Raw genomic sequence first — 57,671 nt, forward strand, 5'->3', positions numbered from 1 at the left:
TTAGACGTTATTAACCAAGGCTACGCCGGACATTACCCAACTACGCAGGCTTTAGGGGAAGTTGGTAACTTTGCTTTAGCAGCGCACCGTCTTTCTTATGGGAATGCTTTCCAATATGTTCACGACCTACAGGTCGGTGACCGAATTGTGGCGGAAACTTCTGACGCGTTTTTCGTTTATGAAGTTTCCAGTTGGGAAATTGTTGAGCCAACACAGGTTGAGGTATTAGAGCCGGTTCCTAATCAGGTGGGGATTCAGCCTACGGAACGTTTAATGACATTAACTACCTGCGATCCGATCTGGGGTAATTCACACCGGTATATTGTTTACACCAAGTATGTTCATTGGGTGCCTCGCGAAAGTGGAATCCCCCAGGAACTTGCTAATACTTTGAAGGGATAAAGGCTTATGTACGCATGGATATTTCGGCATTTGCCGGGTCCAACTTGGTTAAAAGTTGCTCAGTCGCTTTTATTGGTTGGGGTGATCGTTTACGCGCTGCTAACCTGGGGTTTTCCCTGGGCGCAAGATTACTTTGGGTTGAGTGAATCAACTGTTTCGTAACCGGTTGCGGCTTTAAAATTTCCCGAGGGCGTTAGTATAGCTTTATACAACGCCCTCGGGATTTTTAATGTACTACTGGAAGCTTACTGGTTAGGGGTTACGGATACTTTCGCACTTTGCTTGCGCGTCTGCTTTTGCACTGGCCAGATCCCAGCCGAGGGAACGCCGGTATTCGTAGACGTTATCGCCTTCGCAGTTATCTCCGTATAGTAAAACGTCATTATCTTCAGATTGATTTTGAGTTGCTTTTTCCTTGTCCTTTTCAGGCTCTTTCTTAGGATCTTTTGTGTCTTCTTCGTTTTCTACGGGTTTTGCGAAAGCTGCCAGGTCTTTATCGATTTGCGCTACCAGTGTTTTTGCGTTGGTAATGACTTTTTTGTCATTTTCAATCTGCTTTAAGCGTTCTTCTAAAACTTCTACGGCAGTTACTTCCGCGGTGTACGCCGTAATTTTTGCGTCTAGGTCTGATAGTGTAGTTTCTGCCTGTTTCAGGTTTTGAGTTCCACCTGAGGTGGTAACGTAACCTGCTTGGTGTTTAGCTCTTTCAATTACGGCGCTTACCATTAGTTTTGCGCCTTTAAACTGGTCTACCTGTTTTTCTAACTGCTCGGAAAGATTCTTAAGTTGGAAGTTTTTTAGAGAGGTTTCTAAATCGGTAGCGGCGTTGTCAATCTGGGTGATGATTCGCCGATTATTCTCGATTGCATCCTTATATTCGCGTTCGTTGGAATTTGGGGTGCAAGCGTCTGTAATAAGGCTGTATTGTGCAATCGCGTCTTCAATTAAGTTGATATTCTTTTTCCCACTGCTGAAAGAACTGAAGCCCTCTGCGTGTGGGGCTTTTTCTAAACTCGCAATGATTTCTTCGGCGTGAGTTTTAGAAGATTGGAACTGCTTATCAAGTTCCGCGTAGGTTTCGTTTAAGCTCATGCAGTCTTGCCGGTGGGCGGCGGTTGCCGTTCGGTAGGCTAAAGTGCCGACTCCGAAAACGAGTAGTAACGCTAGTGTTGTTGCAATAAATGCTTGCATTTCTAACGTTAAGGATCTAAACCACTTCACTATTAATTACTTTCGTGTTTTGGGATAAACAACCTAGTTTCTATCCTTTAGTTTACTTGCTTTAAGGCGGAATAGGAAACGTTTGTTACTATTTCGGTTTCACGGGTAGCTGTGTATAAGGTGGATATTTTGAAAATTAACTTGTTAATTCTGTGAATTATCCACAGGGTTTCCCACAATCTGGGGAAACTACATTAGTGTAGTTTTCCCCAGATTGTGGACAGGTTTGTGGAAAACTACGCTTCAGTAAAGGCTTAGCAAATAAAAACGCCAACCCGAACTTGAAAGTTCAGATTGGCGCCCTCGGAAAATCTTATTTACCGTATCCAAACTGCGAAAGAAAGCAGCAAAATAGCCGAAAATAAGAAACCGATAAAAATTAGCTCAGCAGCCCGCTTAGCTTCTCCCACAGTCCGCCCCGGCCGAGGCAAAGCAAACTTATAAATCAACCAAGTCAAAAGCCCACCGGTCAGCATGCCACCTAAATGACCCTGCCAAGAAATCCCAGAGAAACTAAAGCTAATAATTAAGTTAACTACCAGCAAGAAACCCATCGACCGCGCATCAACTCCAGTTTGCCGCTGCAAAATGAAAATTGCCGCGAACAAACCAAAAATGCCGCCGCTGGCTCCCACTGTCCAAGCAATCTGACTAGTGAACAAAGTCCACAGGAGAGCAGCCAGTGAGCCACCAAATACTGATGCGAAGAAAATCCCCAGATATTTAGCTACCCCCAGCGTCCGCTCCAGCGGATTACCCACCAGGTAAAGTGAATACATGTTAAACAGCAGGTGAACAAACCCACCGTGGATCAGCATTACCGTTAAAAACCGCCACGGTTGCGATAACGCTGCCACCGGGTGAAAAGCAAGTAACCCAGCGACAGAGGGAAAAACAAACGCAGCTAAAGAAACTATCGTAATCACCGCAACTAAAACATTAGTTGCGGTGAGGGTGACTCCTCCGCCGAACCAAGTTTTCGTAGAAAAAGGTGACTGCCCCGCTGACTTAACTGGAGTTGAAGAGTATCCTCCGTTAGAGACTACCCCCAGGTGAGCGACTGACTCTGAAGCACAGTCTGCGCACACTGTCGCAACTTCAGTTGGAACGGTGCAGGTTAAACAGGTATTTCGCTGGCAACGTTTACATTTAGAGATCGCCTGCTCACGTGGGTGACGGTAGCAGGCGATCCATTCAAAATTCTCAAACCGTTGCCCATAGTTAGGCTGGTCGTTCAACGGATTAATCCTCGATTTCGATGTGGAAAATAATTACTTCATCAACTGGACGGTCTTGGAAAGAAACTCGCACGTTAGCAATCTGATCTACTACCTGCTTAGATTCCTCATCGGCTACCTTACCGAAAATAGTGTGGTTTCCGTTCAAATGTGGAGTAGGTGCCACGGTAATGAAGAACTGGCTTCCGTTAGTGCCCTTTCCCATACGCTTACCGGCGTTAGCCATAGCCAATAAATAAGGTTCAGAGAACTTTAGGTCAGGATGAATTTCGTCGTCAAAAACATAGCCGGGGCCGCCGAAGCCCATTCCCAGCGGGTCACCGCCTTGAATCATGAAACCAGAGATGACGCGGTGGAAAATAACTCCATCATAAAGTGGCTCATTCATAGTTTCGCCAGTTTCTGGATGAGTCCAAGGGCGGGTTCCGCGAGCTAAGTCAGCAAAGTTCTGGACAGTTACAGGGGCATGTTCAGGGTAAAGCTCCAGGCGAATGTTGCCGAGCGAAGTTTGAATTGTAGCTTTCATACTCCTAATTCTGACATAAGTTCCCCAAACTGCCCGGGTGAAGCCGAACGATTTTGCGCAATTTAAGTCGATTTTTCATTTCTTCGTAGATTTTCCTCTGCAAAACCGTCGATTTCATTGCAAAATAGAAAGTGAGAGAATTTTTTGCTGCTTTACGTTTTCAACGTTAAGGAGCGGAATTTATTTGGAAGGAAAGAATCATGGCTGTTGATAAAAAGAAAATCCAGCAAGAGCTCGAAAACCTAAGCGAAGTTGCTTTACGTCACGGTGAGGAACTGGTTTCTAAAGCTTCTCAACTAGCTGAACAAGGCTATGAGTGGGCTGCTCCAAAGGCACAGAGCCTGTACGAAGAAACAGTCACCTACGTGGCTCCAAAAATTGAAGAAGCTGCAGTAAAAGTACGTCCTTACCTTGATAACGTTCACGATAAGGTAGTTGAAGAATACCTTCCTCGGATTGAAGAAGCTGCTCGTGAAGCTCAGCGTGCAATGGCTGAAGATGGCACTTTGGTTGAAAAAGTTTCTAAAGCCTCTGATGCTTCTATTGAAGCGTTGAAAGCACCTAAAAAGCGTCGTTTCCGCGCCGGTCGTGTGGCTTTGTGGACGTTAGGAACCGCTGCGGTAGCAGGTGCCGGTTACCTGGCATGGCGTCGTTCTCAGCCAATCGACGATCCTTGGGCAGACGAATACTGGGCTGACCTTGATACTGATGTTGAAGTAGACGAGTTCATTGTTGAAGAAGCTACTTTACCTGAAGTTGATGCTGAACTGGCTGAGTTAGAAGAACTCGAAGCCTTAGAAGCTGAGCTGGAAAAGGACGAGAAGTAGTCTTTTTCTAAACTTCTAGTGTGGTTGGTGTAGTTTAACTACACCAACCACATTTTTATGCTTTCATGCGGAATGTAGTTTTCTCTTTATAAATAATCCGGTAAAAAGGTTCTATGAAAACGAAAAATTACTTAACCGTTGCCAGTGCAGCTACGCTCCTGTTTTCTTTAGCTGGCTGTTCCTTGGTAACAGCCGATCTGGAAGCCTTTGCTCCAAATACTTCTTCCAATTCAGACTCTAATCTTCCAGAACCCGCCTCAGGGCCTTTAGCGGATCCGCAACGAGTTTTAGCAGAACGTAAAATCACTTCTAAAGACTCCACTATTTCAGTTGAAATTGACTTCGGAAATAGCACTTCTGACCAAAAGTACAGTGCTCCGCTTAGAGGCCTGTTAGTAGCACCAAAACCTGAAGTCGTTTCCGCTCAAAAATTTACGGGCGATGCTTCCCCTCTGGTAGTGATTAGCCACCTGCGTGTTCCCAACTGTGCTGATGGAAATTTCTCTTATCCCTGCGCTCAAGGTAGCGAGGAACTTCGTTACGACCAGGGTATGCACTATTACGCGCAGTTCCTGGCAGAAAATGGTTACACAGTGATTATTCCCGATCTGGGAGGCATCTTTGTAGGTAGTGACGTTCAACAGCCCTATGATCAACGCGCCATGTGGAAGCAGAGCGTAGGGAAATTTGTAGACGCACTTAAATCCGATTCCGCTGGTGAAACCAACATTTTCGGAGTTGAAAAACTAGCGAAAATTAACTTTTCAAACGTGGGGTTGCTGGTACATTCTCGTTCTGCGGCAATGGTCGAAGCCGCTCAAGAGCTTTTCGGAAAAACTGAAGTGAAGAGCGTTTTAGCTTACGGGCCAGCCTATGACACTGTAGAAATCGCTGCTATTTCCCCCGCCCCAGCAGATATTCCCTACCTGGCGGTAGCTGGCGAATATGACGCTGATGTGGGCCCTTCAGCAAATCTTTGGTTAGGACACTATCTACCGACAGTTAGAGAACATCCGGCTAACGTAGTTTCTGTTCCCGGTTTAGGACATATGCTGATTAACGAAACCGCTGCGTCTGCGGGAATAGATGATCGGATTGGTTGCGACGAACGTGAATGTCCTGACGCAACAGAACATCAAAGGGTTCTAAAAGAAATTGGTTTAGATTGGTTTAACGCTACCTTAACTGACGCGAAAACTTCCCTGCCGATCACTTCCAAGGTTACCCTCCCTGAAAAAGTAGCTAACCTACCGGCACGTTGGCTGGCACATACCCCGAAATCGTTAGCTTCAGTTAATGCCGACCAGTTTAAAGCTCAGGCAGAAAACTCTTTCAGTCTCTGTATTAATCCAGACCCGATGAGTCCCATTCAAATTCCTAACGCCTGTCCAGAACCAAAAACGGGAATCGTTCAAATCCTCACAGAAGTTGGCTATCTGACTTCTGCTTATGCGGAAGTTGAGGTAAAGGGGGCGTCTGGTTTAGCAGTTCACGTAACTCCGGTGGGCTCCATGGCAGATGAGGGTGCTCCCATAGAAATAGTGCTTACTTTAGCTGATGGTACTACCCACACCTTGGCAGTAGCTCCCACCCACCCCGCTTTACAAAATCGTTCTGGGGCTGGTTCTAATGGGATCTACCAGTTAGCAACTATTCGTCTGGAACTTCCTGCCGAAGTTTCAGCTGGGGTGATTAAAAAGATTGAAATAGCTGCGAAGTCTCATCCCATAGAGATCAAGAGCGTAGATTTCTTCTAACCCTACCTTTTAATACATTAATTAATGCGGGAACTTTTGTTCCCGCATTAATTAATTTACCGGTAGCTGCCGCCCTCGGAAAGAAAAATCTGCTGCAGCCAAGCCACAGTATTATTCAACTTTCAGAGTCAATACAAAATAGGGTGCCCTTCATGGATTAAACCGGTTGCAGTATCCGCAATGATCTTTAACTGAATACAAAAATAATTTGGTCTTAAAGAATTTTCAACAAACGATTAAGCATCGTTTTCAATTTATATTGAAAGCTTGCTTATATATTCTAAACTCCATTATAATGTGTCTATATTTCCCATCTGTAACACGATTTTTCCAACGAGGCACGATGAGATTTCGTAAGCTTGGTTTATTTATTTGTATATCTCTTTTGTTGACTTCCACAGCATGTGGCACAAAAAGTGAATCTAAAAAATCTCTTTCTGTGGAAACTCGTGCTGAGCAGTATCAAAAACGTGAAGAAGAATCAGCGAATGATCGTATAACGTTTCAATATAATGAGATCAATCATCTCTCTAAGACACGACCTGACTGGCCAGTAGCTAATGCAGTTAGCTGGAGTGAAGCTGATGCTTATATCGGTACTTCACAAACAGTCTGTGGTCCGTTGCGGAGTATGCGAGGTACTGAATATGGAACTTTTGTAAATCTTGGTCGCGATTATCCTAATCCTGAGCGTTTTACTCTAGTTTATTGGGATACTTGGTTTGATCAATTGCCTAGCAATGCCATTGTTTGTGCGACTGGCGAGATCAGCCTATATGAAGGTGTGACGCAAATGTTTCCGTACGATAACTCAACAATCCCATACTGGACTCAAGGATACTAGTATCAAGCCAAACAGCGAAGGTAAAACTATAAGTATTCCAAATTACCAGTCAATATATCCTTGATCTTGTCTGGTGCTGCTCGGATTGATTCACTCTCTGCGAGCAACCACAATTGCTTTTAATCTTCTGATGATGAACTTAAACTTGATTTAGCTAAACTTGATTGCCTGTCACCGGCACCTATTGGGCTTCACACACCATCACCTGACGGCAACACGATTGAAGAGTTAGCAAGCTTGTCAGTCCGTGTAGACCCAAGGTTGTTGCCTCTACCGGTCATCATCAAGAGTTACTCTACACTCACTCAGAACGATAAAATCCCTTGAAAGCCGCTCATTTTGATACAAGTGCCAAAGAGGAAGATTAGTCGCGGGCAAAAGTTTTCTGCCTTATTCTACGGAAATCCCCACTCTGCAATCAAACACGCACGCATCTTTCATTTGACCTCTCGGCTTAGATATAGCTTGGTCAGTGTGATGATGTTACTACCACTGGGCTTCGTCAGGATTAATCCCATGAGAGCGAGCGTTCATATCAATGACCGCTTTCAACCGTTGCCTGTACCAAGCGTGATTCAACATTTTGTGTACGAGTTTTCAGCTCTTCCCAATCGAGATGTCATTGCTGCTTGATTGCGCTGAGCAATCGCCTAGTCATCCGTTTGCCCGGTAGATCATGATCTGTTGTAGGCGGGCAACAAAAATCCCACTCACGCGAAATTGTCTCAACATGAGTGGGTAAACTGTGGAGCTAAGGGGACTCGAACCCCTAACCCCCTGCTTGCAAAGCAGGTGCGCTACCAATTGCGCCATAGCCCCGTATTTATTTATTTCGTAATCACAGTTTCAGCACATTCTGTGTTTCCACCGGATTCGGTGGAGCTAAGGGGACTCGAACCCCTAACCCCCTGCTTGCAAAGCAGGTGCGCTACCAATTGCGCCATAGCCCCGAAGGCTGTTCTATTTAGAACAGTGGGCCTAGCTGGACTCGAACCAGCGACCTCTTCCTTATCAGGGAAGCGCTCTAACCGACTGAGCTATAGGCCCTCCGTGCGTTTCGCACTATAAAAGTCTAACTGACTTAACCTATAAATGCCAAATACGCCAAAGGTGAAGTAAAGCACTAAAAGCTATTGCAGTTAGGAACTCGATTATTCATCCATCAAAGTGACTTGTAAGCCACCGACTAAAGAGGCAACCAGGTTGTAAATCAGAGCCACTAAAGTTGCCAGGGCCGTTAAGAGGATAATATTTGCGACCCCAACTAAAGTACTCATTGACATTACCTGAGGCAAATGCAGGTATTTTAGGAGGCTCACAAAGTTATCTGCCCCAATCCGCGTGAGGAATTCTTCGATGGAGCCAAAAACGTGCATGGCATCTAACATCAGCCAAATAACTAGGGTCATTACGTTCAGAATGATGGCTCCGGCTACCGAAAGAAGAAACCCGATTTTTGCGACGCTCCACAGATCAACGCGGGCTACGGTGAGGGTAAGCTGGCGGGGCAGATCATCACTTAGCTCTGGCTCGCTTTGTCGTTTTTGTATGCTGTTCACTGCTTAGTCTCCTCCACTTGTGGGGTTTCTTTAACTGTGTCGGCTGCGTCGCCGGTTTCTTCGTCGGCGTCGTCTAAGCTGGTTTCCAAGTTCCGAGCCACCGCAATAATTCGGTCACCTTCCGATGGACGCGCAAAGGTCACGCCCTGAGTGGTTCGCCCGGTCCGAGAAATTTCAGCTACAGGAATCCGCACAATATTACCTGATTCCATAATAACTAAGACTTCGTCCTCTTCGCGTACCTTCAAAGCACCAACCAGGCCGCCGCGTTCTTCCACAAGGTTTGCCACCTTAACGCCTAAACCGCCGCGCCCGCGCACCGGATAGGTGTCAATTGCTGAACGCTTCGCAAATCCGCCCTCGGTAACTACCAGCAGATCGGAATCGTGTTCGACAACTTCCATGGTGAGCAAGGAATCCTCGTCTTTGAAACGCATTCCGCGTACCCCTGATGTGGAGCGTCCCATCGGACGCACTGCCTCATCAGTGCAGTTAAAGCGCAATGACTGGCCGCCGCGGGAAATTAGTATCAAATCATCTTCCGCGTTTACTAGGGCGGCTGAAACCAGTTCATCTACCTGTCCGGCCTCGTCAGAACGCAAGTTAATCGCAATCAGACCGCCAGAACGAGGTGAGTTGTAATCTCCCAACGCAGTTTTCTTAACCAAACCGGATTTAGTTGCCAAAACCAGGTAAGAGGCCTGCTCGTAATCGCGGATAGCCAGCACCTGAGAAATCGCTTCATCCGGTTGGAAAGCCAGTAGGTTGGCTACGTGTTGGCCACGTGAATCGCGTCCGCCCTCGGGAATCTCGTAACCCTTTGCCCGGTAAACGCGCCCCAAGTTAGTGAAGAATAGGAGCCAGTGGTGGGTGGTGGTGACAAAGAAATGCTCCACCACGTCATCTTGGCGCAGTTTTGCTCCGCGCACGCCCTTACCGCCGCGGTGCTGGGCTTTGTAGTTATCAATCCGCGTGCGTTTTGCGTATCCGTCACGAGTGATGGTGACAACTACTTCTTCTTCTGGAATCAGATCTTCGTCAGTCATTTCCCCGTTGAAAGGCACAATCTCGGTGCGGCGTTCGTCTCCGAAACGTTCCACGATTTCTGCCAGTTCTTCGCTGACAATGGTGCGTTGGCGTGCGGGGGTGGCGATAATATCTTCCAGATCTTTAACGCGAGCAACCAGCTGGGCGTGTTCGTCCAGTATCTTTTGCCGTTCGAGGGCGGCCAGGCGACGCAACTGCATTGCCAAAATGGCGTCAGCTTGTACTTCGTCGATCTTCAGTAAGTCCATTAATCCGCTGCGCGCGTCTTCAACGGTTGCAGACCTGCGGATCAGCGCAATTACTTCATCTAATGCGTCGAGGGCTTTCAGGTAGCCTTCGAGGATGTGGAGACGTTCTTTAGCTTTTGCTAAACGGAACTTAGTGCGACGAATAATCACGTCGATTTGGTGTTTGACCCAGTAGTGTACGAAGCCATCTAATGACAGGGTGCGGGGCACTCCATCGACCAGGGCCAGCATGTTTGCTGGGAATGAGGACTGTAAGTCGGTGCGCTTGTAGAGGTTGTTGAGAACTACCTTTGCTACTGCGTCACGTTTTAGAACTATTACTAAACGCTGTCCGGAACGGTCTGAGGTTTCGTCGCGAATGTCTGCGATTCCAGCTAAGGCTCCGTCTTTGACCAGCTGAGCGATCTTTAATGCCAGGTTGTCTGGGTTTACCTGGTAGGGGAATTCGGTAACTACCAGACATTGACGATTTTGGATTTCTTCAATGTTTACAATCGCACGTTGAATGATGGAGCCGCGCCCGGTGCGGTATACCTGCTCAATGGCGGTGCGCCCTAAAATGGTGGCTCCGGTAGGGAAATCTGGGCCTTTAATGATCCCAATTAATGCGTTTAGAAGTTCTTCACGGCTGGCTTTAGGGTTTTCCAAGTACCATTGCACGCCGGCAGCTACTTCTTTTAAGTTGTGGGGTGGAATGCGAGTTGCCATACCCACGGCGATACCTTCCGAACCGTTTACTAAAAGGTTCGGGAAACGCGATGGTAGGACTACTGGTTCTTGGTCGCGTCCGTCGTAGTTATCTACAAAATCAACGGTTTGTTCGTCAATGTCACGCACCATTTCCATTGCCAGTGGAGCCATTTTACATTCGGTGTAACGTGGTGCTGCGGGGCCAAGGTTACCGGGGGAACCGAAGTTACCTTGTCCGGCAATTAGTGGGTAGCGCATTGACCAGGGTTGTACTAAACGTGCTAGTGCGTCATAAACTGCTTTATCACCGTGTGGGTGGAATTTTGCCAGTACGTCACCAACTACACGCATACACTTGTAGAAACCTGCGTTGGGGCGGAATCCGCCGTCATACATGGCGTAGAGGATGCGCCGGTGGACTGGTTTAAGCCCGTCTCTTACTTCCGGGAGGGCGCGGCCCACAATAACGGACATTGCGTACGCCAGGTAAGAGTTCTGCATTTCTGCTTCGATATCAACGTAGTTGATGCGACCGGTGTCTTGTTCAGTTTCTGCTGCGTTGTCTACGGTCAGGTCGGTTTCGGGGGTGTTTTTATCTTCGCTCATGTTCTCAATCTTCTGCTTAGGGTTATTTCATTCAGGTTTATACGTCTAAGAAACGAACGTCTTGTGCGTTGCGCTGAATGAAAGAGCGACGTGATTCCACATCGTCACCCATGAGGATGGTGAAGATTTCGTCGGCAATTGCTGCTTCCGCAATCTCGATTTTCTTTAGTGTGCGTTTAGTTGGATCCATGGTGGTTTCCCAAAGTTCTTGGGCGTTCATTTCTCCCAGACCCTTGTAGCGTTGTACGCCACCTTCTTTTGGTAGTCGTCTTCCGGCGGCTTTACCTTTTTCAATTGCTTCGTCACGTTCTGCGTCAGAGTAGACGAATTCGTGGGTGGCGTTAGTCCATTTAAGTCGGTACAGCGGAGGTTGTGCCAGGTAGACGTGTCCGGCTTCTACAATTGGGCGCATGTAGCGGAACAGGAGGGTCATCAATAAGGTGGTGATGTGCTGTCCGTCTACGTCAGCGTCTGCCATGAGCACGATTTTGCCGTAACGAAGTTTAGAAATGTCGAACTCGTCGCCAATTCCGGTGCCGAAGGCAGAAATTAGTGCGCGAATTTCTTGGCTGTCTAAGGCTTTGTCCAGGCGAGCTTTTTCAACATTGAGGATCTTTCCGCGGAGCGGAAGGATTGCCTGATGTTCAGGATCACGGCCCATCACCGCGGAACCACCCGCGGAGTCACCTTCGACTATGTAAATTTCGCATTTTGCTGCGTCCTTGGAAGAACAGTCGCGCAGTTTACCCGGCATGGAAGCTGATTCTAATACTCCTTTACGGCGGGTAGCTTCCCTTGCTTTACGGGCTGCTAAACGAGCTTCCTGTGCGGAAAGAGCTTTAACAATTACTGCTTTTGCTTCTGCTGGGTGGGAGTCTAACCAGTCACCAAACTGTTGGTATACCTGCTGTTGGACGAAGGTACGTGCTTCAGTATTACCCAGTTTTGTCTTAGTCTGACCTTCGAACTGTGGTTCGGTGAGTTTAATAGAAATAACTGCGGTTAAACCTTCTCGAATGTCCTCACCCGAAAGGTTATCGTGCTTTTCTTTTAGGATTCCCTTTTCCCGCGCGTATTTGTTGATGATGGAAGTCAGCGCCGCACGGAAACCTTCTTCGTGGGTGCCACCTTCGGTAGTAGAAATAGTGTTCGCGTAGGTGAAAACTGATTCTGAGTAGGCTTTCGTCCACTGCATCGCGATTTCTACTGAGAGAGTTCCCGCATCATGTTCAAAAGCAATAATGTCATCGTGGATGACTTCAGTTTTTTTAGTGGAGTTAATGAACTGTACGTAGTCGTAAAGCCCCTGATCGTACTGATAAGTTACTGATAGGGGTTCCTTTTCAGCATTTTCGTCGGTATCTTCCCCAGCAATTTCGTCGCCGTCATCTAAGGTGGCTCGTTCATCAGTTAAAGTAATCCGCAAACCCTTGTTGAGAAAGGCCATTTGCTGGAAGCGTTTCCGTAACGTTTCAAAAGAAAACTCGATGGTTTCAAAAATTTCTGGATCTGGATAGAAAGTTTGAGAGGTACCGGTTTCTGCAGTTTCTTCACCGCGCTCTAGCTTTGTAAGTGCCTTACCGCCGTTACCAAATGATTGTCGCCAAACGTATCCTTGCCGGCGAATTTCTGTATCAACTCGTTTGGAAAGTGCGTTTACTACTGAAATACCTACGCCGTGCAGACCACCGGAAACTGCGTAACCGCCGCCACCGAACTTACCACCGGCATGCAAAATAGTCATAACTACTTCAACTGTAGGTTTTCCTTCAGTGGGGTGAATATCCACGGGAATACCGCGTCCGTTATCTACTACGGTAACTGCGCCATCTTTGCGAATAGTTACTTCAATGTGATCGCAGTACCCGGCCAGGGCTTCGTCTACTGCGTTATCGACAACTTCGTAAACCAGGTGGTGTAACCCACGTTCTCCGGTGGAACCGATGTACATGCCAGGTCGTTTACGAACGGCCTCGAGCCCTTCCAAAACAGTAATATCACTTGCACCGTATGAGCTGGTGTCAGTTCCGGTTATTTCTTGGTCAGCCAAGCCGGCCCCCTTAATAGTTCCGGGGTGAACACAGGTTCACTCGCACTCCATTTTTCGCGTTTTTCGAGGACGAAAAATTACATAATTATCCTCAATTATTCTACCATTTTTAGCCTCTTTTCTTCCTGAGCTAACAAGGTGTAGGCCTGAGTTTCCACCGATTTACTGTGAATTACTTACAAACTTTGTGGATAACCTGTGCATAACCTGTTAGAAAGGCGAAATTTCCCCGATTTTTCAAGGGTTTTTCGACTGTGTAAAACTTCCCGCATATTTGTCAACGAAAAGTGTCTGTCTCACCACATTTTCAGAAGCTTACGTGTCTAAACCTGGTCGCTGACCCGGATTCCTGCGCGCAGTAGCTTCGGGTCCTAAAATAATTACTTGCTGAATTACCGAATCCCCCACCAAGGTAGAAATTTTTGCCTCAATTTGGGGAAGTAAAAGCCGAAGTTGATTAGCCCAAACCTGAGAATCGGTTCCCAAACAAAGCAGGTTTTTATCAGGGTCAAAACTATCTACCCAACAGTGCGCTGCCGTAGCTACCCCAACTACTTCACTCCAGTTTTGACTCAAAGCAGCTATGCTTAACTGCGTCTGCCAACCATTATTTGCAATCAGGCGCTGCATCACCTGACCGATTTGTTTAGGAATATCGCGTGCCGATAAAAGATCGGCTCGGGCTAAGCCCGGAGAATTTTTAAACCTTAAAGTTCTCAGATTATCTTGATGAAGCTCTGTCCCTTCATTTATTTCAGTTTCAGCTGCTGTTCTTCTAATCTTTGGGGAAGCCACCCCAGTTGGAAAATAGCCTTTTCGCCGCGCAGCTGCCTGCTGTCTTTCTAAAGCCTGAAGCGCGTACTCATTTACAGAAGGATTTTCTTCAGGCATCTTCTTTACCTGCCTCACAGACAGAACCTGTTTCCTTAGAGAACGTAACTGAAAGAACTTCCGCTTCAATTTCTGCTGGTACGTCAGTTTCTACTGCCGCCGTGATAATCACCTGTTTCGCCGGTTTGATTGCTTCTAATAAAGCTCGGCGCCGGTTGCCATCTAACTCAGAAAAGACATCATCTAAAATAAGTACCGGAGTTTCAACTTTCCCGTATTCTTCCTTGGTAAGAATTTCAAAACATCCTAACCGTAAAGCCAGGGCAACTGACCAGCTTTCCCCGTGGGAAGCAAAGCCTTTTACCGGTAAATCATCTAACCAAAGTAAAAGATCGTCTCTGTGGGGGCCAACTAAATTAACTCCCCGATTAACCTCATTAGATCGCTGTTTTACCAGTGCTTCTCGCATGATTTTTTCATATAAATCCGGTTCTTTAGAAGCTAACTCATTTAAAGATTTATATTCACTTATTTCTAAAGGTACTTCCCGAAAAGCCTCCAGTATTGAATTTGCATACTCTAACTGCAGTTTTTTAACTCCCCTGGCCACAGTTTCATGCGCATTCTGGGTAGGAGTAGTAATGACTGCGATTAGTTTCATTCTCAAAGCAACCAGTTGTCGCGCTAAAGTGACCAGCTGTTCATCCCAAATTTCTAACATAGAAAAGTCTACTTTTTGGCCACTTCTTTGCATTTTACCCAGTTGCTTTAATAAAGAAGCTCGCTGCTTTAAAACGCGCTCATAGTCTGCTTTAAATGCCGCGTAGGCGGGCCACATTTGGGTTGCTACAGAATCTAAAAAATGCCGTCTTGTAGCCGGATCACCTTTAACTAAATTAAGATCTTCAGGTGCAAAGACTACGACTTTAATTTCCCCTACTAAATCTCTTGGTTTTACCGCTACCCGATTTAGACGCGCCCGATTTGCCCTACCTTTAACGATTTCTATTTCTAAAATTCGTTCCCGCTCAGCACGGTTAATCTTTGCGCGAATCACCGCTGCTGAAGGAGAAGCTTCACTAGGTTGCGGATATCTTACTAACGCATTATCGGCATTTACTCGGTGGGAAGAAAGATGCGCTAAATAGGCGATAGCTTCAATAACGTTAGTTTTTCCCTGCCCGTTATATCCCAATAAAATTGTTATTCCCGGTTTGAACTCAATCAATGTTTCACGGTAGGAACGAAAATCATTTAACGCCAGGTGTGAAACATACATAGTTATTCCTAAACCTAGGAAATTATTTTAAAACTATATTTATCAGATACCGAAACGAATTGGCATCAGCAGGTAACGGAAGCTTGGATCATCTTCAGCTAGCGGTTCACTTTGCCCGGTCAATACAGCTGGTTTAGCCGCATCGGTAAAAGAAAAACGCACGTACTGTGAGGTAAGCGCAGAAAGTCCAGCTTGCAAATACTGTGGGTTAAAAGCTGTGCGAATTTCTTTACCATTTAACTGGGCGGTGATGATTTCAGTTGCCTGCGCATTGTCATCTTGACCAGCTTCTAAAACCACCTGTCCGGCAGTAAAGACAAGTCTTAGGGAAGTCTTTTGCTCAGCTACCAAAGAAACACGTTTTACTGCTTCAAGTAAATCTGCCCGATTTACCAAAGCGGTAGTTTCTGTGTTTTCTGGGAAAAGACGGCGGACTGGAGGATACTCTCCCTCCATTAAAGTAGAGGTGGTGTGGCGACCTCCGGCTCTAAATCCAATCAGTGATTGTCCGGCAGTTTCCCCAGTGTTAAAAGCAACTTCTACTTCACCGGCAACTGCCATATTTTTAGCAACGTCGTTTAAAGTTTTCGCTTTAACTAAAAGTTCAGCAGAAATTCCGGGTTCAGCAGGTTCCCACTGGAAAGTACGCATCGCTAAGCGGTAACGGTCAGTTGCCAAAAGAGTGATAGTATCGCCCTCGATTTCCATGCGAATCCCAGTTAGCAAAGCAATTGTTTCATCGCTAGCTGCCGCCACGGAAACTTGATTGATTGTCTGCGCAAAAACTTGCGCATCAATTTTTCCTTTTATAGCAGGTACTGCCGGTAAAGTTGGGTAGTCTTCTACGTTCATATTCGCTAGTGCAAAACGAGAACTACCGCATTTAATAATTAATTTATTATCAACAATCGCACAGTCTACATCTCGATTGGGAAGAGCTTTCGCGATTGACGCTAGCTGCCGCCCTTGAATCAGAATGTCTCCACTTTGTTCAACTTGGGCTTGGACTTCTGCGTGAGCTGAAGTTTCATAGTCAAAAGAAGAAAGGCTAAGTGTTTCGTTCTCAGCTTTAATCCTGATTCCCGCTAAGATGGGGCTTGAAGGTCGCGAAGGTACAGTACGAGCAGTCCAGTTTACAGCTTCCGCTAAAACATCGCGTGAGACAGTGAACTTCACGATCCATCTCCCTTTCAGTGGGACTTAAAATAAATTACTAGCCTTTTTACTTTACGACATTTATAGCTTTTAATCCATCCTCTGCTGATTTCCTGTTGATGTATTTTCAGTTCGTGAGTGCCTGTGGATTCTTTGTGCGCGAGATTTTTCTTTTAATTGAAATTTCGTAGTCATAGTAGGGACTGTGAATTCTGCGGATAATGCCAGATTTTCTTGTAATTTCAGTTAAGTCATCTGTGTATGAACTGTTTATTCAGCTGTGGTTAAGTTGCTAGTCCTGTGTATTTGCTGCGGCCTAGCATTTGAGTGTGCACAGTGTAAGTAGGAAAAATGTAGAGTTTTCCACTAAAAATTGGGGTTATCCACAGATTTTTGTGGATAACCCCAATTGTTTTGGTATTTTCTTAGCTAATTATTATTTCTGGCCTGCTGCTTTATACGCGAGGTAAGTTCTGTAACGTGCTTATAGATCTCAGGTTTCAAATTAATTTCCTTAGCGATCTTTCGATAAGCGTGCATTACAGTTGTATGATCTCTACCGCCAAAATTATGACCGATTTTTGGTAAAGATAAGTCAGTTAGTTCCCTGCACAAATACATGGCAATCTGCCGGGCTTCCACCAAATTTCGGGAACGATCAGCAGAGCAGAGTTTGTCGATAGAGACATCGTCAAAATAATCCGCAATCTGGCCCATAATCAAAGCAACTGTTATTTCAGAATCGCCGGGATCAGAAATAATATCTTTTAAAACTAATTCCGCTAAAGCCCGGTTAATTTCTTGACCAGTTAAGTTAGCGTATGCAGTTACCCGAATCAGAGCGCCCTCGAGTTCTCTAATATTTGAAGAAATTCGTGAAGCGATATATTCCAGCACGGCGTTATCCACGTCGAGGTTTTCAGCAATCGTTTTTTTACGCAAAATGGCAATACGGGTTTCAAGTTCCGGCGGTTTAATATCCACCGTTAAACCCATCTCGAAACGCGACCGCAGCCTATCTTCTAAACCAGAAAGCATTTTTGGGGGCACATCGGAAGTAATAATTACCTGCTTACCGGCGTTATAAAGAGTATTAAAAGTGTGGAAAAATTCTTCAACCGTTTGTTCTTTACCCTGAATAAACTGGATATCGTCGATTAAAAGAATATCGATTTCCCTGTATCGGCGCTGAAATTCGTCGCCGCGGGCAGCGCGAATGGAGTTAATAAAATCATTGGTGAACTCTTCAGAAGAAACATATTTAACTCTTAAATGCGGGGCAAGTTCCAAAGCATAGTTACCAATTGCGTGGATTAAGTGAGTTTTACCGAGGCCGGAATCACCGTAAATGAAAAGGGGATTGTAAACGCGACCGGGTTGTTCAGCTGTTTGTGCGGCAGCGGCATTAGCAAAACGATTCGACGAACCGATTACGAAAGTATCAAAAACGTATTTCGGATTTAACCGAGAATCGAAAGGTAATTCATTTCGCGCCGGGGGATTAGTTGAGACAACGCTGGGGACAAATTCCGGGCTGGTTTGGATTTCTTCGGTTGGAACTACTTCCATCCGCTCTTCAATAGTTGCATCAATCGTAATGGCGATACGTACGTCTTTATCCATCGCATAGGTAAGCAGTGGATTGATTAAGGAAGAGCGAGATTCCAGGTAGTTCTTTGACCATTCGTTGGGAACAGCTAATAAAATCGTTCCATCTAAGTCACCTAAAACTACGGTTTGAGACACAACTGATTTTAAAGCGGGACCGGCATCTTCAGGGTCTAAAGCACTGATGGCTTTTTCCCACGCTGCCTTTAAGCTCGTTGTCTCCAATTTTTTCTCCCTCAAGGAAAAGCGTGACCTTTAACACGTTTGTTAGGTTTGCGTCTCATTAATACCTCTATATTTGTACACCAAAAACAAAAAGTTATCCACATTCTGGGGATAATTCTGTGGATAACAGGATAGATAATCACAAATATGTGATTCTTAGTATTTACCTAGTTAATTACAAAAATTCGCGGACAAAAAATCTTCCGAAAATTGTGAATTTCGACTTGCTCACAATTGTGGATCATAAGAAATTCCTCTTAAACAATGGCGCAGATTACCCTGAATTTCCGGCGCTTCGCATTGCTTTACAGAGTGGTCAGTAGTAAAGTTTTTATTCGTATGTGTGTAATTTCTACACGCTGAGACCATTATTCGCTTAGGCGAATTTCAGACAGTGGGTATTACTTGTAGAGAAATACCCTTCCTACTAGGAGGAAACTCGTGTCTAAACGCACTTTCCAACCAAATAACCGTCGTCGGTCCAAGACCCACGGCTTCCGTCTACGCATGCGTACCCGCGCCGGCCGAGCAATCATCGCTAACCGTCGTCGCAAGGGTCGCGCAAAGCTAACCGCCTGAGTGTTATCACTAGGCAACCGCCTGAAGGACCCTGAACTTTTCCGTTTGGCAATGCGTAAAGGTGTTCGCGCAGGCAACCATGCGCTAGTAGCGCACGTAGTAACCGGCGAGGATCTCCCCAAAGAATCCCTCGTCGGTTTCGTCGTACCTAAGAAGGTATTTCTGCGTGCGCACGAGCGCAATCAAGCAAAACGGCGTTTACGTCATCTGATGCGAGGGCGATTGGAAAAACTACCTGCCCACAGCGTCCTCGTAATCCGCGTATTACCAGGGTGTAAAGATGCCAACTTTGCTGAAATAACTAACTTTTTAGATAGCGTGTTAGACAGAGCTTTAGAAAAATTGGCTCGCAAAAATACAGCTTCGGTGACAACGGAAGGAAACTAAAATGCGCCTGCTCACAGCCGTACTTACTTTCCCGATCCGCTTCTACCAACGCTATATTTCCCCCGCTATCCCCCCACGCTGCCGCTACTATCCCAGTTGCTCAAACTACGCAGTGCAAGCACTGCAAGTACACGGACCCATCAAAGGACTTATTTTAAGCAGCTGGCGACTTCTAAGATGTAACCCCTGGTCCCTTGGGGGTGTCGATCATGTACCGGACGTGGGAAAATGGAAACCAAAGCCGTATGTACGGCCAACCGACGATGATTTGGACCCCGTGTCCAGCGCTGAATAAGGAGCTTGCCTGTGTGGTTTGATACTTTGCTCTATCCGTTTAAACTAGCTGTTGCCTGGATTATGGTCAGCATTCATAACCTCCTGGTCTTTCTAGGAATGAGTGATGGCTCTGGACTAGCTTGGGTACTTTCGATTATTGGTCTAACCATCGTGGTTCGGATTGTTCTTATTCCCCTATTCTTCAAGCAAATCAAGGCTTCGCGGGGGATGCAGTTGGTACAACCAGAAATGAAGAAACTGCAAGAAAAATATAAGGATCGTAAAGACCAAGCGAGCCGGCAAAAGATGAGCGAAGAAATGATGGCGCTCTACCGTGAACACGGGACTTCCCCGTTTGCTTCTTGCCTGCCCCTATTAGCGCAAATGCCAGTCTTCTTCGCTCTTTTCCGCGTTTTGGCTTCGACGAAGAGTATTGCCGAGGGAACTTACCCAGGTGGCGCTTTAGGTCCTTTAAATCAACAGTTAGCACAAGACATTGAGGGCTCTCGACTGTTTGGTGCTTATCTTTCAGATTATTTCGTAGTTGCCTCTAACCAGGGCAAAATCACTCTGGTGCTGCTTATCTTGCTGATGATGGGCTCTCAGTTCTTCACTATGCGTCAGCTAACTATGAAGAATATGCCTGAATCTGCTAAGGATCCTAACAACCCGATGATGCGTACGCAGATGATTATGATGTACATGCTGCCGCTAATGATCGGTGTTTCTGGTTTCTTCTTCCAAACTGGTCTGTTGGTTTACATGTTTACTTCTAATATGTGGACGATGGGGCAGCAATTTTGGACGATTGAACGGATGCCCACCATGGGTTCGGAAGCTTATAACAAGCTGATGAATAAGCGCCGCATTGGGTACGTTGAGAATATTCGCCCGCTGTTTGAAAATTACGATGAAATGGTTCGCGGGGAAATCAGTGATGATCAGAAAGCTCAGCTTCGGGTTGAGCTGCTAAAGGATCTTAAAAAGCGCGCCCGCAAGTTTAAGGTGCCTACTCAGTTCCCCGAGGGCGTTACTCCAGACCTGCAGGTGGGGGCGTACCGTGAACTAGCCTATTCTGAATGGCAGGTATTACCTGACGAATTTTGGACTCGACGGTTCATTCCACGGGCTACTAGCACTGAGTCCCGCGTGCAGCCGCAACGTAAGACTAAAGCGCAGCGCCAGGCAGAAGCCGCGGCTTCAAAAGCTCAAAGAATGGCTGCTGAGGTAAGCACAAAGTCAGCAGCTGAGCTGGAACAAGCTCGAGAAGCCCGCCGCGCTGCGAAGCGCAAAGCAAAAAAGAAAAAGCAGTAAGTAAAAACCCACCAACTTTAAGTAAGTGAGAAAAAGATGGCTGAAGAAAATAATGCACAGCGCGTAGAACAGCTGGTTGAAGAAGGCGAGTTCGCAGCTGACTATCTGGAGGAATTCCTCGATATTGTAAATTTAGATGGCGACTTGGTACTGGATGTGGAAAATGACCGTGCCTTGGTTGATATTGTTTCTGAAGACGGAGCTGGCGATTTAGAGCGGCTGGTTGGTGAGGACGGACAGATTCTGGACGCTTTACAAGAGCTCACCCGCTTGGCTGTGCAGGCCCGCACTGGGGAGCGTTCCCGGTTGATGCTTGATATTGCTAGCTTCCGTGCGGATCGGCGCCGTGAGCTGGCAGAAATCACCGAAGAGGCGATTACTCGGGTGCGCACTTACGGCGAACCGGTTATGTTGGAATCGATGAATCCTTTTGAGCGGAAAGTCTGCCACGACGTGATTGCGGCAGCCGGGTTAGCTTCTGAGTCCGAGGGCGTTGAACCAAACCGTTGCGTAGTGGTTCTTCCCGCTGCAGCTGCTGCAGCAAATGCGGAAGAAGAGTGACGTTTCTTGTCTGAAATTGAGGCTTTGCCTGTAGAGATACCCAACCAAGCCGCTATTGATCTATTTGATTTATCCTATTCTGCGGTAGAGCATTTCGCGCAAATGTTGATTGAAGAGGGGGAAACCCGCGGGTTGATTGGTCCGCGGGAGTTACCTCGCTTGTGGTCACGGCATTTGGTGAACTCTGCGGCGATCGTGCCTTTTATTCCCGCTGATGCGCAGATGTTAGATGTTGGCTCGGGGGCCGGTTTTCCCGGCGTAGTGGCTGCGATTATGCGCCCTGATGTGGATGTGCATTTAGTTGAACCTATGTTGAGGCGGATTGAATGGTTGGCTGACGTTGTGGAGGAGCTGGGCTTAGATAACGTTACCTTGCACCAGAAGCGGGCCGAAGAACTGCATGGGCATGGGAAGGCTGATATTGTTACTTCTCGGGCGGTGGCGAACTTAAGTAAGTTGATTCCGATTACCTTGCCTTTAGTGCGCGGGGGCGGTTCCTTACTGGCTCTAAAGGGACGTAAAGCTAAAGATGAGGTTGCTCAAGCCCGCAGACTGTTTAAGAAGTTTGGGGTGGTGAAAGCTACTGTTCACGAGGTTCCCTCTGTGATGGAAGACGAATCTACGATGGTGGTGCAGTTAAAGCGCGCTAAATAGTGGATTTAGCTTAAATGCCTGCTTTGGACGTTTCCAAAGCAGGCATTTTTATGTTTAGATATATACTTTCCCTTGATTAAGGGTTTGCTGCAGGAAATATAGGGCTGGCTGGTTTTGTGAAATCTTAATGTTTCACGTGAAACATTTGTCTGGAAGGTGTATCTGTCTGAGGGAAGGTTTACACTTAAAGGTGAATGAAAGGACTAACTGTGGCAGGAAATAATACCCCGTTAGCGGATGAACTTTCAGCTACCGCAAAGCTACGCGCAGAGCTGGCAGAAGCCGTTTTCCCCAAGCCAAAGCAACCCACGGTAATTGCCGTTGCCAACCAAAAAGGTGGGGTTGGTAAAACTACTACGACGGTAAACCTGGCAGTAGCTTTAGCTAAAGGCGGGTTAAATGTCTTAGTAGTAGACCTTGATCCACAGGGGAACTGCTCTACTGCACTGGGAGTGGAACACCATAGTGGAATTTCTTCTACCTATGAAGTCTTAATTGGCGAAAATAGCCTAGCCGAAGTACTGGTAGACTGCGCAGAATCAGAAAACTTAAAAGTCTGTCCAGCCACTATTGACCTTTCCGGCGCAGAACTAGATTTAAGTGCTCAACAAAGAAGAGAGTTCGTTCTAAAAGAAGCCCTGGACGTTTACTTAGCGGTTAATCCGGAAACCCACGTCGTGTTAATCGACTGCCCACCAAGTCTGGGACTGCTCACCATCAACGCTTTTGCTGCATCTGACCAAGTTCTAGTGCCAATTCAGGCTGAGTACTACGCACTTGAGGGCTTGGGAATGCTACTCAATACCGTAAATAAGATACGCGATTATTTAAATCCCCAGCTTCATATTGGAACTATCCTTTTAACCATGTTCGATAAGCGCACCAATTTAGCCTCTGAGGTCGGTAAGGAAATCTTCCAGTATTTCCCTCAAGAACTAATTGGTACGGCAATTCCTCGTTCTGTGAAGCTTTCCGAAGCCCCTAGTTTCGGCACTTCTATTTTCGGACATGACCCCCGCGGGATTGCTGCTTTAAGCTACCAAAAAGCTGCTTTAGAGTTAGCTAATCGTCTGGCAAAAGCCTAAAATTTACCGTTAGTTCAGCGTCGAAAGAAGAAGATTATGGCAGAAAAGCGCAAAGCCCTGGGACGTGGCCTCGGCTCCTTAATTCCCACTCAGGAAAGCGATGTTCCACGTGAAACATCATTGGCTCCGGAAAAAGCAATGGACGTATTTTTCCCGCGTAGCAATGAAACGAGTAAGGGAAAAGAACCTACCGGGCGCGCCGGACATAGTGCCGTAACTGCAGATTTACTGAAACCACCTGCGCGCCGAACACAAAAAGCTAAACCGAAGAAAACTAAAGTACGTAGCCAAGAAGCTGGCTTAGGTGGCGCGGTAAGGGGTGCAGGAGATTCCCCCTCAAGCGCGGACTCCACTTCCAATCCGCGGAAGATTGCTCCCCAGAACATTGATATACAGGGCATTGATGGACCGGGCACTGATAGACAGCGCATTGATGGACAGAATATTGAGGAAGACGGCGGAGGCAAAAGCGGTGTTAGCGGTCAGGCTGCGGCCATGCCAGGCCAAGCTGGTCACGTGCTTACTAACTTAAACCTTTCTGACGAGGCCTCCAGATTGGAAAAGACGGGGCACACTAACCGAGCATTAAGCGTCAAATCTGAGGATGAGTTAGATTTGGTTCCGGTGCCAGGTGCTCGTATGGCAGTGCTGAAGATAGCTGAAATTGCTGCAAACTTAGATCAGCCACGTGAGTTCTTTGATGAGGAAGCCCTTAAAGAACTGGCGGAGTCTGTAAAAGAAATTGGTATTTTACAGCCGATAGTAGTTAGAGAAATCTCTGATAATAAGAAGCGTTATGAAGCGCTCATCAAGGCGCAGATTGCGGCGGGTAAACCGGCTGAATTAAAGTACGAACTGATTATGGGGGAACGGCGTTTACGGGCTTCCCAACTGGCTGGTTTAACCGAGATTCCGGCAATTATTCGCGACACGCAAGATGATGAGATGCTTCGCGACGCGCTGTTAGAGAACCTGCACCGAGTGCAGTTAAATGCTATTGAAGAAGCTGCTGCTTATCAGCAACTTTTAGAAGAATTTGGCTGCACCCAAGAAGAACTTTCGCAAAAAATCAAGCGTTCGCGTCCACAGATTTCCAATACCATTCGTCTTTTGAAGTTACCGCATAACGTGCAGTTAAAAGTAATGGCAAATGTCATCAGTATGGGTCACGCACGCGCCCTACTCGGATTAGACTCTGCAGAGAAAATGGAACTTCTGGCAGAGCGAATTGTGGCCGAAGGACTTTCGGTACGTACAACAGAAGAACTGGTTTCTTTGGGTGAGGTCAGCGCACAAAAGCGTGTTAGCGGAACGAAACGTCAGCCGGCACCTCTTTCAATTCAAGCAAATTATGTACAAGAGCGTTTGGGTGACCTATTCGATACAAAGGTGACCGTTGAACAACGCAAACGGAAAGGGAAGATCATCGTTGAGTTCGCGGGCGAAGAGGATTTAGAGCGGATTGCTGCTTTAGTGCAAGTACTGAAACTCTCCGCAGATCGACCTTAGACGACAGATGAGGCTGAAACTGGTTTCTGAGAATCGCCTCAGACCAGAAATTCGCTTCCGGAAATTCTGATTTTCGGGAAGCAAATTTCTAACCTCGTGGCTCTCACAGAATCGTTCAGAAGTGGAATAAAGATGTTCCACGTGAAACATTGGAGGAATTATGGAAGACGAAGAAGTATGGTCTGAACCAGATCCGCTTACCAAACATCGAGCGCGACTATCAAAAGCCTTATGGGCTGTCATTCTGGCGATGCTAACTTTTATAATTGCATTTGCAGTCTACTCGTTTTCGCAAGGAATTAACCGGTATCGAATTGAGGGCGTAACTTCTACGCAGTTGCAGGCGGAGCAACCAAATACCGCAGCTGAGCTGGTTAAGATAATCGCCCCTGACCATAATTGGAGCGAAGCAGTTTTAGTTTGTCCATATGCAGATCCTAAAAATCTTCCTACTTACGCTGCGGAAGCCGCTACACAGTCGAATCTTCGGGTTGAAAGTGAGGCGCTGGCATACTGGATTACTAATGGTGAACAACGTCTGATTGTCCGCGGGGACCGTGGAGAGGTTGATTTCTGCGGTGGAGTTAATAATACCGGGCAGATAATTATGCCGAAGAGTATGCTTGAAATAAGCAAAAAAGCTGATGTATTGTACGTCGAAGTACACGGAATTGAGTAGGGGAAAACATGGAATATCAGTTAATTGCGTGGGTCTTTTCTGTAATTTTATTATTAAAAGGAGTGGTAATAGGTTACATCAGTTACCAAGCTGGAAATATTGAATTAAAGCGGAATTCACTTTTGGGTGTGCGCACAAAACTCTCTCAACAGTCCTTGAAAAACTGGAACGTGGCGAATTTTGCAGGCCGTTACCTAATGGCAGTGCAAGCGGGTCTGTTTCTGCTTGGTGCTGCAGTCCTAGGCGCATATGCGCTGATGTACCAGGTGACTTTGCTAGGGCTTTTAGTGTGCACAGTGCCGTTAATAGTGAGTGTCTTATTCTTTTATCTGGCAAATCGGTTTGTTGGCGATAAAGCCATAAAGGAATACAACGACATAGCTTCATAACCTAAAGATTCTGAACGTATTTTAAATGGCTCGTCTTAGCGAAATCTTCTAAGGCGAGCCACTTTAATCAGGTTTAGAGGTATTGTGCAGTACGATGTTCCACGTGAAACATTGCGGCTCGTTCTGCGGCAGAAATAGGTAGGCATCCCTTTAGTGCCCAGTGCTCCTACCGAAGTTCTATAAAACGTTTACAGAAAACCGCTTATTCCTTTTTTGCGAACTGGCGCACCTGAAAACTGGGAGACGTTATCCTGATGGAGTTATTAGTCCTCAAAACATAGTGAATACGCACCGAGTATTCCTGCATTCAACCAGCGATTCGTTAGAAGATCGGTTCATATAAGCCATCGCCATCAGCAATCGCCATCAGCAATCGCCATCAGCTACTTCTATCAGCCACCTCTATCCGGCACTACAATCCCCACGCTACAATCCCCATGCTGCATCCCATCAGTGTACAAGAATAGTTTCTCGACGCTACAATACCCACGCTACAACCCTAAGCTGCCCTCTGCGCGCAAAACCGGACTAATAAGCATTAAAGCAATGCTCAAAAGGTTATACTATTATGAACCGTGTTGTTCAGAAAACTCCAGATTTGAGAGAATAAAGCATATAAAACCAAGCAGGTAAGTCAAGAACAGTCTGGAAAAATGAATACTGCGAAGACACCCGAAAATAAGCATACAAATCCCCCTAAACCAGAAGCTAATCAACCGTCCCTCCCTCCGGCAGGACCAGTGTGGTTTCCCTCGGTGATGGGGACTGGAATTCTTACCACCCTACTAATCCAACACGCCGCACATATCCCCACAGCTGCTCACCTGGCGTTACTAACCTTATTCTTAGCTTGGTCTCTACTGCTTTTCTTAACCCTAGCTTTCTTATACCGGGGTATCAGCAATCCAAGAGTATTCTCAGAAGCCCTCTATTCCCCCGCGATCATTCCGTTTTGGGGAACAGTTTCAATGGGGTACCTTTCAGTCGGATCAGCAACTGCCACCGCAGTCCCCTACCACTGGCCAAAACTAACCGAACTAGCGTGGCAAATAGATACAGTAATGTGGCTAATCGGTGCAGCCATAGGGATTCTTTCCGCATTCTACTTCGCCATCCGCATGGTCGGAACTAGCCTGGGCACCCCAAACTTCGTTTGGGGACTAGCCGTGGTTGGCCCCATGGTGGCAGCCACCAGCGGAGCAAACCTCTCAACTCACCTACCCGAAAACTGGGGGCCACTTGTACTCATCTTCTCCATCACCGGGTTCATGGTAAGTTTCACCCTGGGGTGGGCAATTTTTATCCAAGCCTACTACCAATTCTTCACCGTGCAACCCCTCCCCCTCATAGCTTCGGCATCCTCCTGGATTCCCCTGGGCTTAGTAGGACAATCCACTGCCGCCGTACAAGCCTTCGTAGTGAGCGGAAAAGAATTTGCAACCGGGCGTTTAATCGAAGATCTAGTATCTTTAGCTAACTGGTATGGGTTTGTCATGTTTGCAGTAGGTACGCCCCTCACCCTATGGGCAACTATCGTGACCATACGCGGTTTCGCACAAAAAATGCCATTCACTCCAAGTTGGTGGGCAACTACCTTCCCCATCGGTACTTTAGCGTTAGGCGCAACCGCCCTCGGAAAATCTTTAGAAAGCAGCCTGCTTATCTGGCTTGGCGCCGCAAACACGCTGGTTTTATGCGCAACCGTAACCCTCAGCCTAACCGCAAGCCTACGGGCAATCACCGCTAAAACGAAGCTGCTGCCTAACCTTAACCGAACAACCTAATCTTAACCGGCCAACTAATCTTAACCGAACAAGCTAATATTGAAGGGATAACTTCATAGTAACCGGACAGTCGAACCTAGCCGTTCTTAGCCGCGAAAGCAGCAATCTCCCCCAAAATATCCCTAAACGAACCAGCCGCATCCGCTGCCTGCGGGAAAAGAGAAGTATCCGTCATACCCGGCGCCACATTCACATCAATCAAATAAACATCCCCATCCTCACCCAAAATCAGGTCAATCCGGGAAAGATGCCGCAAGTCTAACAGCTCATGCACCTCTAAAGCAACCCGCTGCACCGCTTCAGTTTCAGCCGCACTTAAACGCGCCGGAGCAAAAAACTGCGAACGCCCCGTATTATAACGCGCATCGTAATCATAACGACCATCATCAGTGACAATTTCAACCGGCGGAAGCGCGAAAGGCTCTTCTAAATCAACAATCGACACCGCAATCTCACGGCCGGGAATAAACTGCTCCACCATCACCGTATCCCCATAGGCGAAAGCATCCACCATTGCAGAGCGCAACTCATCTTCCGAAGAAACCTTAGAAAGACCCAGCGCCGAACCCCCATCAGAAGGCTTCACAATCAGCGGGAACTGCAAGTCATCGCGATTATGCAAAAGTGCCTGCATCACCGCCGGAGCCCCCACTTGGCGGAACAAAGACTGCTTCAACGAAACCCAAGCAGGAGTGACAATCCCTTCAATCGCCGCTAAAGATTTAGCAGTCGGTTTCGAGGACGCTAAAACACACGCATGAGCTTGCGAACCCACGTAAGGAAAACCAACCAGTTCCAACAGGTCTTGAATCGAACCATCTTCCCCCACAGACCCGTGGATCAGTGGCCACACCACATCCGGTTCAAACTCAGCAACAGTTGGGAGAAACTGCCCATTTAAGTCACAGACTTCAACCACGTGCCCTAACTGGCGCAACAGGTTAGCTACCCGCCGACCAGAACGCAGTGAGACATCACGTTCGTGGGTTAGCCCACCGGCAACTACCAGTACTTTCAGCTTTTCTGCCATAGTCTCTCCTTGTTAAATATGGTCCGGCGCAGGAGCGGAAACTGCGTTAGAAGGTAACTCAGTACGAATGTTAGTGCCAAACATATCCACTAACTCTTTTTCAGCTTTAACTACGGTAGACAAACGCCGCACGCCCTCGCGAATATTCTCTGGCGTGGGGTAGCAAAACGACAGCCGCAAGTGGTTGCCACCACGCCCATCCGCATAAAAAGCCGTACCTGAAACGTAAGCCACCAGATTCTTAACCGCACGCGGAAGCATTGACTTCGCATCTAAACCAGGCGGTAAAGTCACCCAGGTGTAGAACCCACCCTCAGGTTTTGTCCACGTACAGTCAGGCATCATCTCATCTAAAGACTCCAACATGGCTTCTTTACGCTCGCGGTACATTTCACGGTAAGTCTGCACCTGAGAGAACCAGTCAAAATTAGTCAGATAACTTTCAATCGTCATCTGCCCCACCATAGACGGGGAAAGTACCGCAGATTCGGCCGCTAAAATCAGCTTATCGCGAATCGCATGTGGAGCCAGCGCCCACCCAATTCGAAAACCAGGAGCAAACATCTTAGAAAATGAACCCAGGTAGATTACGCCCTCGGGATTTAGTGCGTGCATGGCCTGCAATGGTTCAGCTTTGAAACCCAGCAGACCATAGGGGTTATCTTCCACAATCAAAATATGTTCGCGTTTACAAATTTCCACAATCTGCGGGCGACGTTCAGCGGAAAGAGTCACCCCACCGGGATTGTGGAAGTTAGGAATCGTGTAGAGGAACTTAATGGTGCGCCCCTCACTGCGGACACGACGAATCGTTTCGATTAAAGACTCTGGTACTAAACCATCTTGGTCCATATCCACGTGCACTACCTGGCCTTGGTAGGCGCGGAAAGTACCCAAAGCCCCCACATAAGAAGGGCCTTCCGCTAATACCACGTCACCTGGGTCCAGGAAGATCTCAGAAACCAAATCCAGAGCCTGCTGCGAACCGGTAGTGATTACCACGTTATCGGGATCGCCCTTAATATGCTCGTAAGCCATTACATCGACAATGCGTTGGCGTAGCGGCTCCCACCCTTGGCCGGAACCGTACTGCATGAGTTGTGCCCCGTGGTTGCGGATTAGACGCGCCGCATCATCAGCTAACTCATCTAAAGGTAAGTCTTTAATATTTGGCATTCCACCCGCTAAAGAAACTACTTCCGGGCGAGAGACAACTGCGAAAAGCGCACGAATTTCTGAGGAGCGCAAGCCATGCGCACGTTCGGCGTACGCGTTAAACCAAGGGTCAAGTCTGGTGCCGGAAGCCATTTCACGCATAGTGCCACTGTCAGTCATATCTTTACGCTTTCACTAGGTTGTGTAAGTAGCTTAATTTTGCCATGAATAATGCAAAATCATAAGTTGCTTTAGAAAAAAGCCGGTTTAACTCAAAGAAATCAGCAAATGTGAAATCGGCACTTTCAAGTTAATTTCCCCAAAAAGCTGGTTAGAACTTGAAAGTGCCGATGGAAACTCAAGCGAGTTTAGTTAAGATTACGCACCTAACAGGGGGCTGATTTCGGCGATCAGCTTATCTTTAGTGCGACCCCCCACGATGGTTTTCACTGATTCACCTAAAGTGAACAGGTGCATGGTGGGGATAGAAATAATCCCAAACTTAGCAGCCAGACCGGGTTCTTCATCTACGTTTACTTTCGCAACAACCAGTTTGTCGGAAAGTTCCGTGGCTACCTGCTCTAAGATGGGTGCCAGCTGACGGCATGGGCCACACCAAGGCGCCCAGAAATCAACCAGAACTGGTACGGGGGAGCTAATAACTTTTTCAGTAAAAGTTTCAGTAGTTACATCAATAACGTTAGCCATTAAAAGCCTTTCAAATTCAGTCGTTTAAAGATTCTAAGTAGTGCTGTGCATCTAAAGCGGCGCGGCAACCGGAAGCCGCTGCCGTGATTGCCTGGCGGTAGGTAAAGTCCACCACGTCACCGCAGGCAAATACGCCAGTGAGGTTAGTGTGCGTACCCGGTTCAGCCACCTTAATGTAGCCGTTGTCGCGCAGTTCCAGCTGGTCGCGAACCAGTTCCACCCGAGGGTCGTGCCCAATCGCCACGAAAAGACCATTAGCTTCGATAACTTTTTCTTCACCGGTGACTGTGTCGCGTAATGTCACAGTTTCTAAAGAGGTTTCTCCGCCCATATCAACTACGGCTGAGTTGAAAGCGAATTCAATCTTCGGGTTAGCTAAAGCGCGATCCGCCATTACTTTAGAAGCACGCAGCTGGTCGCGGCGGTGTACTACAGTAACTTTGGAACCGAAACGAGCAAGGAAGTTAGCTTCTTCCATAGCGGAGTCTCCGCCGCCAACTACTACGATTGGCTTATCGCGGAAGAAGAATCCGTCACAGGTAGCGCAGTAGGATACTCCGCGCCCGCCGTAGGTTTCTTCCCCGGGTAGTCCCAGAACGCGGTGTTGGCTACCGGTTGCTAAAATCACGGTGCGGGCTGAGAAAGTTTCATCTTCGGTGGTAACGGTTTTTACGTCACCTTCAAGTTCTACGGAAACTACATCTTCGAACATGACGGTAGCTCCGAATTTTTCCGCCTGTTCTTGCATTTTCACCATTAGGTCGGGGCCCATTACGCCCTCGGGAAAACCGGGGAAGTTTTCGACTTCAGTGGTGTTCATTAGCGCGCCACCAGCGGTGATAGCTCCGGCGATTACCAGGGGTTTAAACCCGGCGCGGGCAGTGTAGATGGCGGCAGTGTATCCGGCGGGGCCGGAACCAACGATTATTACGTCATGGATTTCAGACATGAACGCACCTTTCCATTAAGTTGTTATGTCTTACAACAAGTTATTTTGCAAGATTATTCCCAGCGGGTCAGAAATCTAAAGAATTGCTAGTCAGATCACTTTTCGGTGTAGTTTGTGAACTCCACACTAAGTGCCGGTATACCAATCTGTTTGGGGGGTTAGTCCGGTGGAAACACTTGACTGACTGGCAGATACACCGGAAGTTTGCGGGGCTTCAGCTGCACGTGACAGACCCGGCAATAACCCTAAAGTTCCCAGGGCAAAAAGCAGCGCCAAAATAGTCAGCACAACAAAAATCACGATAGTTGGCTTAGTTGGATCTACGCGTTTGCCAGTTTGGAAATCATCTACTGTTTGCCGTACAGATTCAAATGATTGAGAGATCGCTCGGGTACCTCTGTGCAAAGTCTCAATCATGATTCCGTTCTTTTCATTAATTTCCGAGGACGGTTGCTCATCTCCAGTTTTAGAACGGCTCCCTTTAAGAGTGGAACTAGCCGAATCTTTTAGTTTGGAAAGCGCAGGAGTCAAGTAGGCTGCCAAAGCAGCACCAGTGGTTTTAGCTCGTGCTAAAACTGACGGGGAAGCATCATCGGCTACTTCCTCAGCTGCTTCCTCGGCTACTTCTGCAGCTGCAGAACTTACTTCACTAGCCTTAGGGACAGTAGTTTTACTTCCTTTAAAGGGAAGGTGTCCGATAACCATAGTTTCTTCTAAATCAGCAGGTGAAGAAACTTCCGGTTCAGTTTCTTCGTCTATCACCGGAGCTAACTGTAAAGCAGCAGTATCTGTGTCCACTGATTCTGTAGCTGGCGTGAACTCACTAGCAGTCCCAAACTCAGGGAGGGAACTTACCGGATCGGCGTGCTTATAGGGAGCTGGCTGGAACACCACGGCCACGCGGTAAAGCTGGTCAATTAATCCACTCATAAACTTAGACGCAAACGGAGTTTCTTCTGCGTCCTTTTCTAAAGAGGCGGGAGCTACTTTCGCAGTAGCAAACTTACTGCGGTCAGCCAGCTTATCGCTAAACCAAATGGGTTCTTGCGGGTCATTGCCAGGTGTAAAGAAATCTTCATCAGCAGGTTCTGCTGCCGGTTCTGTAGTCTTAATCAGATTCACCTGCGGAAGTTTTTCACCAAACTTTTTCACACTCGGAATTCTATTACCTACCGCATCTAAAATGGCATTGAAACTACGGCGATCAAATATCGCCATCAAAATAACGTAGATTATGGTGACGCAAAGAACCACTAAAATACCGCGCCAGGCAGCCCCCAGTAACTGAACTGAATAAGCCGAACCCGGAGCATAGGGATTAACCAGTCGCAGCAAACTGTAGGCTAAGAAACCGGAAATTAAGGAAAGAACAAAATAAAGCGCGGTTTCTAGAATAATGGCAGGTTTATTAACTCGCGGAATTCTAGCGGCAACGAATTTTAGGCTTAACCAGGCAACTGCCAACCGCATGACAGCTTCAGCCGCTAGGGTCCCAGTTACCCACAGGTAGCCGGGAAGGAAACCTTTTAGAATCCACGAAGTTATTACGAAAGCTACCGTTGGGAATAGGACTGAAAGGAGGATTGGTTTACCGTCCTCTAACGCAAAGAAAACGCGAGTAGAGAACATGGAAATAGCAGCTACCCCTAAACCGGGGAGCATAACTACTAAAGCGAGGGCGGTTCCGTAAACCTGTTCTTCCCCAACTCGAGGAGCTAAAGCCTGGAAAATGGGGATTGCGCCCGCCCCTAGAATCGCAGCAGCCCAGAGGTTCAAAACAGTGGTGATACGCACGCCAAAGTGGAAGTCTTTTGAAACCTGCAGGTAATCGTTATCGGCAGTAGCTGACGCAATGCGGGTAAAAACAGCAATCGCGATGGAAGTAGTGATAATCGATTGCGGCATCATGTAAATCATGAAAGTGAGATTAACCGCGGTAATTGACGGGGCGTACAGGCCGGTTATTTCTCGCCAGTTATTTGCTGCTGCAGCGATGTTAGTAGTGGAAATGATGGAAAGCTGATTGACTATAAGAACGGCGAACATCCAAATAGCGATTTTGGAAGCTGACCGTAAACCGGCACCGCGGAATTTGAAATCAGGGCGGATTTTAACGCCGGCGCGGTGCAGGGGAATAAAGAGTAAGAGAGCTTGGACAATCACCCCTAAAGTAGCTGGGCCAGCCAGTAACGCAGTCCGTTCAAAAGTCCAAATGCTTGGGTCATCTACGTTAGAAGCAGTCCCGTACACCATGATAAATGCGATTAAACCGGCAATGCCGATAATGTTATTTACCACCGGAACCCAAGTGTAGGGGCCAAAAATACCGCGGGCATTAAGAGTTTCCCCTAAGAGATTGTATAAACCGTAGAAGAAAATCTGGGGTAGGCACCAAATGGAAAATACTACTGCTAAGGATTTCCATGCGGGGGGCATTTCCACGGTAAAAATATTCACCAAAACAGAAGCGCCCACTAAAGTTAGCAGGGTCATTCCAAAAAGGATGGTCCCAGCTAAAGTGATTAGCCGATTCACGTAATCTGAACCAGAGGTGGTTTTAAAAGCACGCACAATCTGGGGCACTAAAATCGCGTTTAAAACTCCCGCAGCAAGCAGGTTATAAACCGTGTTCGGAAGACTATTTGCCACTTGGAAAGCGTCATTAGCGGCAACCCCACCAATTGCGGCGATAAGTAACGACCAGCGGATAAAGCCTAAAATGCGGGAAACTAAAGTTCCTGACGCCATAACAGCTGAGGACTTTAACACCGAGCCTTTAATCGGATCACCGATTGGTTTCGCTTCTGCTTTCACTGCAGTTTCCTTACTCATTTTTCGCCTCGCTTACCGGATTTTCAGAACTTACTTGAAGTTCTTTAGGTTTTTGCCGATTCCGACGAAAAGTACGAAATACGCCGAAGATGAAAATTACACACACAATAACTATAAATACGACAGTAGCATTAGATTCCCAGTCAGCTCTGACTCTTACCATAAACTTCATGTCTTTATTGATTTCAGTGCCATCGTTAGCGGTAACGATAACCTGTACCTCAACATCGCCCGTACCGATTGCCTTCACTGGAAATTCCACTGTCTGCTGGGATTTCCCGCGGATTTTCACAGTTACCACATCGTCAATCTGTAAGCGCGGGTCAGAGGGCTGTAGCTTAACATTTACTACTGCTTCAGTGCTGCTTTCGTTTATGATCCGCAGCGGTAGGGTTGCGTTTTTATCAACTAAGTTAAAAGTTGAGGGCTGGGCGACTTTAATTAAGTGGGTAAATTTTTCCATTTGCCCGGTGAAACCTTTAACCACTTTAGTTTGCAACTGTGAATCTATCAGGGCACTTTCACTAAAGAGGTTTTGTTTAGCTAATAAGTATTCTTCCTGTAACTGTGCTTGCGCAGAAATAGCTTTAGCCATTGGCATGGCTTTATTTAAAGCGGAATCCAGAGCGTTTAAATCAGCTTGTTTTACGGTCACAACCGGGTTGAGGGCGCTTTGAGCTAAAACCCGTAACGGAACTGGTTCTGCTACGTCTTTAGAAGAATAAAAGTCTTTAGAAGTTTCCACCCAGCGGTTTTGTAACAGCGCCTGCAGTCTGGCTAACTGTACTTCATCCCAGCCACTTGCTGGCAAGAGGGTCAGAAATGAGCGCGGCTGAAAAGGGCGTTCGCGAGTTAAAACAGCAGAAACTGCTTTTAAGTACTGCGTATCATCTAATAGTTCATCGGCTCCGGTAATTTTTCGATTAAATACTTCGTTTAAAGTCTGCTTTGAGGTAAGTAATAAACCTCCGTCAGCAGAGGACGTAGACGAGATTTCTCCGTCAGCCGTGTAGAAAGCATAGGTGCTGGGTGAATAGTTATAACTCCAGGGAGATTCAAGCTGCAGCTCACCTGCAAGGATGGTTTTGCCCTTCCATTGAGTTAAAACTGCGGCGTCGATTAGCTGTTGTTTACTGGGGAAAAGACTGCGCTCCAGTTGTGAATCTGGTTTTGGTAATAAGGGGACAACCACGTCTGTACGAACCGGGAGTTTCCCAAAGTCAGATTCATTCACTTGGTTACGTAAATGCGTTAAAAGATCAGTTGTATGAGCCAGTTTAGAAATGGCAACTACATCTGGTGATCCGTTGGGAAGGGCAATAAGTTCTGAAGCGGTGTTCGCCAGCTGAGTTTGGCCGAAATCGGACTTTAAAATATCTGCTGGTACGGCCAGGGTAACCCCGGGGATTCGGGCTGCTTCAAGCGGATACTTCCAGTCAGCTGCGGTGGGGAGTTGAGTTTCAATTTTTTCTTCAGAAACCTGAGTTTGTACGGGTACGGTCCCTACTGCGTGGATGCGGGAGGGGGCGATTTCTACTTGAGAATCCCAGATAATTAAAGACCGGTCGGTGGCTTGTATGGAGTTACTTGCAGCCGCCACTTCAATTCCGCGTGGCCCCCAATCCCAGGCATTTCCCAGCGGCAGGGCTGCTTTTGGAATTTCAATTTTGAAACTAGTCGGTTTTTGCGGGGGAAGATCAGTTAATTGGGTTTGCGCTACCCACTGTCCGGCAGGAGTTTTTTCTGCCAGATAGTTCTTTAACTGTTCTGCGTTTAAAGCAGTATTAGGGCTGACGCGCACCACCAGGTTCAACAGGGGGGTTGCTTCTTTTACAAAAACTGTTCCTTCAACTACCAGGGTGTTTTCTGAGCTGAGAACGCGTGGTTTCAGATCATTAATTTTCACCGACAGGTTTTCGTTCCCAGGGTGCTGCGCTGGCAGAGTTAAAGTAGTTGGGTTAGTTGTAGTTTCAGTTAAGTTGCCCGCTGGCGTTGGAGAAAAAACATTTCGAGTGGCGGAGTCAGAATCGGCAAGATTCTCATTTCCGAGGGCGTTCGCGGAACTAGAAATTCCCCACAGGCCAGTTGAGACAGTAGCTAACCCAACCAGTAAAGACGCAATTCTTGTCGCTTTCCGACCTGTTCTCATGCATAATCACCGTACCGGTCATCAGCTACATAAGCATCGGGGTAGAGCAGTTGCATAGCGATAGAAACTACGCGTCTTTCGTTGGGGTAAGCCAAAATATTAGCGACTTCTTTTAACGGGTACCAAGCTGCGTCTTCGGCTTCTTGGTCCGGATCATTCTCAACCGTAATTTCACCGCTTACATACTCTAAAAGGAAGTGGTAAACGATTTTGTGTACGCGCCGGTCTAATGAGGAAAACCAGTAGTCAATATCAGCTAGGGGAATGACTACTTTTCCAGTTATCCCCGTTTCTTCAGCAATCTCACGGATAGCGGCTATTTCGGCAGATTCATTTGGTTCAATATGTCCCTTTGGGAGGCACCATTCGATTTTCCCAGCGCGGTTTCGCCGAGCAATTACTGCTACCAGGGGGCGTCCATTTTCGATTTTTAATACCAGACCGCCGGCGGACTGTTCTTCAACTACCGGTAGGCTCCTCCCGTGGGTGCGCTCAAAATGCGCCACCGGAGGGCGGCGAGGAGGGCGAGGAATCGCCGTCATTTTGCGCGAATTACTTTGAGCCATACTACTACTCTAAGTCTTTCCGCGGTAGATTTGCGATATTGGGAAGGATGAGAACAGTCTATACTGGTGTGAGATGAGCCGAAATCCGGCTCAAACTAACTGTCACAGGAGTTTTCTTTGAGCTTGTCTAAAACCGAATTTGGCGTGGGATGCTTAGATTCTCAACGCCTGTTAGAAAACGCGCACGTAGCTTTAAAAAAACTCCCACCTGAGATTCTTGATTTAGGTCACGTTTTTGTTTCTGCCGGATACGAACTTGCTTTAGTGGGCGGGCCAGTCCGAGACGCTTTTTTAGCACTTCCCCCCCACGATTTCGATCTAACCACTAACGCACACCCGGATGTAACGGAAGAACTCCTCCAAAAATGGGGAGCAACCACCTGGGGGATCGGTAGAGAGTTCGGGACAATCGGCGGACAAAAAAATAAACTCACCGTAGAAATCACCACCTACCGGACAGAAGCCTATGAGGTAGGTTCACGTAAACCCGTGGTAGCTTATGGAGACACGTTAGAAGGCGACTTAAGCCGCCGTGACTTCACTGTTAATGCCTGCGCCCTCACCCTCCCCGATTTAAAGCTTGTTGACCCTCACCACGGTTTAGAAGATTTAGCCGCTGGGATTTTACGCACCCCCGTCTCAGCTAAACAGTCTTTTGACGACGACCCGCTTAGAATCATGCGAGCTGCTCGTTTCGCCGCCCAACTGGGGGTAACGGTAAGCGAAGAAATTAAAGAAGCTATGAAAGAGGGCGCGCACCGGTTAGAAATAGTTTCAGCCGAACGCATCCGCGCTGAACTTGAACGACTAATCATCAGCCCCCAGCCTCGCCTGGGACTGAAATTAATGGTCGAAACCGGCGTTTGTGACCTGGTACTTCCCGAGTTTTCCGCCCTCCGGGAAACAGTTGATGAACATAAACGCCACAAAGACGTTTACGAACACACCCTCACCGTCTTAGACAGAGCTATCGCATTAGAAACTGACGAAAACGGCCCCGTGCCCAGACCGAACTTCACTTTACGCTTCGCTGCCCTGATGCACGACATCGGTAAACCAGCGACCCGAAAATTTGAAGCAGACGGCACAGTCTCATTCCACCACCACGACTACGTGGGGGCAAAGATGACTCGTAAACGGATGAAGGCACTCAAGTTCGATAAACAAACCACCGCTGATGTAGCTGACTTAGTGAAACTCCACCTAAGGTTCCACGGCTACGGGGAACAAACTTGGACAGATTCAGCAGTCCGCCGTTACGTTGCCGACGCAGGACACCTTTTAGAATACTTACACCGCCTGACCAAAGCAGACTGCACTACTCGAAACAAACGTAAAGCCGCTTATTTAGAAGCCACCTACGCTGAGTTAGAAGCACGGATAACTGAGTTAAAAAAGCGTGAAGAACTTGACGCGATCCGCCCTGACTTAGACGGTGAAGAAATCATGGAGCTACTGGGACTCACCCCCGGCCCTGAAGTGGGACGCGCCTACAAGTATTTACTGGAGCTAAGAATGGAACACGGTCCTTTAGGGAAAGAACAAGCTGCCAAAATGCTCCAAGAATGGTGGAATACCCCGCAGTAATCCGTATCCGGTGGCATCCCTAAGTTAAATCAACGAAAATAAGAGTAACTATAGATTTAATGAAAACTAATTAGGGGTAACCATGACACTTAACCCACCACAGGCAGGTACTGCAGCTATCGGCGTATATGGAATGGGCGTAATGGGTTCAAACCTGGCACGCAACCTAGCTCGAAACGGCTACCGCACAGCTGTGGGAAATCGCAGTATCGAACGCGTCGAAGAGTTCATTAAAAACTACGCAGACGAAGCAGAATTTGTCCCCACTGCCGATCTGGAACAGTTTGTTAACGCCCTCGAAACCCCGCGAATTGGGATTATTATGGTGCAAGCCGGAGCCGCTAGCGACGCGGTAATGGAACAAATGGCCAGCCACATGGAAACCGGAGATATCATCGTGGACTGCGGCAACTCTCTTTTCACGGACACTATTCGCCGCGAAGCGTGGTGTCGCGCTCGCGGACTGCACTTTGTAGGCACCGGTGTTTCCGGAGGGGAAGAGGGCGCCCTCTGGGGCCCTTCCATCATGCCCGGGGGAACTGCGGAATCATACGCGCGGTTGGGAAGCATTTTTGAAACTATTTCTGCGCAGGTAAATGGAGAACCCTGCTGCACCCACGTCGGCACAGATGGGGCCGGACACTTCGTAAAAATGGTGCATAACGGGATCGAATACGCAGATATGCAACTAATCGCAGAATCTTACGATCTGCTTAAACAGGGATTAGGTTTATCAGCGGCGGAAATCGCGGAAATTTTTGCGACTTGGAACCAGGGCGAACTGGAATCCTACCTAATCGAAATCACCGCAGAAGTCCTCCGACAAGTCGATGCGGAAACTGGCAAACCTCTAGTTGATTTAATCGTCGACCAAGCCTCCCAAAAAGGCACCGGTAAGTGGACGGTTCAAAACGCTTTAGACCTGGCTGTTCCGGTCACTGCCATTGCTGAAGCCACTATGGCTCGAGGAGCCTCCTCTGCTTTGGCGCAGCGCACTGCTGCCAGCGGTTTTGCCGGACAGGTAAAAACATGGGAAATCAGTGATCCAGCCGAGTTCATTGAAGCTGTGCGACTGGCACTTTACGCTTCAAAAATCGTCGCGTACTCGCAGGGGTTCACACAAATCAGCGAAGCCGCAGAAAATTACGGTTGGAACATTAATCTAGGTGACGTAGCGCGAATCTGGCGCGGCGGTTGCATTATTCGCGCGGTATTTTTAGAAGACATAACTGAAGCGTATGAACGTAACCCGCAGCTGCCTCTCTTATTAGCAGATCAGAATTTTGCTGCCAAAGTTAAACACGCGACGCAGGCTTGGCGTGAAGTTGTCGCGCAAGCTGCTTTACACGGGGTGCCTACCCCGGTGTTTTCCTCTGCGCTAGCCTACTTTGATACTTTACGGGCAGAGCGTTTACCAGCGGCACTAATTCAAGGGCAGAGAGACTTCTTTGGGGCGCACACCTACCAGCGGATTGATAAACCGGGTACTTTCCACACTGAGTGGGCAGAAGCAAACCGCCCTGAAGTAAGCGTATAGCCGGAAGAGAAGTTTATGACTGAACATGAAAATACACCGCGAAGACCTTCTGGATTACCTCGGCGCCGCGATATACACGGAAAACCAGCAGAAGCTCCTGTAACTGAGGAAACTCAAGCTGAAGAAACAGTTACTAAGGCCGAGACAGAAGCAGTAACTGAACGAGTTAGCCTATTCGAGCGGCAGGCAGCAGCGGAAACTGACGCTGCTGGCACAGAAGCAGCGGAAGCGGACCCAAAAACTCCGATTTGGGCGGCGCGAAATACTGCTTCGCCGCAGCAGAAAGAGGAAACAGTGGCACCTAAAAAAGGAAATAAAGCTAAACAACCACCCGCTAAAGCAAGTTGGGGGAAGCGAATTTTCAAAGGCATACTGCTAACTGGGGTGGCAGGTTTTACCTTAAGTGTTCTGGTTTTCGTCTTTGCGTACATTACAACTAAAGTACCTGAGCCAGGAGAGTTCGCGTTAGCCCAAAATACTACGGTCTATTATGCTGACGGGGAAACTCAAATGGGCACATTTGGGGAACTTAACCGCACCATCATTGACGCAAATACTCTGCCAAAACATGTGGGCCACGCGGTAGTTGCCTCAGAAGATAGGAGTTTTTACACAAACTCTGGGATTGACCTGTGGAGTATTGGGCGCGCTGCCTACAACAACTTAAAGGGCGGGCCATTACAGGGTGGTTCTACGCTTTCGCAACAGTATGTGGAACGTTACTATTTGGACACTACCACCGGATACTGGGGAAAGTTCAAAGAAGCGATTTTAGCGCTTAAAATCAACCGCCAGCAGTCTAAAGAAGAAATCTTAGGGAACTACCTAAATACGATTTACTTCGGAAGAGGTGCCTACGGAATTGAAGAAGCCTCGAAACGCTATTTTGGGCATTCCGCAGCGGAATTAACTATTTCTGAATCAGCACTGTTAAGCGGCATCATTCCGGCGCCCTCAGCTTGGGATCCAGCAGTTAGCCCTGACATTGCTAAACAGCGGTGGGAGCGCGTGCTTAATCTAATGGTTGAAGATGGTTGGATTACTGCTGAAGAACGCAGTGCCGCTGTTTTCCCAGAAGTGATTGAACCGAAAGAATCCTTATCCTTTGCCGGTCCGCAAGGTTACATAATGCAACAGATCCGCGCGGAACTTGTTGAAAAGGCTGGTTTCACTGAAGAAGAGATTAATACTGGCGGATATAAGATTATTTCTACTATTGATAAGGAATCCCAGGAACAGGCTTTGCGTGCGGTTGCTGAAATTCCAGCTGGCCATGCGGATAACCTCAGGGTTGCCCTGTCAGCAGTGGATCCAAGAACCGGGGAGATAGTTGCTGAATACGCGGGAGCTGACTATCAGAAGCTACAGTCAAATTCAGTTACCCAAGATTATGCGATGGCTGGTTCGACAATGAAACCACTGGGGTTAATGGGATACATTGCCGCCGGTGGCACCATTAACGATGTTTACAACGCAAATAGTGGGATCCAGATTAAGGACTCAAGAACGGGCGTGCTTAGTCCGCCGATTCGTAACTACGCTAATATTTCCTACGGTTTTGTGAACTTACGTTTTTCCACTTCTCGTTCTGCAAATACGTCATTTTTGGGAATGAATGACGCGATGGGACCAGAAAAAACAGTTGAAGCTGCGAAACGGCTGGGCCTTAGCGATAACGCGATTGGTTTAGAAGCGAACCTAAATAACATTCTTGGTTCAGCGGCAGTTCATAATATTGATTTAACGCGAGCTTACGCTACTTTTGCTTCTGGAGGGGTGCGGATTGATCCGCATATCGTCCGCCAGGTACTCGATCAGCAAGGGGACGCTGTCTACACTGCGTCTACTGAGGGGGAAAGAGTTTACAGTTCTGAGGATGTTTCTGAGATTCTGCCGGCTTTACGTGATGCGGCAACTGGGGGGACTGGTGCGAAAGCCAGTTACCTAGGTCGCCCAGTTGCAGGGAAAACCGGTACATCTGAAGATACTAAGTCAGCGCAGTTCGTTGCGTTTATTCCGCAGCTGGTAACTACCGTGTCTTTCTACCAGGTTGGACCTAACGGGGAGCAAGAATCAATTACCCCTTGGAATGGGTTAAATGAGGTGACTGGTTCATCTATCCCCGGGGACGTGTGGTTAAACTTCATGCAGGGAGTTATCCATAAGTATGAGGTGCAAGATTTTGACTGGTACGTGCCTCAAAATCGGCAAACTAAGTTCACTAAGCACGCTTACGTGCCACCTCCACCAAAGAAAGAGGAGAAACCGGAAGAAGAGCCGGATTCAAAACCTGAAAAACCGGTTGAAGAAATTAAGCCGGACCCACCCAAGGAAACCGATCCGGCGTTGCCACCTGAAGAGCAGGTGCCCCCTCCAGAAGATCCTAATGATAAGGAAAGTTAAGGGGGAGCTTCCCTAAAATGCAGTTGGGGGCTTTATTCACCAGATGGTGAATAAAGCCCCCAACTTTTTAGAAGCTAACTGCGATTAGTCAGCTACTACAGTAACGTTTAGACGTGCGGAAACCTCTGGGTGGAGGTTAGCGAAGACTACTACGGAACCTACGTTCTTAATGGCTTTTTCGATAACTACCTTACGGCGGTCTACCTTAATGCCAGTAGCTGCTTCAACAGCGGCGCAAACGTCTGCGGAAGACAGTGCCCCGTACAGGTTACCCTGTGCGGAAGCGTGCTTTGCAACGGTGTAGGTTGCTGCTTCTAGCTGATCGCGGACTGCGCGAGCATCTTCGATAGAAGCGATTGCCTTCTTACGACGCAGTGCTACTGCAGCGTCAATCTGTTTTTGTGCACCTGGGGTCCAGCGTTCTGCTAAACGACGTGGAACCAGGTAGTTACGTGCGTAACCGTCCTTAACTACAACAACGTCACCTGCGGAGCCGAGGTTAGGAACATCGTGGGTCAAAATTAGCTTTGCCATATTTCAGTCTCCTTTTTATCTCAGCGGCCGGAGCTGGAGTAAGGGAGCAGTGCCATTTCGCGAGCGTTCTTAACAGCTTTAGCGATACGACGCTGTTCCTGCACGGATACGCCAGTTACGCGACGAGCGCGGATCTTGCCACGGTCAGAAATGAACTTGCGTAGCAGGGCGGTATCCTTGTAGTCAATGTTTTCGATCTTAGCCGAGCGAAGAGGGTTTGCCTTCTTCTTTGCTGGCTTGCGAAGTTGTGGCTTCGCCATGGTGTCTCCTAAATAAGGTCTTTGTAACTTAAGAAGTTTAAGTTAAATCGTTGATTAGAACGGTGGTTCGTCGTCGAAAGAGCTTCCGCCTCCCGTGGACCACGGGTCGGCAGGTGAACCACCTGGGGCAGCGCTGAAGTTAGGGGTTCCAGAGGGAGCACCGAATCCACCGGCGGCAGGGCCACCCTGTGGTTGGTTACTTCCAAAACCGTTTGTTTCAGGCTGGTTGTAGCCACCCTGGTTGAAATCACCAGGACCATTTTGCGCGAAACCTCCCTGGTTGGACTGTCCCCCATAGTTAGATGGGTTACGAGTCACCTGGGCGCGTGCGTAACGCAGGGAAGGACCAATTTCATCAACCTGTAGTTCAACAGAGGTGCGTTGTGTCCCGTCCCGACCTTCGTAAGAACGTTGGATTAGGCGACCTTGTACTACAACGCGCATTCCTTTAGAAAGGGAGTCTGCGACGTTTTCAGCGAACTCGCGCCATACGGAGCAGCGCATAAATAGTGCGTCGCCGTCTTTCCACTGTCCGGTTGCCCGGTCGAAAGTGCGCGGGGTTGAAGCGACGGTGAAGTTAGCTACTGGTGAACCAGAAGGGGTGTAACGCAGTTCAGGGTCGGCAGTTAAGTTACCAACAATCGTTACTATCGTATCTCCAGCCATCTTTACTCCTTAGATTTCTTGCGAGGGGAAAGGCTATTGTTAGGCGTCGTTGCGCAGCAGTTTGGTGCGCATTACGGATTCGTTCAGGGTTAGCTGACGGTTGATTTCCAGTGCAACAGGAGAAGTAGTGGTCATATTAACCAGTACGTAGATTCCTTCAGACTGCTTCTGGATTTCGTATGCTAAGCGACGCTTGCCCCATACGTCTACGCTCTCAACAGTGCCGTTGTTATCTGTTACCAGAGTCAGCAGCTTTTCCATTGAGGGAGCGACGGTGCGTTCGTCAACGGTGGGATTGAAGATCACCATTAGTTCGTAAGCACGCATTATTTCCCCACCTCCTTTGGACTAAATCGGTCACGGACGGTCCGTGACAGGAGGGATATGCGATTGATTTCCTTATGTCATCTCAGGGAAAGTTCTGATGGCAGAAGCTCCGTTTGAGATAAGTCAATCAACTTACAATCTTAACTTATCGGCAGGGGGTTTAGCTAGGTGTAGTTTGCGCGATTTTGCTTACTATTTGTAGTTATTTTCAGGGTTTAGCTGAGGTTTAGGTGCTGCCAGGTTGTTTGGCGGGTGCGCCAATAGAGGGTGAGGGCGCGCCCTCCGATAAAGAAAATTCCAAAAAGTAGCCAGATGGAGGCGAGGGCGTCACTTTGACTACTAAGCGAAATAACTGCGTCTTTTAAGGTGAGCGCATAGTAAACCCAAAGAGCGGGGAGGAAAAGAGCCATCACGAAAGTAGCGGCAAAAGCTAGGTAAAGATTGTCGCCAGCGCCAATTAGAATCCCATCTAAGACAAACACGTACCCAGCAAGCGGGTAGAACGGAGCGGAGTAGAGTAACCCTAAAGTGGCGATTTTTGTTAACGCAGGATCAGAAGTGAAAAGGTAGGGGAGCAGGGGGGAGGTGGCGGCAACGAAAATTCCCAGCAAAGTTCCAGCGATTATGCCCCAGCGGCTGAGGGTGCGAAGTAGCTCTTGGGCTTGGCGGGAGTTTTTTGCGCCCAGACTGCGGCCGATTAACGCTTGGGCGGCGATGGCTAAAGCGTCTAAAGAAAATATGGCGAAACCCCAGATGGTGGCAACAATTTGGTTTCCGGCAACTGAGAGGTCCCCGGCTTGGGTGAGGGTTACCACGGTGAAAAGAAGGCATACTCTCATGCTGAGGGTGCGGAACATGAGGGGAGCGCCGGTGAGGGTGGCTTTGAAAATCCCTTGGAAGTTCGGTAGGGCATGGACTTGGTGGGTTTTGCAGGCTTTGAGTACTCGGTAGGTGAGGAACCCACCCATTCCTAGTTCTGCGAGGGCGGTTCCTAAAGCGGATCCGGTGATGCCCAGGTTGAAACCGAAGATTAGGATTGCGTTTAAGAGGGCGTTTACTGCAGCGCCGACGGTGGCGACTACTAAGGGGGTGCGGGTATCTAAAAGTCCGCGGAGAGTTCCGGTGGCAGCTAAAGAAAGGAGCATGCCGATTAGTCCGGGAGCTGCGAAATAGAGGTAGGCGTTTGCGTGGGGGAGAGTGTCTGCGCTGGTGCCGAAAAGTCCAATCAGGGTGGGACTGTAATAGAGGAGGAAGCTGGTGGTGATAACTCCACAAAACAGGGCGAGCCAAAGTGCATCTAAACCAGCTTGCAGTCCGGCTTTTTGATTTCCAGCTCCGAAGTGTTTGGCAGTTAGTGAAGTGGTGGAGTAGGCCAGGAAAACAAATAGTCCAAAAGTGGTGATGAGGATGGTGGAGCTGATTGCCAGTCCCGCTAATTCGCTGGTGCCCAGGTGGCCTACCATGGCGGTATCTACAGTGGTTAGTAGGGGTTGGACGATTAGGGTACCTAATGCTGGTAAAGCCAGGGTTAGGATTTGTTGGTTGAGGTTATGGGGGGTTTTAGGTTTAGGTGAAGTGTTCATAAAGGTTTAAGTTTTGCTTTAAGGTTGTCTCTACCAAGGAGGTTTTATCCACCAATTCATAATTGTATTTTTTATCCACAGACTGTGAATGAATCTGTGGGTAACTATACCTTGATTTTTTCGGAAATGAGGGCGCTGGGACAAATGTTAAGTAATTGAAAGATAGCAACTTGTCCACAATAATTCACAGGTTATCCCCCGATATCCACAGAAAATCCCCAAGTTATCCACATTGAAGGTTTAAGTTCGGCTATAAACTTGCCTAAAACCAAGGTATTCTGCCAACAGGTAGAGAAAATTTGTGATTCCCATAAAATAGCTGTGGATAACTAATTAAAGGGTGAAAATGTAACATGGCTGATTCAACCGTATTTGATCGATTGCCACCACAGGACTTAGAAGCTGAACAATCAGTCCTGGGCTCCATGATGTTATCTAAAAAGGCTATCGACGATGTTGCCGAAATCCTTAAAGGAAGAGACTACTACCTTCCGAAACATGAAACTATCCACAACATCATTATGGAATTGCATTCTGAAGGAGAACCGGCAGATGCAATTACCGTAGCGGACGCATTACAAACCAACGGCAAACTAAGCAATGTGGGTGGACGCGACTACCTCTATCACCTAATTTCTTTAGTTCCCACGGCGGCCTCGGCAAACTACTATGCGCGAATCGTAGCTGAACGAGCCATTTTGCGACGCCTGGTTGATGCTGGAACGCGAATTGTGCAACTTGGCTACGCCACGGACGGCACAGAAGTTGATGACATAGTTGATGCCGCCCAAGCAGAAATTATGATGGTGGCCGAAGACCGCGCCCGTTCAGACTACATTTTATTAAACGACTTAACCGACCCTTTGGTGCAAGAGCTCGAAGAAATCCAAGCTAACGGGGGGCCGGCGAAAGGGCTTCCTACGGGGTTAATTGATTTGGATCACCTCACTACCGGATTGCAGCCGGGGCAGATGATTATCGTGGCGGCTCGCCCAGCAATGGGGAAATCAACGCTGGCAATGAACTTTTTGCGCTCTGCTGCCATCACCCAGAAAAAACCGGCGATTATTTTCAGTTTGGAAATGTCTCGCTCAGAAATTGGGATGCGGTTAGTTGCGGCTGAAGCTGGCGTACTTTTTGGGAATATGCGCCGCGGAAAACTCACCAATAAAGACTGGACAAAAATTACTTCTTCCCTAGGGCGGATCTCTGAGGCTCCCCTGTATATTGACGACTCTCCAAATATGGCAATGAATGAGATCCGCTCAAAGTGTCGTCGGTTAAAGCAGCAGGTGGGATTAAGTCTGATTGTAATTGACTACTTGCAGTTGATGACCTCGGGGAAAAGAGTTGAGTCGCGGCAGCAGGAAGTTTCTGAGTTTTCACGTTCTTTGAAGCTATTAGCGAAAGAACTTGAAGTGCCGGTTGTGGCAGTTGCGCAGCTAAACCGTGGGCCGGAACAGCGTACGGATAAGAAACCGATGATTGCGGACCTGCGTGAATCAGGTTCTTTAGAACAGGATGCTGACGTGATTATCTTGTTGCACCGACCAGATTATTACAATAAGGAAGACCGCGCGGGTGAAGCAGATATTATCGTTGCGAAACACCGTAACGGAGAAACAGCTACTTTGCCGGTTGCTTTCCAGGGGCACTATGCGCGTTTTTCAGATCTTGCTCGGCAGGTTGGTTAAACAAAAAATGACCGCCTGAGGGGTAATCGGCTAGGCTAGAGACACGATTAATTTATTGTGTACAGGAGTAATAATGACTGAGACTAAGCGTCCTGCGGTAGCGCTGGTTATCGCTGGTAGTGAATCTACTGGCGGGGCGGGTATCCAGGTAGATTTGAAAACTTTCCATCAACAGGGCGTTTATGGGATGGGTTCACTTACTTGTATCGTTTCTTTCGATCCCCAAAATAACTGGAATCACCGGTTTGTGCCGGTTGATCCAACTGTGATTAAAGAACAAATCGAAGCGGCTACGGCTTGCCATGATGTAGATACCGTGAAAATTGGGATGCTGGGAACAGTTCCAACTATCGAAGCGGTAGCTGAAGCGTTACAAAAACAAAATTGGAAGAATGTAGTTTTGGATCCTGTCTTAATTTGCAAGGGGCAGGAAGCTGGCGCTGCCTATGACGTGGACCAAGCATTGAAAACTAAGGTTCTTCCGCTGGCAACTGTAGTTACTCCGAACTTGTTTGAAACTGAAGCTCTTTCTGGGGTGAAGGTGGAAACTGAGGCAGATTTAATTGCTGCTGCTAAGAAGATTGGTGAGTTGGGACCAAAATACGTGGTGGCTAAAGGAGGTGTGGAACTTCCTGGTGCTGAAGCAGTTGATATTCTTTGGGACGGTGAAAAAGTAACCCGTTTTGCTCGCCCTAAGGTAGGGGAAGAACGGGTAGGTGGTGCTGGTTGTACGCTGGCAGCAGCTATTACTGCGGAGCTTGCTAAGGGAGCTTCTGTAGTAGATGCCGTAGAAACTGCTAAAGAAATCGTAACTGCCGGGATTCAGCGCCGGTTGGAAACGCATCATCCTCACGCTACGCTGTGGCAGCAGGGGATTTTAGAAAGCTAAGGCTGCTTAGCTGATTTAAATTAATCGCTCTTAGACGGGATTTAACTGTTTAAGAGCGATTATTTTTTAGCTTAGTTTAAGTGATAGATAAGGTGAATGAGGAGCAGAATTAAACTGACAGTGTAAATAATAGTTTTGATTTATGTGGGTATTTGAAGCGTTATGTCAGGGAGTATTAGGTTTTTCTTTTAGTGTGAATTCGATTCTTGTAAGGCTTCACAGCTATGTTCTGCGGATGTGTTTTGAAATAAAATCTTAAAAAGTTTTTAAAGAAACAATTTTGTTTCCTTAAAGTGGCTCTTTTTGGGACGTAGGTCATAGGGGTTTGGTTGAGTTTTGTTCAAAGTGCAAAACAAGGGCGATCTCACATTGGGGCTCTGAATACTCAGTGCTTAAATGCTCACATCCCCTGGATTTTTATTTTAGTTCAAAATTGAAAATTGAATCTGTTGAAACAGTCATACTTATTAAGGTTATTTATAGTTCTAAAGTTAAACTTTCATTGACAAAACTAATACAGGGTACTTACGGTAAATTCACAGGATTTTCACATTTTTCGTGAAAGTCATTAATTTACTAATCCACAATCAGAGGAGAATGATGTTTGCTTGGTTCTCTAAGCAACAGTTACGCTCTGCATTTGCCGTAGTAACGACTATTTTTTTAACTGGTATGTTACTTGGCGGAAATCTTGCAGTCGCAGCTGATGAAGATATTACCGTAACCCCCGGAAAGGTAATCTTCACGAATGGGATCACGGATATTCCAGATCGCCAATTAGAAAAATCGGGAAGAGCTCTCCTTTCCTTTAACTGGGACGCAACGGGGAAGCCAGGATTTGGTACCGGAGATAAATTTACGATTGACCTTTCTCCTTGGTTTAAAAACTTAGAAGCAAAAACAGTTGATCTAAAACTACCAATGCCCGGAAACCCAGAACAAAAAGTAGGTTCTTGTGTTCTGGATGACAGTACGATTACCTGTACGTTCGATGAGAACGTAGACCGCTTAAAGACCAGCTACTCTGACTGGCGCGGAACTGTTACCCTCGAAACTGCGGTATTACAAGAAACCACTAGTGAGACCGTAGAAATTCACGTTAACGGCGTGGCCACTAAAGTGGTGCTCCCAACCGGTAAAAATGGCGAAGTAGGCATCATTGTGCCAAAACGTGTTCCTGCTTCAGTCTACAAATCCCTCAACTTCAAAGAAGGTGCAGTTGAAAACAACTACACCATCAACATGAGTGGAATTCGCCTCAAGAGATACATGGGAGAACTCTTTATCTATGATGATCCCAATCAAAAAGTGCGGTTTACTGACGCCCTCGTAAATGGACAGGCAGAGATCGATCCGGGGCAAAAATTCAAGCTCAAGGATCACCCTACCGACCCAACGAAGCTAATTGCAGCCAGCCCAGAAGACTGGATTTTGCGCGCTGTTAGCCTTGATCAAGACGGAAAGTCCTACCAGTTAGACGACTTGCGTCCAGGTCCAAATAACCGCGCTCCCGCAGATCTTCCAGCCGAAATTGGCCAGTTTGAACTAACCGTGGAATTTGATAAAGCAACTCCACATATCGCCCGGATTCTGATTAAAGGACCATTCTCTGAAAACTACAACTACTCAATTGGTTATGCCACTGACGTTGTAAACCCAGAAGGTGTGCAAGAAGGAACGGTTTACTCGAACCGGCTTAACTTAGAGCAAACCACCCACTCATTCCAACTAGAACGCTCATACCGTAACACGGTAACTGCCACAGCTGAAGCAGTACCCGGTTTCGGTGCCTTTGGAATTGAAAAGCGTATTTCTGGAACTGCAGAATCCTTGGTTAAGGCAGATCACACCGTAACCGTTAACTACACTTACGAACTGCCTCTAACTGCCGATAACTATGCAAATTGGACCGCTCCAGGTACTCTAAACCCAGACAATAAGACGGGTAAAGCCTCTTGTACCATCAACTTCCGTAAGACAAGCCTCTGTCTTGCCGAAGGAGCCAGCTCCGGAAAACTACTTCCAAAAGGAAGTAAGGTTTTCATCACCCCAGCAGATGAAGATTTAAATTCAATCTCTGCAGAGATTCGCGACTTTAACTGGGGTACTCCAATTGTGGATCTGCCAGGAAACGCAGCATTCCTAACCATTAAGGATAATGGTGCCTACGACACAATCGCTATCACCAATAAAGCTAACTTCAAAACTGCTCCATTTGCAGTAGTAAAGAAAGTAGCTGGCTTGGCTGATAACGTTACCGCAGGTCCATTCGACTTTAGCTACACCTGTCAATACGGCACTCAACCACGCGTAGCCGGAGAAATCAAGGGCGTTCCTGGTGACGGAACACCTGTAGTGACAAAGGAAGAATTCCCTGTTGGAAGCAATTGTATTGTAGTTGAAATAGCTACTACCGCTCAGGTTTCCGGACATCGCTGGAAGCCAGTCGCCCCAGTTACTGTTGTTGTTACCGACAAAGCTCAAAAACCAGCCGAAGCTGTATTCACCAACGAATACACTAAGGTGGTTGCTAAGTTTGCGGTGAAGAAGACTGTGTCTGGTTTGGATGCGGGTGTAAACGCGGGACCGTTTAGTTTTGATTACACTTGTGTAAACGGTACTGACGCGCCAGTTACTGGTAAAGTCACTGGTGTAACTGCCGGTGGCCCAGCGGTTGCTTCTGATCGTGAGTTTAAAGTCGGTAGCGTATGTACTATCACCGAAGATGAAACTACCGCAAAAGTTGATGGTTACACGCTAACTCCTCCTGCTCCTGTTGAGGTTACTATTGCGGCTGCTGATCAGCCAGTTGTAGAAGCAGCGTTTAACAATGCTTACACTAAGGACGTAGCAACTTTCTCTGTGAAAAAGACTGTTACTGGTCTGCCTGCCGGTGTTGACGCGGGTGCTTTTAACTTCACCTACTCTTGTGTGAAGGGCGCGGAAACTTTCAATGGGCGGATTGATAATGTTCCAGCTGACGGGCTTGCAGTTCCAGTTGGCACTAACTTCCCAGTTGGAAGCGTATGTACCATTACTGAAATTGCTCCAGCTCCTGTTGATGGTTATGCATTGGCTGCCCCTGCGCCAGTAGAAATCACTTTGGATACTAAGGGGCAGACCGTTGAAGTTCCATTCACTAACGCTTACACCAAGGTGGTTGCACCTTTTGCGGTGAAGAAGACTGTGTCTGGTTTGGATGCGGGTGTAAATGCTGGCCCATTTGATTTCACCTATTCTTGTGTGAAGGGGAATGAAGCCGCAGTTGAGGGTGAAGTTGCCGGAGTTGTTGCCGGTGGCCCGGCAGTTGTTTCTGCTCGTGAATTTGCTGTTGGTAGTGTTTGTACCATTACTGAAAAGCCTGCTTCGGCAGCGGTTGATGGTTACACGCTAACTACTCCTGCTCCGGTAAAGGTTACTATTGCGGCTGCTGATCAGCCGGTTGTAGAAGCAGCGTTTGAAAACGTGTACTCCAAAGACCTGGGTACTTTCTCAGTTAAGAAACTGGTTACCGGTTTGGACGCATTTAAGGGAACGCAGCCTACCTACTCATTTAAGTACGTATGTACTAAAGGTGGTGTAGAAGTTGGTGCCGGTGACATTACTGGCGTAACTGCCGGTGGGGCTGCTGTAGTAGCTGATAAGAAGTTCCCCATTGGAGCTGAATGTGTAGTTACCGAACAGCCCGTAGCTGAAATCAGCGGACACATGCTAACTTTGCCTCCTGCACAAACTGTAGCGATTACCGATATGACCAAACCCGTTGAAGTGACTTTCACCAACGTCTTTACTAAGGTGGTTGCACCTTTTGCGGTGAAGAAGACTGTGTCTGGTTTGGATGCGGGTGTAAATGCTGGCCCATTTGATTTCACCTATTCTTGTGTGAAGGGGAATGAAGCCGCAGTTGAGGGTGAAGTTACCGGAGTTGTTGCCGGTGGCCCAGCTGTAGTAACTGCTCGTGAATTTGCTGTTGGTAGTGTTTGTACCATTACTGAAAAGCCTGCTTCGGCAGCGGTTGATGGTTACACGCTAACTACTCCTGCTCCGGTAAAGGTTACTATTGCGGCTGCTGATCAGCCGGTTGTAGAAGCAGCGTTTGAAAACGTGTACTCCAAAGACCTGGCAACTTTCTCAGTGAAGAAGACTGTAACTGGTTTAGAAGCTAACACTGCTGCACCTAAGTTTGCTTTCACTTACTCTTGTGTGAAGGGGAATGAAGCAGCGGTTGAAGGTCGGATTGAAAACGTTCCTGGTGATGGTACTGAAGTGCCTGCAGGTGTTAAGTTCCCGGTTGGAAGCGTCTGTACAGTAGCTGAAGATAAGGCTGCTGCGCAGGTAGCTGACTACGATCTGACTGAAGTTGCTCCAGTTACTGTAACTTTGGATAAGAAAGATTTCGTATTCCAAACTGCGTTTGAAAATGTTTACCAAAAGCATGAAGGTTCTTTCGTAGTAGGTAAGGAAGTTAAGGGTGTGGCTGCTGGAGTAGCTCTACCTACTTACGACTTTGCTTATAAGTGTCAGCTTTCTTCAGGTGACATTTTAGAAGGAACTTTGAAGAATGTAGCTGCTGGAAACGTATCTGATCCCGTAGTTGTCCCAGTGGGAACTGTATGTGAGGTTGAAGAAACTGCCTCACCAGCAGTTAAGGGTTACACCCTAGTAACTCCAAAACCACAGACGGTTAAGGTATCTGTTAAGGGTGAAGTTTCTAAAGCCGGATTCGTGAATGTTTACGATCCAGTTAAGGTAGAAACGCCTAAGAAACCGTTACCTAAGACCGGTGTTGATGCTGGCGTACTGGGTGGTTTAGCAGTGGTATTATTCGCTGCTGGAGTTCTCTTGGCTCGTAAACGCCAAGCGTAACCCAAACGGGAATCAACCGGTTAAACAAATAACCTAAAAGGGGGGTTGTGGGGCGGTGCTGCTTAGCACCGCCCCACAACCCCCCTTAGCCAACAAAACTAATCTCCTTAGTTAAGAAAATTAAACGCGGTTGGAATTGAAAGCCTACCTCACACAAGTGCACGTTTGTTCTGTTGCTTGCACAAAAAACCATTCCGCGGTTTACTAGTAGTAAGCGTGCAATTTGACCGCAGTCATTTTAATAGCATCAAAATTAACGAAGGAGTTATCATGTCTGAAGCGACCATGAATGCGCAAACTCGCCAAGAAGCATTGGAGGCAATGACCGAAGGCGTTGATATTCTAGTGATCGGCGGTGGCGTAACCGGAGCTGGAATCGTTTACGACGCGGCCCTACGCGGACTAAAAACCGGTATTATCGACGCTCAGGACTGGTCAGCAGGTACCTCTTCACGCTCTTCAAAACTGGTCCACGGTGGCCTGCGTTACCTCTACCAGATGAACTTCAAACTAGTCCACGAAGCCCTAACCGAACGTGGTCTGCTGCTGGAATCAACCGCCCCTCACCTGGTAAAGAAAATGCCACTCCTGTGGCCATTCAAAACTCCGCTAATTGAGCGCACCTACTCAACCGCAGGGGTTGGCCTTTACGACGTAATGGCACAAATTGCCCACCGCGGATCCGTGCCAATTCAAAAGCACTACTCTAAGAAGGGCGCTTTAGAACTGGTTCCAGACCTACACCAAGACTCTCTCATCGGTGCAATGGTCTATTACGATGCCCGCGTCGATGACTCCCGCCTGGTTCTAAACCTTGTTCGCTCCGCAGTAGACTACGGCGCATACGCAGCAAACCGCACTCAGGTAGTTGCAATGGGTAAGGAAAACGGACGAGTAGTTTCCGCCACCGTCCGCGATCTGGAAACCGGAAAAGAATACGTCATTCCCACCAAGAAGATCATTAACGCAACTGGGGTTTGGACAGAAGAAACTGAAAAGCTGGGCGACTCTGACGGTGGCCTAAAAGTTCTTGCCTCAAAGGGTATCCACATCGTAGTACCAAAGGATCGGATTAACGGTAAAGTCGGTATGTTCGTCCGTACCGAAAAGTCCGTACTCTTCATCATTCCTTGGAAGCGCTACTGGATTATTGGCACCACCGACACCAAGTACGTAGAAGATTTCCGCCACCCAGTAGCCAACGCATCCGACGTAGACTACGTTCTGGAACAGGCAAACCAAGTACTTGCCCGCCCTCTTACCCGCGACGACATCATCGGATACTACGCCGGACTTCGCCCACTGCTACAGCCAGGGACAAAGAACGGAGACACCAAGTCCACTAAGGTCTCTCGCGAACACACCGTTACCGAAGCTGCTCCAGGCCTGGTAATTATCGCCGGTGGTAAACTCACCACCTACCGAGTGATGGCAGAAGACGCGGTCAATTTCGCCCTCGGTAAAGCAGAAGCTAAGCGGAACCCATCGCTAACTGCCACCACCCCATTGCGCGGCGCACACGGATACCGTGGCCTGTGGAACCAGCGCAAAGCACTGGCGAAAAAGAGCGGCCTAAGTGTGGATCACATTGAAGATCTCTTGGATCGTTACGGTGACGATATCCACCTGATTTTTAAAGCAATCGAACAGGATCCCTCACTGGGTAAGGAATTGGCAGAAGCTAACGAATACCTACGCGCAGAAATCGCCTTTGGGGTCACTCACGAAGGTGCACTGCACCTTGAGGACATGATGTGCCACCGCACGCGCCTAACCTACGAACGCCGTGACCGCGGTCTTGCAGCAGTTCCAGAAATTGCTGACATCATGGCGGGGCTTCTTGGCTGGGACGACGCTAAGCGCGAAGCTGAAATTGCCGCTTACCAGGCACGATGCGACGCTGAAGAAGCTGCTTTACAAGTTCGCGATGAAGCAGAATCTCAAGCAGTCCGAGGTCGTCACGGAGACGTCACCCCCATGGATAAAGTTAGCTAATAGTTTCTGCTAGAAACAAGCTAGTTAAACACCGCTTAAACTGAAAATACGCACCGCCCCAAAAGGACGGTGCGTATTTTTATGCCAAACAAAGTGCCTTGAAAAAGCGAATATAAGTACCAAAGCGGGGCACGCAAAGTAGGGAAGTAAAGCAGGGCACGCAAAGCAGGGGAAGTAAAGCAACTAAAAAAGAGTTTTGCGTCAGAACCAGTGGCTCCGACGCAAAACTCTAAGTGCTCTAAATCAGCGGGTAAGTGACTAGTTAGTAAAAACGGTGAAGCGGAAGCTATACAACTCAGGGTTGTAAACGTGTTCACCGAGTTCAACAACCCGCCCATCCTTAGTGAAAGCAACGCGGTTCATCGTTAAAAGCGGAGAACCAACCGGAACCATCAGATCCCGAGCTTCTTCTTCAGTAGCAGGCCGCGCCCCAATAATCTGGTTTGCTGAAGCAACCTTGATATCCCGATTAGCGAAGCAGTCATACAGCCCCTTCTCATGCAACTCCCCCCAAGAAGGAGCAATATCAAGTGGCAGATAGTTACGCAAAATCGCTAACGGACGATCATCAATATAGCGAATCCTAACTACGTGTAGAGTTCCTTCGCCAGGTTTAATACCCAGCTGTTCAGCTACTTTGGCTTCAGACTGTACAACCTGGTAGGAAACCACGCGAGAAGTAGGGGTATAACCAGCTTCAAGAAGATCGTGATTAAGGGAACTAAGCTCTACAGGACGGTGAATTTGGGAGGGTGCAACGCGCGTGCCAATCCCGCGACGACGCACTAAAAGCCCGCGATTAACTAATTCCTGTAAAGCGCGGCGCAGGGTTGGGCGTGAAACATCCAAACGCTTTGACATGGAAATTTCATCTTCGACTAACTGGCCAGGAGAGACATGCCCTTGGGCAATAGCTTCTTCGAATGGGTCAACGATTTGCTGATATAGAGGAATAGTAGAGTCACGGTCGATGTGTACTTCTAATTGAAATGGTTTCTCCATATGAACCTGACCTCCTTCCTAATGGCTTAATAACACGGTGTATGGTGGAAAAGACTCTGCTGGAAAATGATCAACTTACCTGAAAGGGAGATAAGGTAACACCAATGTTAGTGATGACATTTTCCTACCATATAGTCTAATTTAATACTACAAATTTTTTCGCTAAATTTGGTGGTATGCCAAGTACATTAACAAATTCTCATGAAAAAATAATTCTCTGAAATTAGGCGCAAAAACCAGCAGGTTTGTCAGATGCAAAGAGGCGAACAATATATCTTACTTTCAATCAAAATAACTCAATGTGTCTGACCTCATTAACCCAGCAGCAATCTAGAGAAGCAATCTAGAAATTACCTAGCTAGACTTAAATACGTGCGAGTTTTAAACCTTTTACCAAACGGACACGTCCCCTACCTAGAAGGAGACAGAATCCAAAGAGAAACCTTCCAACAAGTCAAAGACAGAGAAGTTGATGACACCCTCATCGTCGTGGAATTTGAATCCACCTACACTGCTGGAAGACGCACAAAACCAGAGGACATCTGCAACACAAACCTACCGGTAATCGAAGTAGACAGAGGCGGATCCGTCACCTGGCACGGCCCAGGACAACTGGTAATCTACCCAATTGTTCGCCTCAAAGAACCAGTAGATCGCATCAAATACATTCGCGCAGTAGAAGCCGCCGTAGTAGAAGCAATTAAAGAAACTTGGCAGCTACCCGTAGAAATTGTCGAAGGGCGCGCCGGAGTCTGGCTCCGCCACCCAGATCGAAAAATCTGCGCAATCGGCTTAAAAGTAGCCCAAAACACCACCATGCACGGACTCGCGTTAAACCTCTATCCCGATTTTCAAAACGCCTTCACCGGAATCATTCCCTGCGGAATCGACGACGCCGGGGTAACCTCCCTCCAAGAAGAAGGTATCGAAACCACACTAGAAGAGGCCATGTACGCCCTCGTGAAAAAACTAGAAACCCACCTGCAACCACTGCTGTGGGAAACTACAAAAAATAACGCAACCACCCACCCAATCGGAGGGGAAAACTAATGTCAACGCTGCCGCAACCCGAAGGACGCAAACTACTGCGCGTCGAAGCCCGCAACCAGCAAGTTCCCCGCGAAGAACACCCAGACTGGCTAAAAACCCGCGTCTCCAACGGACCCAACTACCAAGAAATGCGCGGACTGGTAAAACGCGGAAGCCTCAACACCGTTTGCGCCGAAGCAAACTGCCCCAACATCTACGAATGCTGGGAAGACCGCGAAGCCTCCTTCCTCATCGGCGGCGCCATCTGCACTCGCCGCTGCGCATTTTGTGACATTGCCACCGGAAAACCAGAAGGCTACGACCAAGACGAACCACGCCGCCTGGCAGAATCCGTAAAAGAACTGGGATTACGCTACGTCACCATCACCGGCGTAGCCCGCGACGACCTACCGGACGGAGCCTCCTGGCTATACGCAGAATCCTGCCGCCAAATCCACGCACTAATGCCCGGCACCGGAGTGGAACTACTGGTAGACGACTTCAAAGGCGACGTGAATGCCCTGCAAGATGTGTTCAGCGCCAACCCACAAGTATTTGCCCACAATATCGAAACCGTACC

The 57,671-nt window shown here is 47.7% G+C and carries 48 protein-coding genes and 3 tRNA genes (2 of these 51 cut by a window edge); 25 read left to right on the plus strand and 26 right to left on the minus strand.

All coding sequences use genetic code 11. From position 1 onward, the window contains the following. Together NXS08_RS06500 and NXS08_RS06505 are read left to right on the plus strand one after the other, a co-directional pair. Positions 1 to 402, plus strand: the 3' portion of a protein-coding gene (locus NXS08_RS06500; protein WP_259138665.1) for a class E sortase. 381 nt of this gene lie to the left of the window's left edge; only the last 402 of its 783 coding nucleotides appear in the window; its start codon lies beyond the left edge, outside the window; its stop codon occupies positions 400 to 402. 6 nt (positions 403 to 408) lie between these two features. Then, on the plus strand, positions 409 to 564 hold the full coding sequence (locus NXS08_RS06505; RefSeq protein WP_259138667.1) for a hypothetical protein: 156 nt from the start codon (positions 409 to 411) through the stop codon (positions 562 to 564). A 90-nt stretch (positions 565 to 654) separates the two neighbouring features. Here the strand turns inward: NXS08_RS06505 and NXS08_RS06510 are convergent, their stop codons facing one another. From NXS08_RS06510 to NXS08_RS06520, 3 genes are all read right to left on the minus strand, one after another. Continuing rightward, on the minus strand, positions 655 to 1,593 hold the full coding sequence (locus tag NXS08_RS06510) for a hypothetical protein (protein ID WP_259138669.1): 939 nt from the start codon (positions 1,591 to 1,593) through the stop codon (positions 655 to 657). A 347-nt stretch (positions 1,594 to 1,940) separates the two neighbouring features. Next, positions 1,941 to 2,861: a rhomboid family intramembrane serine protease gene (locus NXS08_RS06515; RefSeq protein WP_259138671.1), complete on the minus strand. Its 921-nt coding sequence runs from the start codon at positions 2,859 to 2,861 to the stop codon at positions 1,941 to 1,943. 4 nt (positions 2,862 to 2,865) lie between these two features. After that, positions 2,866 to 3,387 carry a peptidylprolyl isomerase gene (locus NXS08_RS06520; RefSeq protein ID WP_259138674.1) on the minus strand — a complete coding sequence of 174 codons (522 nt, stop codon included), beginning with the start codon at positions 3,385 to 3,387 and terminating at the stop codon, positions 2,866 to 2,868. Positions 3,388 to 3,587: 200 nt separating this feature from the next. Here NXS08_RS06520 and NXS08_RS06525 point away from each other — a divergent pair, with 200 nt between their 5' ends. The 3 genes from NXS08_RS06525 (at position 3,588) to NXS08_RS06535 (ending at position 6,815) form a co-directional block, all read left to right on the plus strand. Then, positions 3,588 to 4,214: a DUF5324 family protein gene (locus NXS08_RS06525; protein WP_259138676.1), complete on the plus strand. Its 627-nt coding sequence runs from the start codon at positions 3,588 to 3,590 to the stop codon at positions 4,212 to 4,214. Between the two features lie 113 nt (positions 4,215 to 4,327). Continuing rightward, positions 4,328 to 5,971, plus strand: a complete 1,644-nt coding sequence (locus NXS08_RS06530) for a hypothetical protein (RefSeq protein WP_259138678.1) — start codon at positions 4,328 to 4,330, stop codon at positions 5,969 to 5,971. A gap of 343 nt (positions 5,972 to 6,314) precedes the next feature. Continuing rightward, positions 6,315 to 6,815 carry a hypothetical protein gene (locus tag NXS08_RS06535; protein ID WP_259138681.1) on the plus strand — a complete coding sequence of 167 codons (501 nt, stop codon included), beginning with the start codon at positions 6,315 to 6,317 and terminating at the stop codon, positions 6,813 to 6,815. Between the two features lie 746 nt (positions 6,816 to 7,561). Here the strand turns inward: NXS08_RS06535 and NXS08_RS06540 are convergent. The 10 genes from NXS08_RS06540 to dnaA form a co-directional block, all read right to left on the minus strand. Next, positions 7,562 to 7,634, minus strand: a tRNA-Ala gene (locus NXS08_RS06540). A gap of 58 nt (positions 7,635 to 7,692) precedes the next feature. Continuing rightward, a tRNA-Ala gene (locus NXS08_RS06545) sits at positions 7,693 to 7,765 on the minus strand. 23 nt (positions 7,766 to 7,788) lie between these two features. Then, positions 7,789 to 7,862, minus strand: a tRNA-Ile gene (locus NXS08_RS06550). Between the two features lie 104 nt (positions 7,863 to 7,966). Further along, the gene (locus NXS08_RS06555; RefSeq protein ID WP_259138683.1) at positions 7,967 to 8,374 is read right to left on the minus strand and encodes a DUF3566 domain-containing protein; all 408 of its coding nucleotides are present in this window, start codon (positions 8,372 to 8,374) and stop codon (positions 7,967 to 7,969) included. Next, the gene (gene gyrA, locus NXS08_RS06560) at positions 8,371 to 10,965 is read right to left on the minus strand and encodes a DNA gyrase subunit A (protein ID WP_259138686.1); all 2,595 of its coding nucleotides are present in this window, start codon (positions 10,963 to 10,965) and stop codon (positions 8,371 to 8,373) included. Before gyrA ends, NXS08_RS06555 begins: the two co-directional genes overlap by 4 nt. 37 nt (positions 10,966 to 11,002) lie before the next feature. Further along, positions 11,003 to 13,015 carry a DNA topoisomerase (ATP-hydrolyzing) subunit B gene (gene gyrB, locus NXS08_RS06565; protein ID WP_259138688.1) on the minus strand — a complete coding sequence of 671 codons (2,013 nt, stop codon included), beginning with the start codon at positions 13,013 to 13,015 and terminating at the stop codon, positions 11,003 to 11,005. A 315-nt stretch (positions 13,016 to 13,330) separates the two neighbouring features. After that, entirely contained in the window at positions 13,331 to 13,906 is a 576-nt protein-coding gene (locus tag NXS08_RS06570; RefSeq protein WP_259138690.1) for a DciA family protein, read from the minus strand. Next, complete coding sequence (gene recF / locus NXS08_RS06575) at positions 13,899 to 15,125, minus strand: DNA replication/repair protein RecF (protein ID WP_259138693.1); 1,227 nt, start codon at positions 15,123 to 15,125, stop codon at positions 13,899 to 13,901. Before recF ends, NXS08_RS06570 begins: the two co-directional genes overlap by 8 nt. Positions 15,126 to 15,167: 42 nt before the next feature. Beyond that, positions 15,168 to 16,301, minus strand: a complete 1,134-nt coding sequence (gene dnaN / locus NXS08_RS06580; protein ID WP_259138695.1) for a DNA polymerase III subunit beta — start codon at positions 16,299 to 16,301, stop codon at positions 15,168 to 15,170. 408 nt (positions 16,302 to 16,709) lie between these two features. Next, positions 16,710 to 18,113, minus strand: coding sequence for a chromosomal replication initiator protein DnaA (gene dnaA, locus NXS08_RS06585; RefSeq protein WP_259138697.1), 1,404 nt, complete (start codon positions 18,111 to 18,113; stop codon positions 16,710 to 16,712). 441 nt (positions 18,114 to 18,554) lie between these two features. Between dnaA and rpmH the strand changes: the two genes are divergently transcribed. The 11 genes from rpmH to NXS08_RS06640 all read left to right on the plus strand — a co-directional run bounded on the left by rpmH (position 18,555) and on the right by NXS08_RS06640 (position 27,330). Beyond that, positions 18,555 to 18,692, plus strand: a complete 138-nt coding sequence (rpmH, locus tag NXS08_RS06590; protein ID WP_259138699.1) for a 50S ribosomal protein L34 — start codon at positions 18,555 to 18,557, stop codon at positions 18,690 to 18,692. Continuing rightward, a complete protein-coding gene (rnpA, locus tag NXS08_RS06595; protein ID WP_259138701.1) occupies positions 18,693 to 19,079 on the plus strand; it encodes a ribonuclease P protein component in 387 nt (128 codons plus the stop codon). A gap of 1 nt (position 19,080) precedes the next feature. Further along, the gene (gene yidD, locus NXS08_RS06600) at positions 19,081 to 19,374 is read left to right on the plus strand and encodes a membrane protein insertion efficiency factor YidD (protein WP_259138703.1); all 294 of its coding nucleotides are present in this window, start codon (positions 19,081 to 19,083) and stop codon (positions 19,372 to 19,374) included. Positions 19,375 to 19,385: 11 nt separating this feature from the next. Further along, positions 19,386 to 20,669: a membrane protein insertase YidC gene (yidC, locus tag NXS08_RS06605; protein WP_259138705.1), complete on the plus strand. Its 1,284-nt coding sequence runs from the start codon at positions 19,386 to 19,388 to the stop codon at positions 20,667 to 20,669. Between the two features lie 36 nt (positions 20,670 to 20,705). Next, the gene (locus NXS08_RS06610) at positions 20,706 to 21,230 is read left to right on the plus strand and encodes a R3H domain-containing nucleic acid-binding protein (protein WP_259138707.1); all 525 of its coding nucleotides are present in this window, start codon (positions 20,706 to 20,708) and stop codon (positions 21,228 to 21,230) included. A gap of 6 nt (positions 21,231 to 21,236) precedes the next feature. Beyond that, the gene (rsmG, locus tag NXS08_RS06615) at positions 21,237 to 21,884 is read left to right on the plus strand and encodes a 16S rRNA (guanine(527)-N(7))-methyltransferase RsmG (RefSeq protein WP_396232255.1); all 648 of its coding nucleotides are present in this window, start codon (positions 21,237 to 21,239) and stop codon (positions 21,882 to 21,884) included. A 194-nt stretch (positions 21,885 to 22,078) separates the two neighbouring features. After that, entirely contained in the window at positions 22,079 to 22,969 is an 891-nt protein-coding gene (locus NXS08_RS06620; protein ID WP_259138709.1) for a ParA family protein, read from the plus strand. Between the two features lie 36 nt (positions 22,970 to 23,005). Next, complete coding sequence (locus tag NXS08_RS06625; RefSeq protein WP_259138711.1) at positions 23,006 to 24,478, plus strand: ParB/RepB/Spo0J family partition protein; 1,473 nt, start codon at positions 23,006 to 23,008, stop codon at positions 24,476 to 24,478. Positions 24,479 to 24,638: 160 nt separating this feature from the next. Further along, positions 24,639 to 25,157: a hypothetical protein gene (locus NXS08_RS06630; RefSeq protein WP_259138713.1), complete on the plus strand. Its 519-nt coding sequence runs from the start codon at positions 24,639 to 24,641 to the stop codon at positions 25,155 to 25,157. Positions 25,158 to 25,165: 8 nt separating this feature from the next. Next, positions 25,166 to 25,546 carry an SdpI family protein gene (locus tag NXS08_RS06635; RefSeq protein ID WP_259138715.1) on the plus strand — a complete coding sequence of 127 codons (381 nt, stop codon included), beginning with the start codon at positions 25,166 to 25,168 and terminating at the stop codon, positions 25,544 to 25,546. A gap of 653 nt (positions 25,547 to 26,199) precedes the next feature. Further along, a complete protein-coding gene (locus NXS08_RS06640; protein WP_259138717.1) occupies positions 26,200 to 27,330 on the plus strand; it encodes a TDT family transporter in 1,131 nt (376 codons plus the stop codon). Positions 27,331 to 27,406: 76 nt separating this feature from the next. Here NXS08_RS06640 and NXS08_RS06645 read toward each other — a convergent pair whose 3' ends face one another. The 7 genes from NXS08_RS06645 to NXS08_RS06675 all read right to left on the minus strand — a co-directional run bounded on the left by NXS08_RS06645 (position 27,407) and on the right by NXS08_RS06675 (position 36,719). After that, positions 27,407 to 28,360, minus strand: a complete 954-nt coding sequence (locus NXS08_RS06645) for a D-alanine--D-alanine ligase (protein ID WP_259138719.1) — start codon at positions 28,358 to 28,360, stop codon at positions 27,407 to 27,409. 12 nt (positions 28,361 to 28,372) lie between these two features. Further along, positions 28,373 to 29,695 carry a PLP-dependent aminotransferase family protein gene (locus NXS08_RS06650; RefSeq protein ID WP_259138721.1) on the minus strand — a complete coding sequence of 441 codons (1,323 nt, stop codon included), beginning with the start codon at positions 29,693 to 29,695 and terminating at the stop codon, positions 28,373 to 28,375. 198 nt (positions 29,696 to 29,893) lie between these two features. Beyond that, complete coding sequence (gene trxA / locus NXS08_RS06655; protein ID WP_259138725.1) at positions 29,894 to 30,223, minus strand: thioredoxin; 330 nt, start codon at positions 30,221 to 30,223, stop codon at positions 29,894 to 29,896. A 16-nt stretch (positions 30,224 to 30,239) separates the two neighbouring features. Then, entirely contained in the window at positions 30,240 to 31,172 is a 933-nt protein-coding gene (gene trxB, locus NXS08_RS06660; RefSeq protein ID WP_259138727.1) for a thioredoxin-disulfide reductase, read from the minus strand. Between the two features lie 126 nt (positions 31,173 to 31,298). After that, positions 31,299 to 34,004: a murein biosynthesis integral membrane protein MurJ gene (gene murJ / locus NXS08_RS06665; protein WP_259138729.1), complete on the minus strand. Its 2,706-nt coding sequence runs from the start codon at positions 34,002 to 34,004 to the stop codon at positions 31,299 to 31,301. Continuing rightward, positions 33,997 to 36,153: a DUF6049 family protein gene (locus tag NXS08_RS06670; protein WP_259138731.1), complete on the minus strand. Its 2,157-nt coding sequence runs from the start codon at positions 36,151 to 36,153 to the stop codon at positions 33,997 to 33,999. Before NXS08_RS06670 ends, murJ begins: the two co-directional genes overlap by 8 nt. Continuing rightward, entirely contained in the window at positions 36,150 to 36,719 is a 570-nt protein-coding gene (locus NXS08_RS06675) for an NUDIX hydrolase (RefSeq protein WP_259138733.1), read from the minus strand. The genes NXS08_RS06670 and NXS08_RS06675 overlap by 4 nt, the downstream gene beginning before the upstream one ends. A 117-nt stretch (positions 36,720 to 36,836) precedes the next feature. Here NXS08_RS06675 and NXS08_RS06680 point away from each other — a divergent pair, with 117 nt between their 5' ends. The 3 genes from NXS08_RS06680 to NXS08_RS06690 all read left to right on the plus strand — a co-directional run bounded on the left by NXS08_RS06680 (position 36,837) and on the right by NXS08_RS06690 (position 42,246). Further along, a complete protein-coding gene (locus NXS08_RS06680) occupies positions 36,837 to 38,306 on the plus strand; it encodes a CCA tRNA nucleotidyltransferase (protein ID WP_396232257.1) in 1,470 nt (489 codons plus the stop codon). Between the two features lie 82 nt (positions 38,307 to 38,388). Further along, positions 38,389 to 39,843: an NADP-dependent phosphogluconate dehydrogenase gene (gndA, locus tag NXS08_RS06685; RefSeq protein ID WP_259138735.1), complete on the plus strand. Its 1,455-nt coding sequence runs from the start codon at positions 38,389 to 38,391 to the stop codon at positions 39,841 to 39,843. Positions 39,844 to 39,858: 15 nt separating this feature from the next. Next, on the plus strand, positions 39,859 to 42,246 hold the full coding sequence (locus NXS08_RS06690; protein ID WP_259138737.1) for a transglycosylase domain-containing protein: 2,388 nt from the start codon (positions 39,859 to 39,861) through the stop codon (positions 42,244 to 42,246). Positions 42,247 to 42,330: 84 nt separating this feature from the next. Here NXS08_RS06690 and rplI read toward each other — a convergent pair whose 3' ends face one another. From rplI to NXS08_RS06715, 5 genes are all read right to left on the minus strand, one after another. Further along, positions 42,331 to 42,780 (minus strand): 50S ribosomal protein L9, encoded by a 450-nt coding sequence (gene rplI, locus NXS08_RS06695; RefSeq protein WP_259138739.1) that lies wholly within the window; start codon positions 42,778 to 42,780, stop codon positions 42,331 to 42,333. 20 nt (positions 42,781 to 42,800) lie between these two features. Continuing rightward, positions 42,801 to 43,040: a 30S ribosomal protein S18 gene (rpsR, locus tag NXS08_RS06700; protein WP_259138742.1), complete on the minus strand. Its 240-nt coding sequence runs from the start codon at positions 43,038 to 43,040 to the stop codon at positions 42,801 to 42,803. Between the two features lie 54 nt (positions 43,041 to 43,094). Then, entirely contained in the window at positions 43,095 to 43,706 is a 612-nt protein-coding gene (locus NXS08_RS06705) for a single-stranded DNA-binding protein (protein WP_259138744.1), read from the minus strand. Positions 43,707 to 43,745: 39 nt separating this feature from the next. After that, the gene (rpsF, locus tag NXS08_RS06710) at positions 43,746 to 44,033 is read right to left on the minus strand and encodes a 30S ribosomal protein S6 (protein WP_259138747.1); all 288 of its coding nucleotides are present in this window, start codon (positions 44,031 to 44,033) and stop codon (positions 43,746 to 43,748) included. A 215-nt stretch (positions 44,034 to 44,248) separates the two neighbouring features. Further along, positions 44,249 to 45,616 (minus strand): MATE family efflux transporter, encoded by a 1,368-nt coding sequence (locus NXS08_RS06715; protein ID WP_259138749.1) that lies wholly within the window; start codon positions 45,614 to 45,616, stop codon positions 44,249 to 44,251. Positions 45,617 to 45,969: 353 nt separating this feature from the next. Here NXS08_RS06715 and dnaB point away from each other — a divergent pair, with 353 nt between their 5' ends. The 4 genes from dnaB (at position 45,970) to NXS08_RS06735 (ending at position 55,060) form a co-directional block, all read left to right on the plus strand. Then, positions 45,970 to 47,310, plus strand: coding sequence for a replicative DNA helicase (dnaB, locus tag NXS08_RS06720; protein WP_259138751.1), 1,341 nt, complete (start codon positions 45,970 to 45,972; stop codon positions 47,308 to 47,310). A 73-nt stretch (positions 47,311 to 47,383) separates the two neighbouring features. Then, positions 47,384 to 48,199, plus strand: coding sequence for a bifunctional hydroxymethylpyrimidine kinase/phosphomethylpyrimidine kinase (thiD, locus tag NXS08_RS06725; RefSeq protein WP_259138753.1), 816 nt, complete (start codon positions 47,384 to 47,386; stop codon positions 48,197 to 48,199). A gap of 597 nt (positions 48,200 to 48,796) precedes the next feature. Next, positions 48,797 to 53,065 (plus strand): DUF5979 domain-containing protein, encoded by a 4,269-nt coding sequence (locus NXS08_RS06730; RefSeq protein WP_259138755.1) that lies wholly within the window; start codon positions 48,797 to 48,799, stop codon positions 53,063 to 53,065. A gap of 270 nt (positions 53,066 to 53,335) precedes the next feature. Further along, a complete protein-coding gene (locus NXS08_RS06735) occupies positions 53,336 to 55,060 on the plus strand; it encodes a glycerol-3-phosphate dehydrogenase/oxidase (RefSeq protein WP_259138757.1) in 1,725 nt (574 codons plus the stop codon). Between the two features lie 258 nt (positions 55,061 to 55,318). Here the strand turns inward: NXS08_RS06735 and NXS08_RS06740 are convergent, their stop codons facing one another. Beyond that, positions 55,319 to 56,062: a GntR family transcriptional regulator gene (locus tag NXS08_RS06740; protein ID WP_259138759.1), complete on the minus strand. Its 744-nt coding sequence runs from the start codon at positions 56,060 to 56,062 to the stop codon at positions 55,319 to 55,321. 372 nt (positions 56,063 to 56,434) lie between these two features. Here NXS08_RS06740 and lipB point away from each other — a divergent pair, with 372 nt between their 5' ends. Both lipB and lipA read left to right on the plus strand, forming a co-directional pair. Continuing rightward, positions 56,435 to 57,112 (plus strand): lipoyl(octanoyl) transferase LipB, encoded by a 678-nt coding sequence (gene lipB, locus NXS08_RS06745; RefSeq protein WP_259138761.1) that lies wholly within the window; start codon positions 56,435 to 56,437, stop codon positions 57,110 to 57,112. Next, a protein-coding gene (gene lipA / locus NXS08_RS06750) for a lipoyl synthase (protein ID WP_259138763.1) crosses the window boundary here: on the plus strand, positions 57,112 to 57,671 show its 5' portion. It continues 556 nt past the right edge of the window; 560 of the gene's 1,116 nt are visible here — the first part of the coding sequence; its start codon is at positions 57,112 to 57,114; its stop codon lies beyond the right edge, outside the window. The genes lipB and lipA overlap by 1 nt, the downstream gene beginning before the upstream one ends.

It is taken from the genome of Gleimia sp. 6138-11-ORH1, assembly GCF_024814355.1.
Lineage (GTDB): Bacteria > Actinomycetota > Actinomycetes > Actinomycetales > Actinomycetaceae > Gleimia.

Excerpts from the sequence above, each read along its gene's own strand:
- NXS08_RS06525 (WP_259138676.1), top strand. The coding sequence starts at position 3,588 with ATGGCTGTTGATAAAAAGAAAATCCAGCAAGAGCTCGAAAACCTAAGC.
- NXS08_RS06510 (WP_259138669.1), bottom strand. The coding sequence starts at position 1,593 with ATGCAAGCATTTATTGCAACAACACTAGCGTTACTACTCGTTTTCGGA.
- NXS08_RS06505 (WP_259138667.1), top strand. The coding sequence starts at position 409 with ATGTACGCATGGATATTTCGGCATTTGCCGGGTCCAACTTGGTTAAAA.
- gyrA (WP_259138686.1), bottom strand. The coding sequence starts at position 10,965 with ATGAGCGAAGATAAAAACACCCCCGAAACCGACCTGACCGTAGACAAC.
- NXS08_RS06645 (WP_259138719.1), bottom strand. The coding sequence starts at position 28,360 with ATGGCAGAAAAGCTGAAAGTACTGGTAGTTGCCGGTGGGCTAACCCAC.
- thiD (WP_259138753.1), top strand. The coding sequence starts at position 47,384 with ATGACTGAGACTAAGCGTCCTGCGGTAGCGCTGGTTATCGCTGGTAGT.
- rpsF (WP_259138747.1), bottom strand. The coding sequence starts at position 44,033 with ATGCGTGCTTACGAACTAATGGTGATCTTCAATCCCACCGTTGACGAA.
- NXS08_RS06625 (WP_259138711.1), top strand. The coding sequence starts at position 23,006 with ATGGCAGAAAAGCGCAAAGCCCTGGGACGTGGCCTCGGCTCCTTAATT.
- NXS08_RS06670 (WP_259138731.1), bottom strand. The coding sequence starts at position 36,153 with ATGAGAACAGGTCGGAAAGCGACAAGAATTGCGTCTTTACTGGTTGGG.
- NXS08_RS06520 (WP_259138674.1), bottom strand. The coding sequence starts at position 3,387 with ATGAAAGCTACAATTCAAACTTCGCTCGGCAACATTCGCCTGGAGCTT.
- murJ (WP_259138729.1), bottom strand. The coding sequence starts at position 34,004 with ATGAGTAAGGAAACTGCAGTGAAAGCAGAAGCGAAACCAATCGGTGAT.
- NXS08_RS06740 (WP_259138759.1), bottom strand. The coding sequence starts at position 56,062 with ATGGAGAAACCATTTCAATTAGAAGTACACATCGACCGTGACTCTACT.
- NXS08_RS06690 (WP_259138737.1), top strand. The coding sequence starts at position 39,859 with ATGACTGAACATGAAAATACACCGCGAAGACCTTCTGGATTACCTCGG.
- NXS08_RS06675 (WP_259138733.1), bottom strand. The coding sequence starts at position 36,719 with ATGGCTCAAAGTAATTCGCGCAAAATGACGGCGATTCCTCGCCCTCCT.
- NXS08_RS06735 (WP_259138757.1), top strand. The coding sequence starts at position 53,336 with ATGTCTGAAGCGACCATGAATGCGCAAACTCGCCAAGAAGCATTGGAG.
- NXS08_RS06535 (WP_259138681.1), top strand. The coding sequence starts at position 6,315 with ATGAGATTTCGTAAGCTTGGTTTATTTATTTGTATATCTCTTTTGTTG.
- NXS08_RS06730 (WP_259138755.1), top strand. The coding sequence starts at position 48,797 with ATGATGTTTGCTTGGTTCTCTAAGCAACAGTTACGCTCTGCATTTGCC.
- gndA (WP_259138735.1), top strand. The coding sequence starts at position 38,389 with ATGACACTTAACCCACCACAGGCAGGTACTGCAGCTATCGGCGTATAT.
- trxA (WP_259138725.1), bottom strand. The coding sequence starts at position 30,223 with ATGGCTAACGTTATTGATGTAACTACTGAAACTTTTACTGAAAAAGTT.
- recF (WP_259138693.1), bottom strand. The coding sequence starts at position 15,125 with ATGTATGTTTCACACCTGGCGTTAAATGATTTTCGTTCCTACCGTGAA.
- NXS08_RS06705 (WP_259138744.1), bottom strand. The coding sequence starts at position 43,706 with ATGGCTGGAGATACGATAGTAACGATTGTTGGTAACTTAACTGCCGAC.
- NXS08_RS06630 (WP_259138713.1), top strand. The coding sequence starts at position 24,639 with ATGGAAGACGAAGAAGTATGGTCTGAACCAGATCCGCTTACCAAACAT.
- NXS08_RS06570 (WP_259138690.1), bottom strand. The coding sequence starts at position 13,906 with ATGCCTGAAGAAAATCCTTCTGTAAATGAGTACGCGCTTCAGGCTTTA.
- dnaB (WP_259138751.1), top strand. The coding sequence starts at position 45,970 with ATGGCTGATTCAACCGTATTTGATCGATTGCCACCACAGGACTTAGAA.
- NXS08_RS06530 (WP_259138678.1), top strand. The coding sequence starts at position 4,328 with ATGAAAACGAAAAATTACTTAACCGTTGCCAGTGCAGCTACGCTCCTG.
- yidD (WP_259138703.1), top strand. The coding sequence starts at position 19,081 with ATGCGCCTGCTCACAGCCGTACTTACTTTCCCGATCCGCTTCTACCAA.
- NXS08_RS06610 (WP_259138707.1), top strand. The coding sequence starts at position 20,706 with ATGGCTGAAGAAAATAATGCACAGCGCGTAGAACAGCTGGTTGAAGAA.
- rplI (WP_259138739.1), bottom strand. The coding sequence starts at position 42,780 with ATGGCAAAGCTAATTTTGACCCACGATGTTCCTAACCTCGGCTCCGCA.
- NXS08_RS06635 (WP_259138715.1), top strand. The coding sequence starts at position 25,166 with ATGGAATATCAGTTAATTGCGTGGGTCTTTTCTGTAATTTTATTATTA.
- trxB (WP_259138727.1), bottom strand. The coding sequence starts at position 31,172 with ATGTCTGAAATCCATGACGTAATAATCGTTGGTTCCGGCCCCGCCGGA.
- NXS08_RS06715 (WP_259138749.1), bottom strand. The coding sequence starts at position 45,616 with ATGAACACTTCACCTAAACCTAAAACCCCCCATAACCTCAACCAACAA.
- rpsR (WP_259138742.1), bottom strand. The coding sequence starts at position 43,040 with ATGGCGAAGCCACAACTTCGCAAGCCAGCAAAGAAGAAGGCAAACCCT.
- NXS08_RS06640 (WP_259138717.1), top strand. The coding sequence starts at position 26,200 with ATGAATACTGCGAAGACACCCGAAAATAAGCATACAAATCCCCCTAAA.
- NXS08_RS06620 (WP_259138709.1), top strand. The coding sequence starts at position 22,079 with ATGAAAGGACTAACTGTGGCAGGAAATAATACCCCGTTAGCGGATGAA.
- NXS08_RS06650 (WP_259138721.1), bottom strand. The coding sequence starts at position 29,695 with ATGACTGACAGTGGCACTATGCGTGAAATGGCTTCCGGCACCAGACTT.